The 53,967-nt window shown below is 64.2% G+C and carries 56 protein-coding genes and 1 riboswitch (1 of these 57 cut by a window edge); of the genes, 28 read left to right on the forward strand and 28 right to left on the reverse strand.

Features of this window, described 5'->3' with window-relative positions; all coding sequences use genetic code 11:
* The 3 genes in view from cobS to NDO48_RS01965 are tightly spaced (at most 12 nt apart) and all read left to right on the forward strand, a layout consistent with a single transcriptional unit that may run on beyond the window.
* A protein-coding gene (cobS, locus tag NDO48_RS01955) for a cobaltochelatase subunit CobS (RefSeq protein ID WP_018429716.1) crosses the window boundary here: on the forward strand, positions 1-863 show its 3' portion. Its footprint begins 124 nt before the window's first position; the window shows 863 of its 987 coding nt (coding positions 125-987); its start codon lies beyond the left edge, outside the window; it ends in the stop codon at positions 861-863.
* A 12-nt stretch (positions 864-875) separates the two neighbouring features.
* Positions 876-2,774: a cobaltochelatase subunit CobT gene (gene cobT / locus NDO48_RS01960; RefSeq protein WP_018429715.1), complete on the forward strand. Its 1,899-nt coding sequence runs from the start codon at positions 876-878 to the stop codon at positions 2,772-2,774.
* On the forward strand, positions 2,771-3,790 hold the full coding sequence (locus NDO48_RS01965; protein WP_018429714.1) for an esterase-like activity of phytase family protein: 1,020 nt from the start codon (positions 2,771-2,773) through the stop codon (positions 3,788-3,790). The genes cobT and NDO48_RS01965 overlap by 4 nt, the downstream gene beginning before the upstream one ends.
* Positions 3,791-4,018: 228 nt before the next feature.
* Here NDO48_RS01965 and NDO48_RS01970 read toward each other — a convergent pair whose 3' ends face one another.
* On the reverse strand, positions 4,019-5,119 hold the full coding sequence (locus NDO48_RS01970; RefSeq protein WP_018429713.1) for a saccharopine dehydrogenase family protein: 1,101 nt from the start codon (positions 5,117-5,119) through the stop codon (positions 4,019-4,021).
* Between the two features lie 122 nt (positions 5,120-5,241).
* Here NDO48_RS01970 and NDO48_RS01975 point away from each other — a divergent pair, with 122 nt between their 5' ends.
* Positions 5,242-5,670 (forward strand): Lrp/AsnC family transcriptional regulator, encoded by a 429-nt coding sequence (locus tag NDO48_RS01975; RefSeq protein ID WP_018429712.1) that lies wholly within the window; start codon positions 5,242-5,244, stop codon positions 5,668-5,670.
* Here the strand turns inward: NDO48_RS01975 and NDO48_RS01980 are convergent, their stop codons facing one another.
* The 3 genes from NDO48_RS01980 to rpmB all read right to left on the reverse strand — a co-directional run bounded on the left by NDO48_RS01980 (position 5,671) and on the right by rpmB (position 7,277).
* The gene (locus NDO48_RS01980; protein ID WP_267320767.1) at positions 5,671-6,120 is read right to left on the reverse strand and encodes a GNAT family N-acetyltransferase; all 450 of its coding nucleotides are present in this window, start codon (positions 6,118-6,120) and stop codon (positions 5,671-5,673) included.
* A gap of 65 nt (positions 6,121-6,185) precedes the next feature.
* Positions 6,186-6,863, reverse strand: coding sequence for a queuosine precursor transporter (locus NDO48_RS01985; RefSeq protein ID WP_026227559.1), 678 nt, complete (start codon positions 6,861-6,863; stop codon positions 6,186-6,188).
* Between the two features lie 117 nt (positions 6,864-6,980).
* Positions 6,981-7,277 (reverse strand): 50S ribosomal protein L28, encoded by a 297-nt coding sequence (gene rpmB, locus NDO48_RS01990; RefSeq protein ID WP_026227558.1) that lies wholly within the window; start codon positions 7,275-7,277, stop codon positions 6,981-6,983.
* 248 nt (positions 7,278-7,525) lie between these two features.
* On the opposite strand from rpmB, the gene NDO48_RS01995 reads away from it, so the two are divergent.
* Positions 7,526-8,308, forward strand: coding sequence for a DUF3108 domain-containing protein (locus tag NDO48_RS01995; protein ID WP_018429708.1), 783 nt, complete (start codon positions 7,526-7,528; stop codon positions 8,306-8,308).
* An 80-nt stretch (positions 8,309-8,388) separates the two neighbouring features.
* Positions 8,389-9,285, forward strand: coding sequence for a DMT family transporter (locus NDO48_RS02000; protein ID WP_026227557.1), 897 nt, complete (start codon positions 8,389-8,391; stop codon positions 9,283-9,285).
* On the opposite strand, the gene NDO48_RS02005 is transcribed toward NDO48_RS02000, so the two are convergent.
* Both NDO48_RS02005 and gloB read right to left on the reverse strand, forming a co-directional pair.
* Positions 9,282-9,719: a cupin domain-containing protein gene (locus tag NDO48_RS02005; protein WP_018429706.1), complete on the reverse strand. Its 438-nt coding sequence runs from the start codon at positions 9,717-9,719 to the stop codon at positions 9,282-9,284. The two genes, NDO48_RS02000 and NDO48_RS02005, sit on opposite strands and share 4 nt — an antisense overlap.
* Positions 9,720-9,721: 2 nt before the next feature.
* A complete protein-coding gene (gloB, locus tag NDO48_RS02010) occupies positions 9,722-10,489 on the reverse strand; it encodes a hydroxyacylglutathione hydrolase (protein WP_018429705.1) in 768 nt (255 codons plus the stop codon).
* 128 nt (positions 10,490-10,617) lie between these two features.
* On the opposite strand from gloB, the gene NDO48_RS02015 reads away from it, so the two are divergent.
* The 3 genes from NDO48_RS02015 (at position 10,618) to NDO48_RS02025 (ending at position 14,417) form a co-directional block, all read left to right on the forward strand.
* Positions 10,618-11,409 (forward strand): class I SAM-dependent methyltransferase, encoded by a 792-nt coding sequence (locus NDO48_RS02015; protein ID WP_018429704.1) that lies wholly within the window; start codon positions 10,618-10,620, stop codon positions 11,407-11,409.
* A gap of 154 nt (positions 11,410-11,563) precedes the next feature.
* Complete coding sequence (locus NDO48_RS02020) at positions 11,564-12,424, forward strand: lipid kinase (RefSeq protein ID WP_018429703.1); 861 nt, start codon at positions 11,564-11,566, stop codon at positions 12,422-12,424.
* A gap of 184 nt (positions 12,425-12,608) precedes the next feature.
* Positions 12,609-14,417 (forward strand): ABC transporter ATP-binding protein/permease, encoded by a 1,809-nt coding sequence (locus NDO48_RS02025; protein ID WP_018429702.1) that lies wholly within the window; start codon positions 12,609-12,611, stop codon positions 14,415-14,417.
* Between the two features lie 47 nt (positions 14,418-14,464).
* On the opposite strand, the gene NDO48_RS02030 is transcribed toward NDO48_RS02025, so the two are convergent.
* The gene (locus tag NDO48_RS02030; protein WP_040456347.1) at positions 14,465-16,009 is read right to left on the reverse strand and encodes an MFS transporter; all 1,545 of its coding nucleotides are present in this window, start codon (positions 16,007-16,009) and stop codon (positions 14,465-14,467) included.
* A 140-nt stretch (positions 16,010-16,149) separates the two neighbouring features.
* On the opposite strand from NDO48_RS02030, the gene NDO48_RS02035 reads away from it, so the two are divergent.
* Positions 16,150-17,007, forward strand: a complete 858-nt coding sequence (locus NDO48_RS02035; protein ID WP_026227555.1) for a LysR substrate-binding domain-containing protein — start codon at positions 16,150-16,152, stop codon at positions 17,005-17,007.
* A 52-nt stretch (positions 17,008-17,059) separates the two neighbouring features.
* Here NDO48_RS02035 and metA read toward each other — a convergent pair whose 3' ends face one another.
* Positions 17,060-17,983, reverse strand: coding sequence for a homoserine O-acetyltransferase MetA (gene metA, locus NDO48_RS02040; RefSeq protein ID WP_018429699.1), 924 nt, complete (start codon positions 17,981-17,983; stop codon positions 17,060-17,062).
* Between the two features lie 49 nt (positions 17,984-18,032).
* Positions 18,033-18,110, reverse strand: a riboswitch (SAM riboswitch).
* Between the two features lie 152 nt (positions 18,111-18,262).
* On the opposite strand from metA, the gene hisC reads away from it, so the two are divergent.
* The gene (hisC, locus tag NDO48_RS02045) at positions 18,263-19,375 is read left to right on the forward strand and encodes a histidinol-phosphate transaminase (RefSeq protein ID WP_018429697.1); all 1,113 of its coding nucleotides are present in this window, start codon (positions 18,263-18,265) and stop codon (positions 19,373-19,375) included.
* A gap of 3 nt (positions 19,376-19,378) precedes the next feature.
* Entirely contained in the window at positions 19,379-20,314 is a 936-nt protein-coding gene (locus NDO48_RS02050) for a prephenate/arogenate dehydrogenase family protein (protein ID WP_018429696.1), read from the forward strand.
* 89 nt (positions 20,315-20,403) lie between these two features.
* Here NDO48_RS02050 and NDO48_RS02055 read toward each other — a convergent pair whose 3' ends face one another.
* The gene (locus NDO48_RS02055) at positions 20,404-21,402 is read right to left on the reverse strand and encodes a DUF2125 domain-containing protein (protein WP_018429695.1); all 999 of its coding nucleotides are present in this window, start codon (positions 21,400-21,402) and stop codon (positions 20,404-20,406) included.
* Positions 21,403-21,557: 155 nt separating this feature from the next.
* Between NDO48_RS02055 and NDO48_RS02060 the strand changes: the two genes are divergently transcribed.
* The 3 genes from NDO48_RS02060 to NDO48_RS02070 all read left to right on the forward strand — a co-directional run bounded on the left by NDO48_RS02060 (position 21,558) and on the right by NDO48_RS02070 (position 23,850).
* A complete protein-coding gene (locus NDO48_RS02060) occupies positions 21,558-22,079 on the forward strand; it encodes a gamma-glutamylcyclotransferase (RefSeq protein WP_018429694.1) in 522 nt (173 codons plus the stop codon).
* A 77-nt stretch (positions 22,080-22,156) separates the two neighbouring features.
* Positions 22,157-23,254: a bifunctional transcriptional activator/DNA repair enzyme AdaA gene (locus NDO48_RS02065; RefSeq protein WP_018429693.1), complete on the forward strand. Its 1,098-nt coding sequence runs from the start codon at positions 22,157-22,159 to the stop codon at positions 23,252-23,254.
* Positions 23,255-23,274: 20 nt separating this feature from the next.
* A complete protein-coding gene (locus tag NDO48_RS02070; protein ID WP_018429692.1) occupies positions 23,275-23,850 on the forward strand; it encodes a demethoxyubiquinone hydroxylase family protein in 576 nt (191 codons plus the stop codon).
* On the opposite strand, the gene NDO48_RS02075 is transcribed toward NDO48_RS02070, so the two are convergent.
* The 4 genes from NDO48_RS02075 to ftsE form a co-directional block, all read right to left on the reverse strand.
* The gene (locus tag NDO48_RS02075) at positions 23,847-24,638 is read right to left on the reverse strand and encodes a lysophospholipid acyltransferase family protein (protein WP_018429691.1); all 792 of its coding nucleotides are present in this window, start codon (positions 24,636-24,638) and stop codon (positions 23,847-23,849) included. The two genes, NDO48_RS02070 and NDO48_RS02075, sit on opposite strands and share 4 nt — an antisense overlap.
* 110 nt (positions 24,639-24,748) lie before the next feature.
* Positions 24,749-25,450 (reverse strand): YdcF family protein, encoded by a 702-nt coding sequence (locus tag NDO48_RS02080; protein WP_026227554.1) that lies wholly within the window; start codon positions 25,448-25,450, stop codon positions 24,749-24,751.
* A 95-nt stretch (positions 25,451-25,545) separates the two neighbouring features.
* Complete coding sequence (locus NDO48_RS02085; protein WP_018429689.1) at positions 25,546-26,559, reverse strand: cell division protein FtsX; 1,014 nt, start codon at positions 26,557-26,559, stop codon at positions 25,546-25,548.
* Entirely contained in the window at positions 26,552-27,211 is a 660-nt protein-coding gene (gene ftsE, locus NDO48_RS02090; RefSeq protein WP_018429688.1) for a cell division ATP-binding protein FtsE, read from the reverse strand. Before ftsE ends, NDO48_RS02085 begins: the two co-directional genes overlap by 8 nt.
* Positions 27,212-27,401: 190 nt before the next feature.
* Here ftsE and NDO48_RS02095 point away from each other — a divergent pair, with 190 nt between their 5' ends.
* The 3 genes from NDO48_RS02095 to NDO48_RS02105 all read left to right on the forward strand — a co-directional run bounded on the left by NDO48_RS02095 (position 27,402) and on the right by NDO48_RS02105 (position 29,061).
* A complete protein-coding gene (locus tag NDO48_RS02095; protein WP_018429687.1) occupies positions 27,402-28,040 on the forward strand; it encodes a hypothetical protein in 639 nt (212 codons plus the stop codon).
* 9 nt (positions 28,041-28,049) lie between these two features.
* Complete coding sequence (gene hpt / locus NDO48_RS02100) at positions 28,050-28,592, forward strand: hypoxanthine phosphoribosyltransferase (protein WP_018429686.1); 543 nt, start codon at positions 28,050-28,052, stop codon at positions 28,590-28,592.
* A gap of 70 nt (positions 28,593-28,662) precedes the next feature.
* A complete protein-coding gene (locus NDO48_RS02105) occupies positions 28,663-29,061 on the forward strand; it encodes a response regulator (protein WP_018429685.1) in 399 nt (132 codons plus the stop codon).
* Here NDO48_RS02105 and NDO48_RS02110 read toward each other — a convergent pair.
* Entirely contained in the window at positions 29,031-29,972 is a 942-nt protein-coding gene (locus tag NDO48_RS02110; RefSeq protein WP_018429684.1) for a DMT family transporter, read from the reverse strand. The genes NDO48_RS02105 and NDO48_RS02110 overlap by 31 nt on opposite strands.
* A 272-nt stretch (positions 29,973-30,244) precedes the next feature.
* On the opposite strand from NDO48_RS02110, the gene NDO48_RS02115 reads away from it, so the two are divergent.
* Together NDO48_RS02115 and NDO48_RS02120 are read left to right on the forward strand one after the other, a co-directional pair.
* Positions 30,245-31,105 carry a LysR family transcriptional regulator gene (locus NDO48_RS02115; RefSeq protein WP_018429683.1) on the forward strand — a complete coding sequence of 287 codons (861 nt, stop codon included), beginning with the start codon at positions 30,245-30,247 and terminating at the stop codon, positions 31,103-31,105.
* 95 nt (positions 31,106-31,200) lie between these two features.
* Positions 31,201-31,830: a glutathione S-transferase family protein gene (locus tag NDO48_RS02120; protein WP_018429682.1), complete on the forward strand. Its 630-nt coding sequence runs from the start codon at positions 31,201-31,203 to the stop codon at positions 31,828-31,830.
* 242 nt (positions 31,831-32,072) lie between these two features.
* Here the strand turns inward: NDO48_RS02120 and NDO48_RS02125 are convergent, their stop codons facing one another.
* From NDO48_RS02125 to argH, 5 genes are all read right to left on the reverse strand, one after another.
* The gene (locus NDO48_RS02125; protein ID WP_267320768.1) at positions 32,073-34,652 is read right to left on the reverse strand and encodes a TIGR02302 family protein; all 2,580 of its coding nucleotides are present in this window, start codon (positions 34,650-34,652) and stop codon (positions 32,073-32,075) included.
* Entirely contained in the window at positions 34,652-34,924 is a 273-nt protein-coding gene (locus tag NDO48_RS02130; protein WP_157632796.1) for a hypothetical protein, read from the reverse strand. Before NDO48_RS02130 ends, NDO48_RS02125 begins: the two co-directional genes overlap by 1 nt.
* Before the next feature lie 78 nt (positions 34,925-35,002).
* A complete protein-coding gene (gene lysA, locus NDO48_RS02135; RefSeq protein ID WP_018429680.1) occupies positions 35,003-36,268 on the reverse strand; it encodes a diaminopimelate decarboxylase in 1,266 nt (421 codons plus the stop codon).
* 31 nt (positions 36,269-36,299) lie between these two features.
* Positions 36,300-36,506 (reverse strand): LPS translocon maturation chaperone LptM, encoded by a 207-nt coding sequence (lptM, locus tag NDO48_RS02140; RefSeq protein ID WP_018429679.1) that lies wholly within the window; start codon positions 36,504-36,506, stop codon positions 36,300-36,302.
* A 70-nt stretch (positions 36,507-36,576) separates the two neighbouring features.
* Positions 36,577-37,977, reverse strand: coding sequence for an argininosuccinate lyase (gene argH, locus NDO48_RS02145; RefSeq protein WP_018429678.1), 1,401 nt, complete (start codon positions 37,975-37,977; stop codon positions 36,577-36,579).
* Between the two features lie 34 nt (positions 37,978-38,011).
* On the opposite strand from argH, the gene tlpA reads away from it, so the two are divergent.
* The 6 genes from tlpA (at position 38,012) to NDO48_RS02175 (ending at position 44,384) form a co-directional block, all read left to right on the forward strand.
* Positions 38,012-38,707, forward strand: a complete 696-nt coding sequence (tlpA, locus tag NDO48_RS02150) for a thiol:disulfide interchange protein TlpA (protein ID WP_018429677.1) — start codon at positions 38,012-38,014, stop codon at positions 38,705-38,707.
* Between the two features lie 354 nt (positions 38,708-39,061).
* Positions 39,062-40,372, forward strand: coding sequence for a sn-glycerol-3-phosphate ABC transporter substrate-binding protein UgpB (gene ugpB / locus NDO48_RS02155; RefSeq protein WP_026227553.1), 1,311 nt, complete (start codon positions 39,062-39,064; stop codon positions 40,370-40,372).
* A gap of 235 nt (positions 40,373-40,607) precedes the next feature.
* Complete coding sequence (ugpA, locus tag NDO48_RS02160) at positions 40,608-41,492, forward strand: sn-glycerol-3-phosphate ABC transporter permease UgpA (RefSeq protein WP_018429675.1); 885 nt, start codon at positions 40,608-40,610, stop codon at positions 41,490-41,492.
* A 40-nt stretch (positions 41,493-41,532) separates the two neighbouring features.
* Positions 41,533-42,381: a sn-glycerol-3-phosphate ABC transporter permease UgpE gene (gene ugpE / locus NDO48_RS02165; protein WP_026227552.1), complete on the forward strand. Its 849-nt coding sequence runs from the start codon at positions 41,533-41,535 to the stop codon at positions 42,379-42,381.
* Complete coding sequence (ugpC, locus tag NDO48_RS02170; protein WP_018429673.1) at positions 42,381-43,433, forward strand: sn-glycerol-3-phosphate ABC transporter ATP-binding protein UgpC; 1,053 nt, start codon at positions 42,381-42,383, stop codon at positions 43,431-43,433. Before ugpE ends, ugpC begins: the two co-directional genes overlap by 1 nt.
* A gap of 162 nt (positions 43,434-43,595) precedes the next feature.
* Entirely contained in the window at positions 43,596-44,384 is a 789-nt protein-coding gene (locus NDO48_RS02175; protein WP_018429672.1) for a GGDEF domain-containing protein, read from the forward strand.
* A 3-nt stretch (positions 44,385-44,387) separates the two neighbouring features.
* Here the strand turns inward: NDO48_RS02175 and NDO48_RS02180 are convergent, their stop codons facing one another.
* The 8 genes from NDO48_RS02180 to NDO48_RS02215 all read right to left on the reverse strand — a co-directional run bounded on the left by NDO48_RS02180 (position 44,388) and on the right by NDO48_RS02215 (position 51,361).
* Positions 44,388-45,737 (reverse strand): HD-GYP domain-containing protein, encoded by a 1,350-nt coding sequence (locus tag NDO48_RS02180; RefSeq protein ID WP_267320769.1) that lies wholly within the window; start codon positions 45,735-45,737, stop codon positions 44,388-44,390.
* A 221-nt stretch (positions 45,738-45,958) separates the two neighbouring features.
* Positions 45,959-46,840, reverse strand: coding sequence for a 3-hydroxybutyryl-CoA dehydrogenase (locus NDO48_RS02185; protein ID WP_018429670.1), 882 nt, complete (start codon positions 46,838-46,840; stop codon positions 45,959-45,961).
* A 111-nt stretch (positions 46,841-46,951) separates the two neighbouring features.
* Positions 46,952-47,881, reverse strand: coding sequence for an electron transfer flavoprotein subunit alpha/FixB family protein (locus NDO48_RS02190; protein ID WP_267320770.1), 930 nt, complete (start codon positions 47,879-47,881; stop codon positions 46,952-46,954).
* 24 nt (positions 47,882-47,905) lie between these two features.
* Positions 47,906-48,655, reverse strand: a complete 750-nt coding sequence (locus tag NDO48_RS02195; RefSeq protein WP_018429668.1) for an electron transfer flavoprotein subunit beta/FixA family protein — start codon at positions 48,653-48,655, stop codon at positions 47,906-47,908.
* Between the two features lie 216 nt (positions 48,656-48,871).
* Positions 48,872-49,660, reverse strand: coding sequence for a rhomboid family intramembrane serine protease (locus NDO48_RS02200; RefSeq protein ID WP_018429667.1), 789 nt, complete (start codon positions 49,658-49,660; stop codon positions 48,872-48,874).
* Positions 49,661-49,702: 42 nt separating this feature from the next.
* A complete protein-coding gene (locus NDO48_RS02205) occupies positions 49,703-50,284 on the reverse strand; it encodes a cob(I)yrinic acid a,c-diamide adenosyltransferase (protein WP_267320771.1) in 582 nt (193 codons plus the stop codon).
* A gap of 12 nt (positions 50,285-50,296) precedes the next feature.
* Positions 50,297-50,488, reverse strand: a complete 192-nt coding sequence (locus NDO48_RS02210; protein WP_018429665.1) for a twin transmembrane helix small protein — start codon at positions 50,486-50,488, stop codon at positions 50,297-50,299.
* A 30-nt stretch (positions 50,489-50,518) separates the two neighbouring features.
* Positions 50,519-51,361 carry an SDR family oxidoreductase gene (locus NDO48_RS02215; RefSeq protein ID WP_267320772.1) on the reverse strand — a complete coding sequence of 281 codons (843 nt, stop codon included), beginning with the start codon at positions 51,359-51,361 and terminating at the stop codon, positions 50,519-50,521.
* Between the two features lie 149 nt (positions 51,362-51,510).
* Here NDO48_RS02215 and NDO48_RS02220 point away from each other — a divergent pair, with 149 nt between their 5' ends.
* Positions 51,511-52,362, forward strand: a complete 852-nt coding sequence (locus tag NDO48_RS02220) for a YihY/virulence factor BrkB family protein (RefSeq protein ID WP_018429663.1) — start codon at positions 51,511-51,513, stop codon at positions 52,360-52,362.
* On the opposite strand, the gene NDO48_RS02225 is transcribed toward NDO48_RS02220, so the two are convergent.
* Positions 52,329-53,222, reverse strand: a complete 894-nt coding sequence (locus tag NDO48_RS02225) for a DMT family transporter (RefSeq protein ID WP_040456345.1) — start codon at positions 53,220-53,222, stop codon at positions 52,329-52,331. The genes NDO48_RS02220 and NDO48_RS02225 overlap by 34 nt on opposite strands.
* 199 nt (positions 53,223-53,421) lie before the next feature.
* Here NDO48_RS02225 and NDO48_RS02230 point away from each other — a divergent pair, with 199 nt between their 5' ends.
* Positions 53,422-53,709 (forward strand): hypothetical protein, encoded by a 288-nt coding sequence (locus NDO48_RS02230; protein WP_018429661.1) that lies wholly within the window; start codon positions 53,422-53,424, stop codon positions 53,707-53,709.
* Positions 53,710-53,967: the final 258 nt, after the last annotated feature.

Here is a 53,967-nt window from a genome sequence, read left to right on the forward strand (position 1 = left end):
ACGTCGATCCCGACTATCTGTTCGACAAGGCCACCACGATGGCCATCCTCGCGGGCTTTGCCTACAACCGCCGCGTCATGGTGTCGGGCTACCACGGCACCGGCAAGTCGACCCACATCGAACAGGTCGCTGCCCGCCTTAACTGGCCCTGCGTTCGCGTCAACCTCGACAGCCATGTCAGCCGTATCGACCTCGTCGGCAAGGACGCCATCGTCGTCAAGGAAGGCATGCAGGTCACCGAATTCCGCGACGGCATCCTGCCCTGGGCCTATCAGCACAATGTCGCGCTGGTGTTCGACGAATACGACGCCGGCCGCCCCGACGTGATGTTCGTCATTCAGCGCGTGCTCGAATCGTCGGGGCGACTGACCCTGCTCGACCAGAGCCGCGTCATCCGTCCGCACCCGGCCTTCCGCCTGTTCGCCACCGCCAACACGGTCGGCCTCGGTGACACCACCGGTCTCTATCACGGCACCCAGCAGATCAACCAGGCGCAGATGGACCGCTGGTCGATCGTGACGACGCTGAACTATCTGCCGCACGACAACGAAGTGAACATCGTCGTCGCCAAGGCCAAGCACTATCGCGACGCCAAGGGCAAGGAGATCGTCAACAAGATGGTCCGCGTTGCCGATATGACGCGTTCGGCCTTCGTCAATGGCGATCTGTCGACGGTCATGAGCCCGCGTACCGTCATTACCTGGGCCGAAAACGCCGAGATATTCGGCGACGTCGGTATGGCCTTCCGCCTGACCTTCCTCAACAAGTGCGACGAGCTCGAACGCTCGGTCGTGGCGGAATTCTATCAGCGTGCCTTCGGCGAGGACCTGCCGGAGTCCTCCGCCAACGTCGTGCTGGGATAAGAACGGGCTCAAATGGCGGGGCCGGGCGACAACACGCGCAACAAATCCAAGACGGGCTCTGAGGCGGACAGCTTCAAGCGCGCGATGACAGTGTGCATGCGCGCGATCTCAGGCGACAACGAGTTCGAGGTGGCGTTCGCCAAGGAGCGGCCGGCACTCGCCGGCAACCGTGCCCGCCTGCCCGAACTGCCGAAGAAGGCCACCGCCTTCGACATCGCCGTCACCCGCGGCCTCGGCGATTCCATGGCGCTGAAGCGCGCCTGCCACGACAATCGCATCCACGCCAAGCTGGCGCCCGAGGGCAAGCAGGCTCGCGCCGTCTATGACGCGGTCGAGCAGGCTCGCGTCGAGGCGATTGGCAGCCGCGCCATGGCCGGCGTTGCCGAAAACATCTCGACGATGCTCGAGGACAAATACGCCAAGGCCAATCTCGCCGAGGTGACCGAGCAGTCGGAAGCGCCGCTCGAAGAAGCGCTGGCACTGATCGTACGCGAGAAGCTGACCGGCCGCCCGGTGCCCAAGAGCGGCCAGCGCATGGTCGAGCTCTGGCGCAAGTGGGTCGAAGACAAGGCCGGCGCCGATCTCGACCATCTGGCCGGCAATCTGAGCGACCAGCAAGCCTTTGCCCGCGTCGTGCGTGAGATGCTGGCATCGCTCGAAATGGCCGAGGAACTGGGCGACGACCAGGAAACCGAGGACAACGAGGACCAGGACGACGACCAGCCCGAGGGCGAGGAGCAGAGCGAGGAGGGCGGCGAGGACGATTCCGGCTCCGACCAGTCGCAGTCCGACGAGGCCGAGGCTTCCGCCGACGAGGATCCTTCCGGCGAGATGGAGGCGTCCGACGCCACCGCCGAGGACATGGCCGACGATGACGATACGGATTCCGAGACGCCGGGCGAAGCCCGCCGCCAGGACAATCCCTTCGCCAACCTGCCCAAGGAAATCGACTACAAGGTCTTCACCACCGCCTTCGACGAGACGGTTGGTGCGGAAGAGCTGTGCGACGAAGACGAGCTCGACCGTCTGCGCGCCTTCCTCGACAAGCAGCTCGCCAATCTGCAGGGTGTGGTCGGCCGTCTGGCCAACCGCCTGCAGCGCCGCCTGATGGCGCAGCAGAACCGCTCCTGGGACTTCGACCTGGAAGAGGGCTATCTCGATCCGGCCCGCCTCGTGCGCGTCGTCATCGATCCGATGCAGCCGCTGTCGTTCAAGCAGGAGCGCGACACCAAGTTCCGCGACACGGTCGTCACGCTGGTGCTCGACAATTCCGGCTCGATGCGCGGTCGCCCGATCACGGTTGCCGCCACCTGCGCCGACATCCTGGCGCGGACGCTGGAGCGCTGCGGCGTCTCGGTCGAGATCCTCGGCTTCACCACGCGTGCGTGGAAGGGCGGGCAGGCACGCGAGAAGTGGCTGAAGGACGGCAAGCCGCCAAACCCCGGCCGCCTCAATGACCTGCGCCACATCATCTACAAGAGCGCCGATGCGCCATGGCGGCGTTCGCGGCGCAATCTCGGCCTGATGATGCGCGAAGGCCTGCTCAAGGAAAACATCGACGGCGAGGCACTGTTGTGGGCGCACCAGCGCCTGATCGCCCGGCCCGAGCAGCGCAAGATCCTGATGATGATCTCGGATGGTGCGCCGGTCGACGATTCGACACTGTCGGTGAACCCGGGCAACTATCTGGAGCGCCATCTGCGCGCCGTCATCGACTTGATCGAGACGCGCTCGCCGGTCGAGCTGCTTGCCATCGGCATCGGCCACGACGTGACGCGCTATTATCGCCGCGCCGTCACCATCGTCGACGCCGAGGAACTGGCCGGTGCTATGACCGAACAGCTTGCCTCGCTGTTCGACGAGGTCAGCGCGCGCGACACGCGCCGTGGCGGCTTCCGGCGCGCCGGATGATCCTTGCGGTCACCCGGCTGCGACAACTGGCATTGGCTGCGGTGGCAGCACTTGCGCTGTCGGCGTCGCTGACGGCATCTTCCGTTGCCGAAAGCCCGCCCGTCGAGCAGATCGAGATATCCGCCCGGCCTATCACCAAATTCCACATCGGCCGTGATGAGACGATGTTCGGCCCACTCGAATTCGTCGGCGGGCTCGAACTCACCTCTTCATCGCGCAATCTTGGCGCCTTGTCCGCCTTTCGCTTCCTCAAGCCGGGCAGTGATTTCATCGGCGTCGCCGACACCGGCTTCTGGTTCTTCGGCACGGTCGAGCGTGATGCTGCGATGCGACCCACGGCTATCGCGAATTTCCGCATGGAGCAGATGGTCGACGCCTCGGGCAATTTCATCCAGAAGAAATGGCTGGCCGACGCCGAGAGCCTCGCCGTCAGGGATGGCATAGCCACTGTCGGCTTCGAAGGTGCCCATCGCGTCGCCCAGTTCCGCATCGAGCCGGGCAACATGAAGGCGGCGTTCCGCGAACTCGACTTCCTCGTGCCGCGCAATGAGCTGCGCATGAACCGCGGCTTCGAGACGGTGGCTTATTCTCCCCAGAAGGGCAGCCTCGTCGTGGTTTCCGAAAAGAGCCTCGACAAGGCGGGCAACATCTTCGCAGCCGTGCTCGAAGGGCCCGACAAGGGCGTCTTCACCGTCCGCCGCGCCGGCGACTTCGACATCACCGACGGCGCCTTCCTGCCCGATGGCGACCTGTTGCTGCTCGAACGCAGCTTCTCCATGGCCTCCGGCGTGAAGATGCGGCTCCGGCGCATCGGCTCGGAAACCATCGCCAAGGGCAAGGTCGCCGACGGCCCCGTGCTGTTCGAGGCCAACATGGCTTACCAGATCGACAACATGGAAGGTCTCGACGTCTGGCAGCGCCCTGACGGGGCCCAGATGGTGTCGATCATCTCCGACGACAACCACTCGATCCTGCAGCGCAATCTCTACCTGGAATTCATCCTGCACGGGGATTGAGTTTTTCCGATTACAGCCCCGGTGCGGGACGCTACCTATACCCAAGTCTTGACCTCTCCCACAAATGGGAAGGGGGGCAATCCCGGCCGCACAGGCCGTCGAAAATCAGCGCCGACCACGGTGCGGAGCGTCGGCCGCACACAGCGCAAAAAAAAGCGAGGGGTCCCCCAACCCCTCGCTGCCCAACTTTTGGCCTCGGAGCATTCTCTCCGGAAGGCTATCGGGCGATCAGGCCGCCAGATGGTTCGCTGCGGCCTGCGCGTAGTTGCGGCCGAAACGGTTGGCGAGGAAGGCGTCGAGCGCGATGTCCTCTTGACGGATGAAGCCTTTCTGCGGCAGAGCGCCGTTGGCCAGCATGTCGAGCACGGCGCAGATGCCTGAAGCCGTGGTGATCTGGATGGCGCTGCGCGTCAGCTTGCCGAGCTGGCGGCTGTAGATTTTGTTGGCGTAGCTCTCCTGCAGCAGGCGTCCGCCCTTGCGGCCGCTGACGGTAACGAAAATCACCACCACGTCCTGCAGCGTCGCCGGCAGGGCGTTTTCCAGGATGTCCTTCAGCACTTCGCGGCGATGACGCAGGCCGAGATCGTTGAGCAGCGCCTTCATGATCGCGGCGTGGCCGGGATAGCGGATGGTGCGGTAGTTGAGCGTGCGCACCTTGCCTTCATAGGTCTCGCACAGCGTGCCGAGGCCACCTGAGGTGTTGAAGGCTTCGTAGGTGATGCCGTCGAGAGAGAATTCCTCGCGCTCCTCGAGCGGCGGAACCTCGATCAGCTGGCCCTCGACGATCGCCTCGCAAGGCTCACAATATTCGTTGATGACGCCGTCGGTGCTCCAGGTCAGATTGTAGTTGAGCGCGTTCGACGGGTACTGCGGTAGGGCGCCGACGCGCATGCGCACGCTCTCCAGCGAATCGAAACGCTTGGCGAGGTCGTTGGCGACGATCGAGATGAAGCCCGGGGCGAGGCCGCACTGCGGGATGAAGGCGCTGTTGGCCTTGCCCGCCAGTTCCTTGACGATGCGGGTCGAAGCGACGTCCTCGGTCAGGTCGAGATAGTGCACGCCGGCCTTGGCGGCGGCTTCGGCGATTTTGGTGGTCAGGTGGAAGGGGGCTGCCGACATCACGGCGAACTTGCCGGCCAGAACGCCGTCGAGCGCGCCGGCCTCCGAGATCTCGACCTGCTTGGTCGCGACATTGCCGCTGACTTCCAGCGCGTCGAGCGCTGCCTGCGAGCGGTCGACCACGGTCACCTGAAAGTCGCCGGTTTCCGCCAGCATGTCGGCGATGGTCGAGCCGATCTTGCCTGCGCCTACGACAACGATTTGCTTCATGGTCTGTCCCCTTGGAATGGAATTTCGTGCGCGATTCTATGGTCATGTCTCGTCGAAAGGCAGTATCGAGAACGACGAAAAGACGTTATGTTTTGAGCATATCGACGACAAGCAAGTGCGAAATGACGACCGATCCAGACGCTGCCCTGCTGAACCTTTTGCGCGAGAACGCGCGCGCCTCGACGGCAGACCTGGCCCGCAAGCTGGGTGTGTCCAGGACAACCGTGCAGAGCCGGCTGGAGCGTCTGGAAAAGCGCGGGGTGATCGCCGGCTACAGCGTCAGACTGTCGGCCGATTATGAGAAGAACCTCGTCCGCGCCCATATCCTGGTCACGGCGCTGCCCAAGGTCTCCGCTGCGGTGGAGGCCGTGCTGCGCCGCATCCCCGAGGTGCGCACCCTGCATTCGGTGAGCGGCAATTTCGACATGATCGTCGTGGTCGAGGCGCCGTCGGTGCGTGACCTCGACGTGCTGATCGACAGGATCGGTGCGCTCGAAGGCGTCGAGCGCACGTTGTCGTCGATCATCCTCTCGACGCGGATAGACCGGTAGTCACTCGATGTTGTGCATGCTGCGGCGAAAGACGATCTCGCCGCCGATGATCTCGCCCGATTCGCGGAAGCCCATCTGGCGGTAGAGCTCCATTGCCACATCGTTTCCGGGCGCCACGCTGAGCGTCACCTGGCTGCAGCCCGGCAGCCTGGACATCAGCTTCAGCAACTCGTCGAGCGCCTTGCGGCCATAACCGAGTCGCTGGTAGCGCTGGTCCACCATCAGCCGATAAATCCAGTAATTGCCGTCGTCGGGGTCGAGCGCATACATGGCGAAACCGACGGCGACATCGGCGTCGTAGATTGCCAGCGGCACGCAATGGTCGCCGTCCTCCGCCTCGTCGATCGAATCGGCGTTGGTGGCCACGAACCCCTGTTGCGAGCGGCGTACCTGGAGCTGAAGAACCTTTTCGCGCTCGGCAGGGCCCAACGGCCTCAACGTGACTTGCATCTGCGGACCTCGGTATGAGGTCGCAGCGTCTAGCGTCGCAGGATTACGGGAACATGGCGCCGGCTTCAGGCCAGCGCCGGCTGGCTCCAGCGCGTGGCGATCAGCCGGTAGGGCACTAGGGCGAACAGGCCGATCAGCAGCTTCACCGTGAGGTCGCCCAGCGCCCACGACACCCAGCGCGCCGCCTCGATCGACATGACGCCGAACAAGGGAGCGGCCTCAAGCGCGAAACCGTCCTCCGGACCGAGGAAGACGAAGACGGCGGAGAAGGCGATGCCGAAGAAGATGATAGTGTCGAAGACCGAGCCGACGAGGGTGCCGATGATCGGAGCGCGCCACCAGCTCTGGCGGCGCAGCCAGTTGAACACGGTCACGTCGAGCAGCTGGCCGACCAGGAACGCGGTACCCGACGCCAGCGCGATACGCGCCAGACGGCCGGGTGCGGTCTCGAAAGGAATCAGCCCGAACCTGAACAGCAGCGGCGGAAGCACGATCGAGCAGACCACTGCCGTCATGAAGCCGACGAAAACGATTCGTCGGGCCATCTTCGGCCCATAGCGCCGGTTGGCGAGGTCGGTGACCAGGAAGGAGAAGGGGTAGGTGAAGGCGCCCCAGGTCAGGATATCGGCAAGGGCCAGCGATCCGACCTGTCCCTGCATCGGGAACTGGACGAGGATGTTGGAGGCGACGACGACAAGCGCCATGGCCACCACAAAGGGTAGATAACGAGAACCGGAGTTCATTTTTTTATCCTGGGTAATGGAACCAGTTTGTCCGGGCGATGCCCAGCCGTTGGTCGGAGCCTCGTCATCCTTGCGGCGTCAGAGGCTCCAGGCGGTCGTCCCCCGCCTTAAGATCGATCAGGCAGCAGCCTGTTCGGCAGTCTTCTTGGCGATCTGCTTCTTGAGCAGACGGGCGCGCTGCGACAGTTCTTCAGCGTCGGCCTTGGCCAGGAAGGCGTCGAGACCACCGCGGTGCTCGACCGAGCGTAGCGCGTTGGCCGAAATGCGCAGGCGGACGTTCTGGTTCAGAACTTCCGAGATGAGCGTGACATTGACCAGGTTCGGCAGGAAGCGACGACGGGTCTTGTTGTTGGCGTGGCTCACATTGTTGCCGGTCATGACGGCCTTACCGGTGAGTTCGCAAGCGCGGGACATGTTACATACCTTCAGTTCTGGCGGACCAAGCGGCTGTGACGCACCTAATGGCGCGCGGTCTCAGTCAGGCGGCCTCATGGAAAAAGTTGGCGTTCCATAGTTGCATTTCACAGCCTCGTCAAGCGCTCCGTGGTCTCGGACAGGTTGTCCCCAGTTCCACAGAAAGGCCGGATTTGCCTTTATAACCAGCTGCGAGGGACATCACCAGCCGGAAGCCAGCTTCCGCTGACGATGAGGTATCGCCTTAGATGCTCCGCCTGTTGCCCGCCCTGATCGCCGTTGCGCTTGCCGTCCTGCCCATGGAGGCGAGGGCGGCGGAAAAAACCTTCAGCGGCGACTATTCATTGTCCTTCCTGGGCATTCCCGTCGCCAAGGCGACCTTCGACAGCAGTTACGACGGCAACGCCTACAAGGTGAACGGCAAGGTCTCGAGCGCCGGGCTTGCGGCATTCTTCGACGACACGCGCGGCACCATCTCGTCGCGCGGCAGCTTCGGCGACGGCGGCACGCGTCCAAGCGCATTCCGGGCCGACTATGTCTCCGGCAAGAAGGCATCGCTGGTCGATGTGCGCTTTTCCGGCGATCGCGTCGCCAGCACCGAAGTCGTGCCGCCGCCCAAGAAGCGCGGCTCGACCTGGATACCGCTCGGCGCCGACGATCTCCGCGCCGTGTCCGACCCGATCGCGGCGACTGTCATCAAGGCGTCCAGCCTCGACCGCGTATGTGGCCGCACCGTCAAGATGTATGATGGCGAGCTGCGCGCCGATCTCAGGCTGACCGAAGTGTCGCGCAAGAAGATGTCGGTCAAGGGGTTCTCCGGCGACACGGTCACCTGCCGCATGGGTTTCCAGCCGGTCTCGGGCTATCGAACCGACAAGAAGGCGCTGACCTTTCTGCGCGACCGCAGCCGCATCATGGTGACATTTGCGCCGCTCGGCGAAACCGGCGTATATGCCCCGATCTACGCCACCGTGAGCACCGAGATCGGAACGATCACGGTCAAGGCACGGCGGTTCGAAGCCACCAATTGAGCATGCGCCGAAAACCGGGAGTGGTCTTCGGACACGGTCATGCTCCAGGACAAAAGGCGCCGGCGCGCCGGGAGGGGTAAGTGGGGCGCGCGACTTTGATCGGATTCTCGGCAGTGGCCATGTGGGCGCTGCTGGCCCTGCTCACCGATGCGTCAGGCACCGTGCCGCCGTTCCTGATGTCGGCGATCACTTTTGCCATCGGTACCTGCGTCGGCCTCGTCGCGCGGCTGTTCATGTCCAAGCCCGAGACGACGGAAAAGATCCCGCCTCAGGTCTGGGTCATCGGCATTGCCGGCCTGTTCGGCTACCATTTCTTCTACTTCACCGCGCTGCGCAACGCGCCGGCGGTCGAGGCCAGCCTGATCGCCTATCTCTGGCCGCTGTTCATCGTTCTGGGCTCGGCGCTGATGCCGGGCGAACGCCTGCGCTGGAACCACATCGCCGGCGCGCTGATGGGCCTTGCCGGCACCTTCCTGATCATCACCAAGGGCGGCGGGCTCGCCTTCGATGCACGCTACAGCTTCGGCTATGCCATGGCCTTCGTCTGCGCCTTCCTGTGGTCGGGCTATTCGCTCCTGTCGCGGCGTTTCCCCTCGGTGCCGACATCTGTCGTCACCTGGTTCTGCCTGGCGACCTCGATACTGTCCTTCGCCTGCCATCTGGCGCTTGAAGAGACCGTCTTGCCGGCCAATGCCGGCCAGTGGCTCGCCGTACTCGGCCTTGGCCTGATGCCGGTGGGTGCTGCCTTCTACGCCTGGGACATCGGCGTCAAGCGCGGCAACATCCAGGTCCTGGGCGCGGCAAGCTACGCCGCGCCGCTGCTGTCGACCCTGGTGCTCATCGCTGCGGGTTTCGCCGAGCCATCCTTGCGCATTCTCGCTGCGTGCGTACTCATCACCGGCGGCGCCGTACTTGCAGCAAAGTCGCTCATTTTCCGCGACCGCTCGTCACCGGCGACCAATGGGGCAGGGGCCTAGACTAACCCCGGCTCCCAGCCCGGTTCAGCCAGCTCGAACTGGGCGAATTCGAAGCCTGGCGAGACGGTGCAGCCGACCAGCGTCCAATCGCCGAGGCTGCGGGCCGTCTGCCACCAGCCCGGCGGAACCACCAGCTGCGGTCGCTCGCCGGCAGCCAAATTGACGCCCAGGACGTCCGCGCTCACTTCGCCGCTAGGCGGGCATATCTTCAACTCGATCGGCGCCCCGGCATGATAGTGCCAGAGTTCGGCGGCGTCCCTGACCCGATGCCAGGCCGAGACATCGCCGTGCTCGAGCAGGAAGTAGATCGCCGTCTGGTTGCCGCGCGCGCCGTGCGGTCCGCCCTCGGGATTGTCGCGAAAGGTCTCGACATACCAGCCGCCCTCGGGATGGCGCCGCATGCCCAAGGTGGCGATGATCTCGGCTGCCTGCATGATCAGAAATTGTCCTTGCGCCTGCGGATTTCGGCGAAAACGTCGACGTCCGTTGCCTTCTCCATGCCGAGATGCTTGCGGATGGCGGGATCGGACCAGCGCAGGAACGGGTTGGTGGCGAGTTCCTCGCCGATGGTCGTCGGCAGCGTCGGCTTGCCCTCGGCCCGCAGCTTCTCGATCTTGTCGGCGCGGGCACGAAGCGCTGGGTTGTCGGGGTCGATCGTCAGGGCAAAGCGCGCATTGGACAGCGTGTATTCGTGCCCGCAATAGATCACGGTGTCGGTTGGCAAAGCGGCGAGCTTCTTCAGCGATTCGAACATCACCGGTGCCGGACGCTCGAACAGTCGCCCGCAGCCCAGCGCAAACAGCGTGTCGGCGGTGAAGGCCACCTTCGACTTCGGCAAGTAGTAGCAGACATGGCCGGCGGTGTGGCCCGGCGTCTCGATGACCTCGATGGTCTCGTTGCCGAAGGGGACCACCGAGCCTTGCTCTACCGTGTCGTCGATTCCGGGAATCTTGTCGCGTTCCGCCTCCGGCCCAATGATACGCAGCTTGTAGCGCCGCTTGAGCGCAAGGTTTGCCTCGACATGGTCGCCATGGTGATGGGTTGTCAGGATTGTCGACGGTGTCCAGCCGCTATGGGCTATGGCATCGATGATCGGCGCCTCCTCGGGCGCGTCGATGATGGCGGTCTCGCCGGTTTCGCTGTCGTGCAGCAGTGCCCCGAAGTTGTCGGTGCGGCACATGAAAAGCTTGATCTCGACGGCCATGGCAGAACTCCCTTTCGAAGAGGACGATAGGGCGGGCGGTTTGCCCTGTCATCCAAATAGCGCGTCGCAGCGCGGGTGAAACGGATGCGGTCGTTGAAGTCCTGGGCGAGCCCGGTTACCGTCCGGCGATGAACTCCGACATCGTCGACCTCCGCTCCTTTTATTCCACGCCGCTCGGGCGTCTGGCCGAGCACTCCATCACCATGGCGCTGTCATCGGTGTGGGCGGGCGTGCCCAACGAGCGGCTGGTCGGGCTCGGCTACACGCTGCCCTGGCTCGACCGCTTCGGGGCCGATGCCGAGCGTGTCTTCGCCTTCATGCCGGCGACGCAAGGCGCGGTCGTCTGGCCGGCGCAGGGCCCGTCGTCGACGGCGCTGGTGTTCGATGAGGAACTGCCGCTGGTCGATTCGTCCATCGACAGGATGCTGCTGGTTCATTCGCTGGAACATGCCGAAAGCCCGCGCGAGACGCTGAAGGAGATCTGGCGGGTGCTGTCGCCCGCCGGCCGCGTCGTCATCGTGGTGCCCAACCGCCGCGGCGTCTGGGCGCGTTTCGAGCACACACCCTTCGGCACCGGCCGTCCATTCTCGCCGGGCCAGCTCAACGAACTTCTGCGTGACGCCAATTTCACCGTCGCCTCGTGGTCGGATGCGCTGCATTTCCCGCCCTCGCAGCGCAAGTGGATGATGCGCTTCGACCATCTGTTCGAAAGCCTCGGTCGCCGCTTCTGGCCGATCTTCTCCGGCGTCATCGTGGTCGAGGCGCAGAAGCGCGTCTATCAGGGCATACCTGTCGCGCAGCGTGCATCGCGTCGCGTTTTCGTGCCTGTCTTGTCGCCGTCAGGCGCGACGCGTGGCTTCCCGGCGCTGAGGCGGTCGCGCGAGGATGACGAAAAGGACAAGCCGCTTTCGGTTTCGTGAATTGTCGAAGCCTTAAAATGGCGCGCCCTGCTCCCTAAATTGCGTAAACGGGGGCAACGCGCCGAAAACGGCGACAACAGCAGGAAATTCCACCCTGACCGACGTCATCATCCGCGAAAAACGCACTGAGCTGCATGCGGCCGGCAAGCGTGCCATGCTCATCGTCAATCCGCGCGCGCGGCGTGGCGGCGGGTCGATCGCAGAGGCGCGCAAGGTGCTGGAGGCTGCCGGCATCATCATCGAGGAGATGGCGACCAGCAAGGACGAAAACGCCTCCGAGCTGATCTCTCGCAATGCCGATCATTTCGACATGGCGATCGTCGGTGGCGGCGACGGCACACTCAACAATGCCGCTGCAGGACTTGCCTATACGGGGCTGACGCTCGGCGTGCTCCCGCTCGGCACCGCCAATGATTTCGCCCGAACCATGGGCATCCCGCCGGATCCGATCAAGGCGGCCGAGATCATCGCCGAAGGCCGCCAGACGCTTGTCGATCTGGGCGAGGTCAACGGCCACCTGTTCTTCAATGTTGCCAGCATCGGCTTCAGCGCCGAATTGGCGGCGGAGCTCACGGAGCACGCCAAGAAGCGCTGGGGCACTCTGGGCTACGGCATTGTCGCTGCGCGCCTTTTGATGCGCTCCAGGCTGTTCACCGCCTATGTCGACCATGACGACGTGACCGAGAAGATCCGCACCATGCAGGTCTCGGTCGGCAACGGACGTCACTATGGCGGCGGCATGACGGTGGAGGAAACGGCGACGGCCGACGATGGCTGGCTCGACCTCTACAGCCTCGAGGTCGACCACTGGTGGCGGCTGCTGCGCCTGCTGCCCAGCCTGCGCCGGGGCACTCAAGGGCAGTGGGACGATGTCCGCGCGTTCAAGACGACGGGGGTGACGATCCGCACCAAGCAGCCGCGGCCGGTCAACACCGACGGCGAGCTGGTGACCTGGACGCCGGCGCATTTCCGCATCCGGCCGAAATCCGTGCGGGTGTTCGCGCCGAAGGGCTGAAGCAATTCCGGGAAAAGCGGGAAGCGGGTTTCCCGGAACTGGGTAAGAACGAAGAGGCCAGGGGCGGCAGGTCCGGCGTTCACAATCATGTTCCGGACAGGTGCGATACGCGTCCGGCAGACAGTGGCAGAATAGCCCTTGGGTCTCGATTCGGGCAGTGTGGGCCAGCGGAAGGAACGCATCCATGCCAAGCCAATCGTTCGACAGGGCCAATCGCGAACCGCTGGTTCCCGAGTTTGACGGCGGCGGCTTCCTCGGCCATCTCAAGATGGCGCGACAGGCCCTGGCCGGGTCGCCGGTGCGGCGGACACTGACCTGGCTCAGTCTTTCCATCGTTGTCATCATCATCGGCACATCGATCGGCCAGATCCTGCTCAATCGCTGGAACAAGCCCTTCTACGACGCGCTCGAACGCCGCGATTTTCCCGCCTTCATGGACCAGCTCCTGGTCTTTGCAGCGATTGCCGCCGGATTGCTCGTGCTCAACGTCGCCCAGCAGTGGCTTAACCAGATGATCCGGCTCAAGCTGCGCGAGGGGCTGACACTCGACCTGATCGGCGAGTGGCTGCGACCTGGCCGTGCTTTTCGCCTCGCCAATGCGGGTGCTGTGGGCGTCAATCCCGACCAGCGCATGCAGCAGGACGCCGGCCATCTCGCCGACCTCACCACCGATCTGGGCATCGGTCTGCTGCAGGCCTCCATCCTGCTTGCTTCTTTCGTCGGCGTGTTGTGGAGCCTGTCGTCCGGCTTCGTCTTCCATGTTGGCGGCAGCTCCTTTGCCATTCCCGGTTACATGGTCTGGGCGGCCTTCATCTATGCCGGTTCGGCCTCATGGCTAAGCTGGCTGGTGGGCCGGCCGTTGATCACCGAAAACAGCGAACGTTATTCGCGGGAGGCCGAACTGCGCTTCTCGATGGTGCGCATCAACCAGAACATCGACGCCATCGCGCTCGCCCGCGGCGAGGCGGACGAGGTTCGGCGGCTCGAGACCGACCTCGGCAGCGTGCTCAACGCCATGCGCCGCATCTTCGCCACCCAGATCAACCTCGCCTGGGTCACCGACGGTTATGGCTGGTTCACCGTGGTCGCGCCTATCCTGGTCGCCGCGCCCGTCTATTTCGCTGGCGACATCAGCTTCGGGGGGCTGATGATGGCGGTTGGCGCATTCAACCAGGTCCACGCCTCGCTGCGCTGGTTCATCAACAATGTCGGCGCCATCGCCGACTGGCGCGCCACGCTGATGCGCGTCGGCGTCATCCGCAGCGTGCTGGTCGCGGCGGATGTGCTGCATGACAAGGAAGACCGCATCGGCTTCACCGAAAGCAGCGATGGCAGCCTGGCCTTCGACCAGCTGGAGATTGCCTCGCCCAGCGGCTGCACCAAGCTGTCGGAACCGCATGTGCGGGTGAAGCCGGGTGAAAGGGTGCTGATCGTCGGCGAGGCTGGTGCCGGTAAGACGCTGCTGTTTCGGGCGCTCGCCGGTCTCTGGCCGTGGGGGCGCGGGCGCATAGAGCTCCCCGCAGGCAATCAGATCACCTTCCTTCCGCGCCAGTCCTACCTGCCGCCGGGCTCGCTGCGCGACGTGCTGGCCTATCCCACGGCGGACCGGACCTTCGAGGATGCGGAGTTCGTGGCATCGCTCGGCGCGGTCGGCCTCGACCGGCTGGTGCCGTCGCTCGACCGGACCGCGCCCTGGGCCGAGGAGCTGAACAGCGACGAGCTGCGGCTGCTCGCCTTTGCCCGGCTCCGGCTGCACCGGCCCGACTGGGTGATCGTCGACGAGGCTTTCGACACGCTCGATGTCGCTGCCCATGAACGGGTGAGTGCGATGTTCGAGGGCGAGCTGGCCGGTACCGGTATCATCTATTTCAGTCCGACCCGCCACAATGGCGGGCTGTTCGACCGCACCGTCCACCTTGCCAGGGACAAGCGCGGACCGGCGCTGAGGCGGATACACATCAAGGAGATGGCCCAGGCATCCGCCACGATCTGACGCGGTTCCCGCAGGCCCGCCGGAGCGGCGGGCCTGCAGCTGTCGCCTCAGTGCGCTGCGACGCGATTTTCCGGGCGGGGCTCCGGCAGGCCGGATGATTTTCCGGCGCCAAAAAGCGCAAAGCTGATCGCGGCCAGGACCCACACGCCGATGCCGCCATAGAGCATCACCCAGTGGAAGCCATTGACCAGTGCGGCGTGGGCGACGTCAGCAGGGACGTCGAGCGCGCTCTGCGTGCCGTCGATCGCGCCACCAGCGGCAATACGCTCGGCCAGCGCCCGCAACTGGCCGGCGTCGGCAATTTCGGGCAGGGCGTCGCGCAGGCCGGCAAGAATACCCTCGACCAGGACGAAGCCCATCACCGCGATGTTGACGGCGAGCGCGATCAGCCTGGCGCTGGCGTCGATGCCCGAGGCCATGCCGGCGCGGCTGGCCGGCACCGAGCCCGTGGTCATGTTGGTGGCGGGGGTGGTCGTCAGGCCGAGGCCGATGCCGGCAATCAGCGCGCCGGGCAGCACGGTCAGCCCGCTTGCCCCTTCGACCGGGCTGCCCAACCACATGGCGATGAAGCCGAGGCCGATGGTGAACAAGCCGAGCGGGATGACGACGCGGGGGCTGGTGCGCAGCAAAAGGTACTGCGCCACCGGCGACATCACCAGGAACGGCACCGTATAGGCAAGCACGGCCAGGCCGGTTTCGGTGCTGTCATAGCCGAGGCCTGCGGTGAAGTAGATCGGCATATAGACCATGAAAGGCCAGTAGCTGAAGTTCATGCCGACGCAGCCGACGATGGCGCCGGAGAAATCGCGGATCCTGAACACCGAGAAGTCGAACATCGGATGCGGATGCAGCCGCTCGACCGCAACGAAGGCGATCAGGCCAATGAGTGTTGCTGTGGCGATGGCAAGGGCTGTCGGGCTGAGAAAGCCGAGATCGGCGCCCTGGGTGATGTAGTAGGTCAGCCCGAAGACCGAAGCACTCAGGATGACGATGCCGGGCAGGTCCAGCTTCTTGGCCTGCGGGTCACGCGATTCTCCGACGCTGATGAAAGTCAGCGCCAGGCACAGCAGCGCCAGGGGCGCGTGCACGAGGAATACCCACTGCCATGTCGACAGGGCCACGATCGTGCCGCCGATGATCGGCCCGAAGCCCAGGCCGATGCCCGATATGACGCCCCAGACGGCGAAGGCGCTGCCGCGTGCCTTGGCGTCCTGGAACTGGTGCGAGAGAATGGCGATCGAGCAGATGAACATGGCGCCGCCAGCCATTCCCTGCAGGAAACGGCTGACGATCAGCACCGTCGTGCTGGGGGCAAGGCCGCACATCAGGGATGTCACACCGAAGGCTGCAACTGTGATGGCAAACACCAGACGGCGCCCGAAGCGGTCGGCCAGCGTGCCGGTCGCCATAAGCACCGTCGTGCAGGCGATGGTGTAGGCGTTCATGATCCACTGCATGTCCTTGAAGTCGGCCTGCAGCACATGTTCGAGCGTCGGCAGGATCACCGGTATGCTCGATATCTCAAGGCCGAACATCAGCGCGGACAGGCAGATCGCCCCAAGCGCCAGATTGTCTCTACTCGTCAGCTTCATCCCGTGTCTCCGGCTGGCGGCGTCGGGAGGAGGAGGCCCAGTGCCGCTGGTTATCTGGAAACAGCTGAGATAGGCGAAGCTTGAACATGCATAAATGCTATGCAAACCTATATCAGTGATAACAAATCAGGATGGATGAGATGCTGTGGCTCGACGCCGAGGCCGTGCGCAACTTCGTTTTGGTCGCGGATCTCCAGAGCTTTACGCGGGCCGCCGACGCCATGGGCTCGACCCAGGCGGCGGTCAGCGTCAAGCTCAAGCGGCTGGAGGAGCGCATCGGCCGCAAGCTGATCGAACGCACCCCGCGCCGTGTCAGGCTGTCGGCAGACGGTGCGTTGTTCATCGAATCGGCGCGTGCCTTCCTCGCCGCGCATGACTATGCCGTCGCAGGCCTGTCGTGCTCGGCGCGGCGCTTCACGCTCGGCATTGCCGGCCATGTCGCCGGACCGGAGGTGACGACGCTGCTCGCGCGCCTCAGCCAGCACGATCCGGCGCTGACCATCGAGGTCCAGGTCGACAATTCAACGCTGCTGCTCGACGCCTTCGACCGTGGCAAGCTCGACGCCGCGATCGTCAGGCGCGAGGACGACCGCCGCGACGGCGAGGTGTTGGGACCTGAGCATTTCGGCTGGTTCGCGACGCCCGAGTTCGATCATCGCCCGGGTGAGCCGATCCGGTTGGCGACGCTGTCGCGGCTGTGTGGCGTTCGCGACCTGGCGACACGCACGCTCGACGACGCCGGCATTCCCTGGGTCGAGGTGTTCGTCGGCGGCGGCTCTTCGATGGTCACGGCGGCGGTTTCGGCGGGGCTCGCCACGGCAGTCTTCCCCAGCCGCCTGGCGCCCCCCGGAACCGTCGAGGTCAGCCGCAAGTTCGGCCTGCCTGAGGTGCCGGCGACCGAGATCGTGCTGCACTCGACACTGACCGACCGCCGCTCGCGCGAAGCGCTGCGCATCCTCGCCTGCGCCTTTCACGAGCACCGTGCAAAGGCCGGGTAGGGCGCTTTGGGACCGCGCCCGGATGCCGGGCGCGGGGCCGTGAGGCGGTCGGCTAGCGATCCTTGCCGATGTTCTCCAGATCGTAGGCCGTGGTCTGGTAGACCCGGTTGATCCAGTTACCGAACAGCAGGTGGGCATGCGAGCGCCAGCGGTTTAGCGGCCGGCGCTGCGGATCGTTGTCGGGGTAATATTCGTGCGGCACGGCGATGGTCACGCCGGCGGCCACGTCGCGGTCGTACTCTTCCTTGAGCGAGGTCGAATCGTATTCGATGTGGTTGAACATGTAGAGCCGGTTGCCGGCTTCCTCGGCCAAGAGGCTCGGGCCGGTGTCTTCCGATTCCATCAAAAGCTCGAGGCCGGAGCCCTCCGGGATGTCGGCTGCTCGGACTTCGGTCCAGCGCGACACGGGAATGGCGAAATCGTCCGAGAAGCCGGCGAGATAAGGCGAGGCAGGCGCGTTGTTGTTGTGCCGGAACACGCCGAACGCCTTTTCTTCCAGCGTGTGCTTGGGAAGACGGTGGAAATGCCATGCGGCCGCCATCGCTCCCCAGCAGATGAAGAACGGCGAATGCACGTTGGTCGTGGTCCAGTCCATGATCTGCTTGAGCTCGTCCCAGTAGGTCACTTCCTCGAACGGCAGCAGCTCAACCGGCGCACCGGTGATGATGAAGCCGTCGAACTTGCGGTCCTTCACCTCTTCCCAGGTCTGGTAGAAGGCGATGAGGTGGTCCTCTGAGGTGTTTTTGGCCTTGTGGGTGCCGATACGCACCAGCGTCAGTTCGACCTGCAGGGGGCTTGCGCCGATCAGGCGCGCGATCTGGGTCTCTGTCCTGACCTTGTTGGGCATGAGGTTGAGCAGGCCGATCTGCAGTGGGCGGATATCCTGGCGGAGAGCAGTCTGCTCATCCATGATGGACACGCCCTCTTTCACCAGCACTTCGCGGGCGGGGAGTTGATCCGGGATCTTGATCGGCATTGCGCGACCTCCAAAAAACAAAACCGGCATTGCTGTCGCAAAGCCGGTTTACGGATCGCAAACGGCCCTTTAGCGACTTGTTTAACGTGGCTGCAAGCCGACCGGCCAAATCACCACGGGTCCATGCGCTGCTATTACGCCCGGTGGCCGATTGCGTCAACAGCGGCCCAATGGTCCAGCCAGACGGGCCAGTTTCGCCGGTTTTCCTCGACATTGGCTGTTACGGGGGGTATTTCCGCTGCGGCCTCCATCCGGAGGCGCCAATCCAGGATTTTCGACATGACCAAGGCACCTGAGCAGATTCGCCCCGAACCCCGCGCCGGCATCATGGACATCGCAGCTTATGTCCCCGGCAAGAGCGCGGCTCCCGCAGGCGTTACCAAGGTCCATAAGCTCTCGTCGAACGAAAATCCGCTGGGTGCGTCGCCTCATGCCATCGAGGCGGTACAGAAGCTCGCCGGCAAGATGGAGTATTATCCCGACGGGTCGGCGTCACGCCTGAGACAGGCGATTGCGGCGACCCATGGGCTCAACCCTGCCAACATCCTGTGCACGAACGGCTCCGACGAGGTGCTGGGCCTGCTGGCGCAGAGCTATCTCTCGCCAGGCGACGAAGCCGTCTACACCGAGCATGGCTTCATGGTCTACAAGATCTACACCCAGGCAGCGGGCGCCATTCCCGTCGTTGCCAAGGAAGATGGCGAGAAGGCCAGCGTCGACAACATCATCGCGGCGCTGACGCCCAACACCAGGATCGTCTTCCTCGCCAACCCCAACAACCCGACCGGCACCTACCTGCCGTTCGAGGAGGTGCGTCGCCTGCATGCGGCGCTGCCGAAGAATGTGCTGCTCGTGCTCGATGCCGCCTATGCCGAATATGTTCGCCGCAACGACTACGAGGCGGGCGTGGAACTGGTCGCGGCCAACGAGAATGTCGTCATGACGCGCACGTTCTCGAAGATCCACGGCCTCGGCGGCATGCGCATCGGCTGGATCTATGCGCCGTCGCACGTCATCGACGTGCTTGAGCGCATGCGTGGCCCGTTCAACGTCAATGCGGCGGCCATCGAGGCCGGCGTGGCGGCGATCCAGGACCGCGGCCATGTCGAGCGCACCGTCGCCCACAACACCCACTGGGCAGAGTGGCTGGTCACGGAGTTCGAGAAGCTCGGCCTGCGCGTCACGCCTTCGGTCGGCAACTTCCTGCTGGTTCACTTCCCCGAGGACGGCAAGCATTCGGCCGCTGCAGCCGACGATTATCTTCTGGCGCGCGGTTATATTCTGCGCAGGGTCTCCGGCTACGGTTTCCCCAATGCGCTGCGCATGACCGTCGGCACCGAAGAGGCAAATCGCGGTGTCGTTGTTGCCCTCACCGAATTTCTGAGAAGTTGAAAAATGTCCGAACCTCTCTTTGACAAGATTGCCCTGCTGGGCATCGGCCTGATCGGCTCGTCGCTGGCCCGCGTCATTCGCCGCGAAGGGCTTGCCCGCCATATTGCCATCTCCACCCGCAGTGCGTCGACGCTTGCCCGCGCCGAGGAACTCGGGCTTGGCGACAGCTATTCGACCGACGCCAAGGCGGCGGTGAAGGATGCAGACCTCGTCATCGTCTCGGTGCCGGTGGGCTCGTCCGGCGCCGTGGCTGCCGATATTGCGACAGCCCTGAAGCCGGGTGCCATCCTCACCGATGTCGGCTCGACCAAGGCCTCCGTCATCGCCCAGATGGCCCCGCATGTGCCCGCGGGCGTGCACTTCATCCCCGGCCACCCGCTGGCCGGTACCGAGAAGTCCGGCCCCGACGCCGGCTTTGCCGAACTGTTCGAGAACCGCTGGTGCATCTTTACGCCGCTTCCGGATACCGATCCGGTGGCGCTTGAGAAGCTGTCGGAGTTCTGGCGCCGCTGCGGCTCCAACATCGACACCATGGACCCCGAGCATCACGACATGACGCTCGCCATCGTCTCGCACCTGCCGCACATCATCGCGTACAACATCGTCGGCACCGCCGATGATCTCGAGGCGGTGACCAAGTCGGAAGTCATCAAATATTCGGCTTCGGGCTTCCGCGACTTCACCCGTCTCGCGGCTTCCGACCCGACCATGTGGCGCGACGTCTGCCTGCACAACAAGGACGCGATCCTCGAAATGCTGGCGCGCTTTTCGGAAGACCTCGCCTCGCTGCAGCGGGCGATCCGCTGGGGCGACGGCGACAAGCTGTTCGAGATGTTCACCCGCACCCGCGCCATCCGTCGTTCGATCATCGACGCCGGTCAGGAAGTCGACGTGCCGAACTTCGGCCGCGAGGCCATCGAGCACCCGGCTAAGAGCTAGCGAATAGGGAATGCAAAGTGGCGAGTAGCGACTTGCCCTGGCCGTCCAGGCTGGGTTTCCTCGCTACTCGCTGGAATGCTCGACAGGAGCTATTGAACCGCGGGCAGCATCCCGAGCGGAATGAACCCCAGCATTGCCCGGCCCTTGGTCACTCTGAGCGGCAGGGTCGGCGCGTCGCCCAGAAGCGCCAGGCCTGCGAACGCGGTCTCGATCTGCTTCTTCTGTTCAGGGATCACCTCGGCGAGGATGCGCGACAGCTCGCGCGGGTTCTGGATGGTGACGCGCAGGTTGGCGTCGAGCAGGCCGTCGTCGCCGATCGACCATGGACCCGTGACCGCTGCCCCGGTGTTGCCGCCAGAGGTAATCGTCATCGACCGGATCGTGCCGGCCTGGCCGCGCAGGCTCTTCTGGCCTCCGCCGAGCAGGCTGATGCCATTGGTAAGCGAGGTGTCGGCGCTGCCGTCAAGCAACGGCAGCTTGCGGCCGTGCAGGGCCTCCGGGTCGATCAGCAGGCCGGTGAAAGTGCCGGCGAGATCGATATCCATGCCGTTGGGGCGCAGGTGGAATTGCGTTTCGTCGGCGGTGAACAGCGGCATGTCGGGGCCGTCGATGAACGAAGCCTGGCCGGACAGCTTGCGCGTCTCGACCGACAGGCGCTCCGGCAAGGGATTTGCCACGCGCACGCTGGCATGAAGCAGGTCCCAGTTGAACTGGAGCTGCGGCAGGTCGGGCGCGGTCACGCGCAGCGGGCCGTCGAGTTCGAGCACCGAATGCATCGGCTGGTAGACTTGGGCTGCGGTGCGGAAGGCACCGGCGCTGGCCGAGACGCGCAGCCCTGAATTCTCATACTCCACCCGGTCGCAGAACAGGCCGATGCGGAAGGGGAAGCCCCGGACCGTGGGGTTGGCGCAATCGGCCGACACCCCGTTCCGGTTCAACTCGGCGATGCGCTGCTGCACCTCGCGTTCGGCCTTGCCGGCGAGCCAGAACCAGCCGGCGCTGTAGCCGCCAAACAGCACGACGATGAACAGCGTCAGCCACAGGAAGCGGCGGCTGGAGTTCGGTTTCCGGTCTTGGCTTGACGTCATACTCACGCTCTCGTTAGTGCATGGTTCCTGAAATCGGACCGATTTCCGAGGGTCTCATGCGCGTGTTCAGATTGTTACAGCGTCTTTTGCGTGTCCGGTAGGAGGCGCGTCGCTGTAACGCGGGAGACCCGCGAACCACCAACAGGCTTGGCGATATGGGCGATTTTTGGGTTTTTGGCTATGGCTCGCTGATGTGGCGTCCGGGCTTCGCCCATGTCGAGACGCGCCGGGCTCGGCTGATGGGCTTTCGCCGGGCGCTGTGCATCCGCTCCTGGGTGCATCGCGGTACAGAGCAACGGCCCGGACTGGTGCTCGGTCTAGACCGTGGCGGCTCCTGCGTCGGCATGGCGTTCCGCGTGCCCGGTGACCTGCGCGACGAGGTGATTGCCTATCTCAGGGCGCGCGAGCTGGTGACCAGCGTCTATCTCGAGCGCGAGTTCACCATCCAGCTCGACCGCGACGGCGCGCGCGTGCCTGCCGTCTGCTACATCGCCGATCGCAAGCACCGTCAATATGCGGGCAACCTCGACGCCGCCCATGCTGCCGAAATCGTCTCAGGGGCCGTCGGCCAGTCCGGCCGCAACGAAGACTATGTGTCGAGCGCCGTCGAGCATCTCAAGGCACTTGGCATCCGCGACCATTGGCTTGAAGAGGTGGCGCGCCGCGTCGGCTCATGACGGCCTCTTGTCAGGAGGCAAGATCAACGCCTGTTTTTCGGCGGCACATCGTTGCGGACTCGCGCTAAGCATTGGCCATGCTTTTCCAACGACCTTCCGACGACACGCTCTACGACGCGCTGATCGCACGCGATCCCGGCTATGACGGCCTCGCTTTTGTCGGGGTGACGTCGACCGGCATCTTCTGCCGGCTCACCTGTGCCGCCCGCAAACCCAAGCGCGAGAACGTTCGCTTCTTCGACACTACGGCCGAATGCCTGCATGCGGGCTTCCGGCCGTGCCAGCGCTGCCGGCCGATGATGGGCACGGGCGCGCCCGAGCCGCTGGTTGCCACGCTTCTCGACGCGCTCGACCGCGAACCGGAGCGGCGCTGGCTCGAAACCGACATTCTGGCCATGGGTTTCGATGCATCGACCGTGCGCCGCGCCTTCAAACGCCGCTTCGGCATGAGCTTCCTTGAGATGGCCAGGCTGCGCCGGTTGGGTCAGGCGGCGGAACGGCTGACCGCGGGCGACAGCGTCATCGATGCGCAGGTCGAGGCTGGTTTCGGATCCGGCAGCGGTTTTCGCGCGGCAGTGACCCGCCTGCTCGGCGAGGCGCCGGCCAAGCTGCGCGGCAAGACCATGCTCAAGGCAGACTGGGTCGAAACCCCCATCGGCCCGATGATCGCCATTGCCGACCAGCATGCGCTGCACATTCTCGAATTCCTCGAGCGCAAGGCGCTGGCGACTGAAGTGCGCAAGCTGCAGGCCGCGACCGGCTCGGCCATCGCCTTCGGGCGGGCAGGGCCGATCGACCAGATCGAAGCCGAACTTGGTGCTTTCTTCGCCGGTAACTCGGCAGAATTCGCCACGCGGCTGGCGCCGCAGGGCACCGCCTTCGAGCGCCAGGTCTGGGATGGCTTGCGCCGCATTCCGGCGGGCGCCTCGGCGACCTATTCCGGCCTTGCCGCGGAGATCGGCAACCCGGCTGCCGTGCGTGCCGTCGGTCGTGCCAACGGCGCCAACCCGATCGCGGTCGTCATTCCCTGCCATCGCGTGGTTGGCGTCAGCGGCGACCTGACAGGTTATGGCGGCGGCCTGTGGCGCAAGCGCTGGCTGCTGGAGCATGAGCGACGGATGGCCGCTGGCCAGCCCTGTGTCGCAGCATCAGGATCGGTGGTATCAAGGAAGTAACGTCGGTCGGAAAGACATCGATGCTGCTGCCTGCAGGTACTGACAAGGTTACGATCCAGCGCATCCTCAAGGTCAACCACGCCGGTGAGCGCGGGGCGATCAACATCTATGGCGCGCAGATTGCCATGGCTCGGCGGTTCTTTCCCGAGCTCTTGCCGGAACTTGAGAAGATGCGTGCCGACGAAATCCTTCACGAAAGGATATTCAGCGACGCCATGCCGGCACGCGGCGCGCAAGCGTGCCGCGTCATGAAATTCTGGTCGCTTGGCGGCTATGTGCTGGGGTTGGTGACCGCGGCGCTTGGGCCGCAGATGGTCTGGCTCTGCACGGAAGCTGTCGAGGCCACCGTGCATCGGCATCTCGAAGAGCAGCTTCGTTTCCTGCGAGACCGCGACGAAGGCCTGCACGTGGCGATCCTGTCCATCCAGCAGGAAGAGCTTGCGCATCTGGACCTCGCGCGCGAGCGCAGGTCGTCAAAGGGACCGCCCTACGCCCTGGCCTATGGTGCGATTGCGGCGGCGACCAGTTTGATGATCTGGCTGTCGACCTGGGGCGATACCAGCTGGATGAAGCGCGAGCTTGAGGCCAGCAGCTAGCTTTTGACCTCTACGCCCAGCTCCTTGAGCCGCTTGACGGCGGTGGGCGGCATTGGCGGCGGATTGTCCGAGGTTGCCGCTTCGATCAGGAATGCGTCGCAGGCGGCTTCCGTGTCTTCGACAAGCCGCTTCATGAATTCTTCCCTGCTCAGGCCCGCCGGGATCGGCGGCAGGAAGCGTGCCTTGATGGTGCCGGGAAAGCGCAGGAACTTGCGCCGCGGCCAGTACAGGCCGGCGACATGGGCAACCGGAACCACAGGCATGTTCAGGGCGGCGTAAAGCTCGGCGATGCCCCATTTGTAGGCCGGCTCGTCGCCCGGCGCGCGGCGCGTGCCCTCGGGATAGATGATCAGCTGGCGGTCGTTCTGCATCTCCCTGCGGGTCGCAACGACCACAGCCTTGAGGGCCGCCGAACGCTTGCCGCGATTGACCGGGATCATGTTCATCTTGGCGATGTACCAGCCGAAGAGCGGGATCCACATCAGCTCGCGCTTGAGGATGTAGAGCGGGTCGCGCAGGTAGGGGAAGAAGGCGATGGCGTCCCAGAAGGACTGGTGCTTGGGCGCCAGGATGAACGAGCCTTCCGGCAGGTTCTCGACGCCCGTGACCTCACTCCTGGTGCCGGCGATCTTCTCCTGCAGCCACAGGCTCGAGCGCGCCCAGAATTTGGGGACGAGCCAGGCGCGATGACGCGGCGACAGGAAGTAGTAGGGCGTCCAGAGGATCATCTGGAGCACCAGGCTGACATAGAAGACGAAATTGAATGCCAGCGAACGGATATAGAGCATTGTCTGGGAGCGCCTGAGGACGGAATTTGCCCGTTGGTTACACCAAGCCGTCCAAAAAGGAAAACGGCTGCTGGCCGGCTGCCTGCTTAAACCGTTGCGTTGGGCGGCGGTCAATCGGCGGTGGCGACGTCAATGCCATCGGCCGTCGGCTTCACCGGCAGGATGCCGCGGGCGAGCGCAAGCAGGTATTTGTTGTATTCGGTGAACAGCACGCGGAAGGCTTTCGGCTTGGTCAGCCAGCTGCCGTCGTCGAGCTTGGAATTGACAACAGGGTAGGGCTGCAGCGTGGCATGGCGCAGCAGGCGCCCCATTTCCAGCAGGCTGCGGGGCATGTGGTAGTTGTTGGTGACCAGGATCACGCGGCCGTAGTCGTGACTTTCCACCCACTTGGCGCTTTCCTCGGCATTGCCGATGGTGTCGAGCGCGGCCCTGTCGATGTCGACGCGGCTGAACAGGGCCTTGTCGCTTCCGGTGGCGAGCTGCAGCTGGCGGCGCGTTGCGGCGGGATGGACGCCGCTGATCAGCAGGCGTTCGCCCTTGCCGGTCTTGAGAAGGTTGAGTGCCGCGTCAATGCGCGACTGGCCGCCGGTCAGCACGATGATGGCGTCGGCCTTGGCCGGGTTGGCTGGCGTGGTCAGGCCGCTGACATGGGTGGCAAAGAGTGCAAAGCCGGCGATGAAGACAAAAGCCGCAAGCAAAAGGACGAACAATGTGCGGCGCAAAAAAATCACTCTCCGGCGCGAGCTGCGCCCGGCTGGGTAGAATCTCGTTCCTGAAACCGTCCCCGATGCGGCGAGCGCGTTCTGTCCCATCACGTCACCATGGTTAAGCAGGAAATACGGCTTTTGCAGCGCTGTATCATACACATTAGGTAACGATTGGACATGTTGTGTGACGCAAGCATTGCCTAAAGCCCGTCCGGCTGATGCTTGTCTATCTCGTCGAGATAGGTGACGACGGTGACATGTGACGTTGCGGCCGTCAGCGCGCCGATCAGGGCGACGATCAGCACGACGCCGAGATAGCCGTTGGCGCCGATGGCGAAATTGCCGAACAGCGCTGTCGCCTGGTCGGCCTGGGGCGTCGCCAGGTTGCGCGACGACCACCATGAAAAGACGATGAAGACAATGACGGCGGCCAGGCCGCCTGCTGCCGCGCCTTTCATGCCGGTCAGCAGGAAGTGGCGGCGGAACTCGCTGGCGATGAACCGTGCTTCTGCGCCGACGAAATGCAGCACCTCGATGATATGGCCGTTGCCTGCCATGGCGCCGCGGGTGGCAAAGACTACCGAAAGCACGGTTGCCGCCAGCATCAGCACCAGCACGCCGGTGCCGATGGTCACGGTGGTGCGCGCCATCGCCACCAGCCGGTCGACCCAGGTGCGGTGGTCGTCCAGCGTCGCCGTCGCCACCTTGGGCGTGATCGCGTCGCGCATCGCCTGGAAGTCGGGCGGGCTGTTCTCGTCGATGGTGACGATCACCAGCCGCGGCACGGGCAGTTCGTCGATGTTCAGCCCCTTGCCCAGCCACGGCTCGAGCAGGCGTGCGGTGGCATCGCGGTCGACGATCTTGGTGCCGCGCACGCCGGGGAATTCGCTGGCGATGCGCGCGGCGGTCTCGAGTGCCGCCTCCATGTCGAGGCCGTCAACCGGCTTGATCTGGATCGTCGCTTCGCGGGAGATCTGGTTTTCCCACACAGATGCGGTGTCACGCACCAGCGTGACCGCGCCCAGCGTCAGGCAGGACAGGAAGGTCATGATGGCGATGACCAGAACCAGCGCGCGCCCGGCAATGTTCTGCGACGGCACGATGGGGGCGGTCTTGCGCCGCAAGCGCGGCTGCGGTTGCCCTTCGAACTCGTCTTCGAAGTCTTCCTCTGGCTCCCGATCGTGTTCGAGATCGGCGGCGTGCTGCTCAGTCATAGATGTCGAGCCTTCCACCCGCGAGGATCATGCGCCGGGCATCGACCTGGTCCATCAGGGCCAGGTCGTGGGTGGCGATCACGACGGCCGTGCCGAGCCGGTTGAGCTCGATGAACAGCCTGAGCAGGCGGCGCGCCAGCGGCGGATCGACATTGCCGGTGGGTTCGTCGGCAAGCAGGACTTCGGGCTGCTCGATCAGCGCCCGGGCGATGGCCGCGCGCTGCTTCTCGCCGCCCGAAAGCACCGGCGGCAGCACATGCATGCGCTCGCCGAGCCCGACCCATTTGAGCAGTTCGACCACGTCGGTGCGGTAACTGGCTTCCTCGCGCCCGCGCACGCGCAAAGGCAGCGCCACATTCTCGTAGGTGGTCATGTGGTCGAGCAGACGGAAATCCTGGAACACCACGCCGATGCGCCGCCGCAGCAGCGGCAGTTCGGTGCGGGTGATGCGCGAACGATCCTTGCCGAAGACGTTGATCAGCCCGCGCGTCGGCTTGAGCGACAAAAACAGCAGCCTGAGCAGCGTCGTCTTGCCGGCGCCTGATGGCCCGCTGAGGAACTGGAACGAGCGCTCGGGAATGTGGAAGGAGACATCACGCAGGATCTCCGGTCCCATTCCATATCTGAGGCCGACATTTTCGAAGCGGATCACGTGCTGCAGACCTTGCTCGATCCCGTTGAATTTGCGGGACCCTCGCTGCCCGTTTCTACGAAACGAGCATGGGTCCGCATGGTTAACGAATGGTTAAAATCTCCAGCCGTTTCGAGGCGCGAAGCACCCTGGTGGCGAAGCATTAACCATTTCCGTTTACCCCCTCAGGGCGAAATGTCTAAGGGGTCCGATGGCTGACGCGCGGAAAGCACGCCCGGTTTCCGGCGAAATCATGGCCGCCGAGGGCCGCGACACATCCGCCCAGCCGACAAGGCCTGCTGCGGCCGATATCGTCGACGCCGATTTCGAGACCATCGTGCCGGGCCAGCTATTGGGCGAATCATCCGCAACCCATGCCGACTTCGTGCACACGACGCCATCTTCGACCGGCATGGACATGCTGCGCGCGTCGCCTGGCCAGGGCCGCGTCCGTGCCGGACATGCCGGTCCGGCGTTCTGGCTCGCCGGCATCTCATTGGCGGCAATGGCTTTTTGGGTGTCGGGCGGCCATGCCACTCTGCGCGCCATGGCCTTTCCTGCTGCGGGGCAGGCCAGTTTGCTGCGCATAGTCGAGATCAGTTCGCGGGTCGATTCGTCCGGCCGTAAGCCGTTGCTGCTTGTTGACGGCGCTGCCATCAACGATGGAGCCAGCTCCGCTGAACTGCCGCCGATCGACATTTCGGTCGCCACCAATGACGGCAAGATCCTACGCTACAGGCTGGGGACAGCCGCCGCCCGCGTCGCATCGGGGGCAAGATGGGACTTTTCCAGCCGGCTCGACGTGCCTATTAACGGGATAAAGACCGTCACGGTCGCTTTCTCGGAATAGGATGACGTCATGCCGGTTGTGCGCGACAAGGAAATCGAAGTGCTGTTCTCCGCCTCGGCGATTGCACGGCGCAATCTGGAGCTGGCCAAGGACATTGCGGCGCACGACTACACCGACCTGCTCGTTATCTCGGTGCTCAAGGGCTCGTTCATCTTCGCCGCCGACCTGATCCGCGCCATGCACGACGTCGGCCTGTCACCCGAGGTCGAGTTCATCTTCATCTCCAGCTACGGCGCCGGCACCACCAGCGGCGAAGTCCGCGTGCTGCGCGACATCGACAACGAGGTCGCCGGTCGCGACGTGCTGCTCATCGACGACATCCTCGAATCGGGCAAGACGCTGAAGTTCGCCCGCGAGCTGATGATGTCGCGCGGCGCCAAGAGCTGCTCGATCGCCGTGCTGCTGGACAAGCGCATGCGCCGCAAGACCGACCTCGACGCCGATTATGTCGGCTTCGATTGCCCCGACTATTTTGTCGTCGGTTACGGCATGGATGTCGCGCACGCCTTCCGCGAATTGCCCTTCGTCGGCGTCGTCAAGGGCGAGGACTGATCCAGAGTCTGCAGACAAAAAACGCCCGGCCTTCAGAAATCGTCAACCTGTCGCGGCAAATATCGCCGCCATGGCAAAGCTTTTGATCGTTGAGGACGATGAGTCCGTTCGCACCCTTGCAGCCCGCGCGCTTGAGCGCGCCGGCCACACAGTCGATGTCGCCTGCGACGGTGCGCAGGGGCTCGAATGCATCCATGCCGAACAGGGCGCTTTCGATCTTGTCGTCTCCGACATCCGCATGCCGGAGATGGACGGCATCGAGATGGCGCAGGCCGCGGCCAACGCATTCCCCGGCCTGCCGATCCTGCTGATGACCGGCTATGCCGACCAGCGCGAGCGGGCAGAGGAACTCGACGCCATCATCATCGACGTCGTGCAGAAGCCATTCACGCTCGCCGATATCCGCGACCGTGTCTCGCTGGCGCTCACGCGCACGAATCAGTCGGTGGCGTTCGCCGGCGCTGCCTGAGACGCCTTTCCGCCGACATTGAGCGCAAAGATGCCGGCGCCGACGATCAGCAGCGCGCCGACAAGCGTGCCCGTGCCGGGAATCTCGGCAAAGAACAGGAAGCCCCACAGCGGCGCCCACAGCAACCCGCTGTATTCGAAGGTCGCGGCCTTGTTGGCTGGGGCCAGCCGATAGGCCTGCCCGAGCAGCACCATGCCGACGGCGGCGATGACCCCGCAGGCGCCCATCATCATGAGGTCGCGCAGGGTCGGCCACAGCCATGGCCGCATCAGGAAATCGAGGCTCGGGTGGCCGTTGCCCTGGAGGCCGGTGACGGCGAAAATCGCGCTGATCGCAACGCCGCCGATCAGGTAGGCGGCATTCTGGTAGAAGGCCATGGTTGTGGCGCTTTCGACCACGCCGATCTTGCGCGCCATCAGCTGCGAGAAGCTGTAGAGCCAGGCCGAAGCCAGCGACAGCAGCGCTGCCCACTCGAAGATGCCGGCGCCGGGATTGACCATGACTATGACGCCGACGAGGCCGACGGCGCCGGCCGCCAGGCTTTGCCACGGCACGCGCTCGCCGAGATAGGGACCGGCCATGGTCATGATCAGCAGCGGCGCCATGAAGAACAGTGCAGCGGCTGCGGCGATCGGCAGGGCAGGGATCGCCAGGTAGTAGGCCAGATAGGACACGAACAGGATTGTCGAGCGCGTCGCGAGGAAGCGCCAGTTGGGCGAGGCAAGGGCTGCAAGGCCGACATCGCGATGGACGATCACCAGCAGGATCGGCAGCGCCACGATGGCGCGGATGAACAGCGCCTCGCCGACCGGATAGGTGCCGGCGACAGCTTTGATCAGGGCATCCTGGATCGAAAACACCAGCACGCCGAGACAGAGGCAGAGGATGCCGACGAGCGTTCTGTTCTGCATGTTCTGTGGAGCCTAATGAAACGGCCGGCCGGAATTCGCTGTCGCGTGCCACCGGCCTCCGCCTCCATCAGGCCGGTACGCGCACCCAAGAAAAAACCCGCCGTGAAAGTCGCGGCGGGTTGAAAGTGAGGACGGTACTTACCAGTCCGTAGCCGCATCTGACGGCCACCTTCCAATGGGTGATCCGACTATCCGCCTCCGTTTGACACGATGCAAACGAATTGGGATGATGGCAGTCATTCGAAATTCTGATGGCTGATGGGTGCGGGGGCATGACAGTTCGTCTCGACAGCGACCTTCTGCGCACCTTCCTTGCGGTGGCCGAGACCGGCAATTTCACCCGCGCGGCGGAAGCCGTCGGGCGCACCCAGTCGGCAATCAGCATGCAGATCAAGCGGCTCGAGGAGATGGTCGGCGAGGTGCTGTTCGAGCGCGGCGCGCGCGGTGTCAGGCTCACACCCAGGGGCATGGACCTGGTCGGCAATGCCCGCCGCATCGTCTCGCTGCTCGACGAGACGGCGCTATCGATGCGTGCCGTGCCGCTCGGTGGACCGGTCAGGATCGGCATTCCCGAGGAGTATGGCCAGCCGGTTCTGTCGCGCGCACTGGGGGCCTTTGCCAAGCGGCATGCCCAGGTCGAGGTCACGGTCCGGTTCGGCTATTCGGCCCTGCAGCTCGCTGCACTTTCTGCAGGAGAGCTTGATTTGGCTGTGGTTTTCGAATGGCAGGACCCCTCGGGTGCGGAGGTGCTGATGCACGATCCCACCGTGTGGGTGACGTCCCATCACCATTACATCCATCTCGAACGGCCGCTGCCGATCGCTGTCTACAGCCGGCAGGGATGGTCGCGGGAATATGTGCTGGCCTCGCTCGAGCGACGCGGCATCGACTACCGCTTCGCCTACACCAGCGACACCACCAACGGGCTGGCGCTCGCAGTCACCGCCGGGCTTGCGGTGGCGCCCATGTCGCGCAGCAGCATCACATCAGATTGTCGCGAACTGACCGAGGTCGACGGCTTCGGCCAGATCGACAATGCCAGGGTGGTGATGCATCGCAATCCGCGCGCCAACAGCGAGGCGGTGGATGTGATGGCCGATGCCATACGCGAGGCTTTCCATCAGCGACACTGATTCCTGGCCCAATGGAATCCTCCGCCGTTGATCCTGACAAAATGATGTCAGGAGCCGCGTGCTAGTATGCCCTTCTTACCCACGAGGAGGGCTTCATGCTCACTTTCTACCACGCACCCTGGTCGCGTTCGTCCAACATGCTTTGGCTGCTCGAAGAACTCGGCGTGCCCTACCAGGTCGAGAGGATCGATATTCGGGCGCCTGGCGGGGTGCCGGAGGATTATCGCGCCATCCAACCGAACAAGAAGGTGCCGGCCATCGTTCATGACGACGTCGTGGTCACCGAGCGCGCCGCGATTTGCACCTATCTATGCGATGCTTTCCCTGACGCGGGCCTCGCACCTGCGATCGGCGACAAGATGCGCGCGCCCTATCTCACCTGGCTGGTCTACGCCGACGCGGTGTTCGACCCTGTCCTGGCGGCCAAGGCTCATGGTCACGAATTCATGGGCGGCGGTTACTCCTATGGTTCGTTCAGCGAGATGATCGCCAATCTCGAAAAGACGCTGTCGTCCCGGCCCTATATCGCCGGCGACCGCTTCACCGCTGCCGACACGCAGATCGGCGGTGGCATCAATTACGGCATTCGCGTGCTGAAGACGCTGCCTGAAAAGCCGGTGTTCCTGGAATATGTCGAAAGGCTTTTGGCCCGGCCGGCCTTCCAGCGTGCCAGCCAGAAGGATTTTGCCATGGCGCAAGAGGCAGGCATGCCCGGCGCGGTCTGAGCGCAGAGCCGCTTGGACTTTCAGCTTCGCGATCCGCTGTGCGGACCGCCTCTCCCCCGGCAAGGGGAGAGATTAGTCTCGTCATGGGCCACTGCAACGACGTGAGGATGAGCCTTGTTAGCAACTGGCTGCAGCGCCGATGAAGGCATGATCTCCCGCCCCATGCGGGAGAGGTGGCCGGGCAGGCCAGTGGGGGACGGAAGAAGCGAGCGAAGCACGGACGCTGCCAGCTCCTGCCGCCGCTACTTCATCTCCAGAAGCCGCTCGAGATAGCTACGCTCCAGTTCGGGGCTCAGCGCATTGCCGAGCCGCTTGCGGATCGCCTCGAGAATCTGGCGTGCGCGCTGCACGTCGATCTCGTCGGGTAGCGGCGTCGAGTCGCCGGTGTCGGGTCCGCTGGTCGCCTGCGGCCGGCCGAGTGGGTCGCGGCCGGCATTCTGCTGGCGGCCGCCTTGCTGGCTGCCGCCCTCGTCGCCCTGCATGGCCTGCAGCTGCTGCATCATGTCCTGTGCGCCCTGGCGCAAGGCTTCGAGCGCCCGGCCCTGATGGCCGACGGCGCGGTCGCCTTCGCCCTTGCCGAGCGAGTTTTCGGCCTGCTTCATCGACTTGCCGGCCTCGCCGAAGCCTTCGCCTGGCTTGATGCCAAGGCCTTCCAGCCCCTTCATCAGCGCTTCGAGATCTTTCTCCAGCTGGCTCTGGCCTTCCTGCAGCTGCTTGAGCGCATCGGCGAATTCCTGCGGAGTCATCGGCTTGCCGTCATCACCCTGGCCGGGCTTGCCTTTCTGGCCGGGCTGCTGGTCCTGGCCTTGCTGATCGCCGAACGGATCTTCCTGGCCCTGCTGCGGGCCGCGCTGCATCTGATCCATGCGGAAGGTCTCGTTCATCATCTCCTGCTGGCGGCGCATGAGCTGGCCGAGCTTGTCCATCTGCTGGCGCATCTCGGAGTTCTGCTGGCCCTGCTGGCCGCGCTGCTGCCGGCCGGCCTGCAGGTTGTTCATCATGTCCTGCAGCTGCGACAAAAGCTCCTTGGCCTGGTCGCGGTTGCCCGACTTGGCCAGGTTCTCGATCTGGTCGAGCATGCGCTGCAGATCGCCCTGGCGCAGTTCCTGGCCCGGGGTGGGGCCCTGGGCTGTCTGGTTCTTCTGGGCCTTCTCGGCGAATTCGCGCAGGAAATTGTTCATCGCCTGGCGCAATTCGGCCATCAGCTTGTCGATTTCCTCGTCGCTGGCGCCACGGTCGAGCGCGTCCTGCAATGCCTGCTGAGCTTGGCGCAGCTGCTTTTCGGCAGCCGAAAGATCACCGTCCTCGATGCCAAGCGCCACCTGCCAGAGATAGGAGACGACCTCGCGCAACTGATCGTCGGAACCGGCCATCTTGAGCCGGGTGCGAGCGCTCATCAGCGCCAGATAGTGCGAGACGTTGGCAATCGTGTCCTCGGGCCGCAGGGTGATTGCGTCCATCAACTCCAGCACGCGCGGCTTGGCGTTGGCGTCGAGCGCCAGCAGCCGACGCTGCTCGATCACGGCACGCGCCAGCGGATTGGAGAACGGGCGCTCCGGCATCAGGAAGGTCTTGGTTTCGCTTTTCGCCTTCTGGCCGGCGTCGTCGACGGCTTCGAGGGTCAGCTTCACCAGCGCGCCCGACCAGACATGCTCGGTCAGGTCGCGGCTGGCCTTCACAGGCTTTTTGGCAGCGCCGCGCCGGGGCAGGGCGAGCTGCATTTCAGGGGCGCCATAAAGCGGCCGCGCGCCCGCCGGCTGCTGGTCGGCGAGGGCAAACTCGGCCTTGGCGGACGCCGCGCCATAGTCGTCCTCAATGTCATAGCTGAGTTCCAGCGTGCCGTTGACGGCGCGCTTGGGCTCGCCGACGAAACGGATGGTCGGCGGATTGTCGGGGATAACAGTGAAGGCCCAGCTGTCGAGCTCGGCGTCGCCCGATTTCAGCGTCAGACGTCCTTCGGTGGCGAGTTTGTCGGAGAAATGGCGGACGACCGCGACCGGGCTGGACGCGGCCGGCGTTGCCTCGGCGGCATTGGCCTTGGGCGCCACATCTCGGATCGTTCCTTCGGTATCGGTGAAGCTCAGCGTCTCGTCGCCGGGGCCGCCTGTCACGCGCAGCGACAGTTCGCTGCCCTGGGGCACGCTGATGGCGGGCGCATCCTTGCCGGCGTTGGCGGTTAGGAAGATCGGCGGCTTGCCGGTATACGCCGGCGGCGTCACCCAGGCGTCGATGCGCGGCGGGATGGCGTCCCTGGCCGCATGGGCGCGGAAGGCGTCGCCGATCCTGCCGCCATGCGGCCCGAAGGACAGGCCATAGGCGCAGACGAACAGCAACGCCACAGCGGCACGCAACGCCCACGGGTCGCGCTCGGGCAGCTGTGTCCGCGGCAGGTCGCCGCCAAGCCTGCCCAGGCTTTCGGCCATGCGCTTCTGGTGCTCTCGCCAAAGCGCGTCGGCAAAGTTGTCAGGCCGGCCCGAGGGGCGATCTGTCTGCACCTGCACGGGCGTGTGTTCGAGATCGTTGGCCTGCTCGACGCGGTTGTCGATCTCGGGCCATGTCGGCAAGCGGAAGAAGCGCAGCGGATAGAGCGCGGCCAGACCGGCGATGCCAAAGGCAGCGGCCGTCGCCAGCCGCGCCATGTCGGGCAGCAGGCGGAAGATGCCGAGCCAGGACAGGCTCAGGAAAAGTCCGGCGACAATGAGGATCGGCAGCAGCAGCGGCCAGCCGCGCTCAACCACCATTACCGTGGCGACGGCAAGACGTGTCCTGCCGAGGCTGGCGTTGATGTTCCTGTGCAGCGCCGATCTGTCCCGTTCCGTCATCAGCCCATCCGCTTGGGCGGCGCGGGATGCCGCCGCCTTGCCTTCATGCAGAATACCATCAATCGCGGCGAAGGCGAGGCGACCAACGCAATCGTGAAAGGAACTGTCGCGAAGATTACTTTGGCTGCGCCGATCGTTCGGTTTGCCGGTTGTGCATTCTTCGACAAGCTCAGAGTGAGGATTGTTGGCGCCGACGTTGCCTTATTGGACGTTTTCGGACTGCCGGTGCCATGGCTGTCTTGTCGAAATTCCAGATCGACTTCGCTCGACATGAGGCGCCGCCAGCCAGACGATCCTCGTCCTGAGCCTGTTGAAGAGCTCGATCAACAAGCCTGGCGAGCGCCCGGTCCTCAGAGCCAGCCGGGCAGCGAGTCCAGCCCGATCAGTTCCTCATAGGTCTGGCGCTTGCGCACGACATGGAAACGGTCGCCGTCAACCAGCACTTCGGGGATCAGCGGCCGCGTGTTGTAGGTGCCTGCCTGGACAGCGCCATAGGCGCCGGCGGTGCTGACCGCGATCAGGTCGCCCGACTTCAGTCTGGGCAGGTCGCGGTCAAGGCCGAGATAGTCGCCGGTTTCGCAGACGGGTCCCACAATGTCGACCATCATGCGGGCGTCATCGGCGCTCGCCTGCACCACTGGGCGGATCTCGTGATAGGCGTCGTAGAGTGTCGGCCTGATCAGGTCGTTCATCGCCGCATCGACGATCAGGAAGTTCTTGGCGTCGCCTTCTTTCACGAAGATCACTTCCGAGACCAGGATGCCGGCATTGCCGACGATCAGGCGGCCCGGCTCGAACATCACCTTGAGGCCGAGCTTGCCGACATGCTTGTGGACGATCGCGGCGTAGGCATCTGGCAGAGGCGGCGGGTTGTTGTCGGTCTTGTAGGGAATACCGAGACCGCCGCCGAGATCGACGTGGTCGATGTCGTGGCCGTCGGCCTTCAGCGTCGCCACCAGCTCGACCAGAAGCGCGAACGCGTCGTCGAAAGGCTGCAGCTCGGTGATCTGGCTGCCGATATGCATGTCGATGCCGGTCACCTTGAGACCGGGCAGGGCGGCGGCGCGGGCATAGACCTCGCGGGCGCGCTGGCGTGGAATGCCGAACTTGTTTTCAGCGAGGCCGGTCGAGATCTTCTTATGCGTCTTGGCGTCGACGTCGGGGTTGATACGCAGCGATACCGGTGCCGTCTTGCCGTTGGCCACCGCACGGGCCGACAGCAGTTCCAGCTCCGGCTCGGATTCGACGTTGAAGCACAGGATGCCGGCCTGCAGCGCGAAGTCCATCTCGCGTGCCGTCTTGCCGACGCCCGAAAACACGATCTTCTCAGCCGGGATGCCTGCGGCCAGCGCCCGCCGCATCTCGCCTTCGGAGACGGTGTCGGCGCCGGCGCCGAGTTTTGCCAGCGTCTTCAGCACCGCCTGGTTCGAATTGGCCTTGAGTGCGTAGCAGACCAGCGCGTCGAGGTCGGCGAATGCCTTGGAAAACACCTGGAAGTGTCGCGTCAGCGTCGCGGTCGAGTAGCAGTAGAAAGGCGTGCCGACGGCTGCGGCAATATCGGTCAGGGCCACGTCTTCGGCATGGAGGACGCCGTCGCGGTATTCGAAGTGGTTCACGGCAATAGGCTTTCGAAAGAAGAAGTGCCGCTCAGAGCAGCGGATCGAGGATGAAAGGCTTGTCCGCCACCGGTTTCTTCGGCGCTTCGCCGACGGGCTGGCCAGCCTTCTTCGCATCCTTCTGCGCCTGCACGGCCGCATCGTAAGGCGTGTCGAGCGCACCCTTGCGGCCGCAGGCCGAAACCACACCGACCGCAGCAATCAGCCCGAGCGTCACCAAAATCCTGCCAGCGGTCATGACCCATCCATCCGCGAAAATTTTCCCGCTGCTTGTAGCGGAGATTCTCGGGCTTTGCACCCCGGCTCGATCACGCTTTCGTAAGGCGCTTCTTCCAGTAGCGGACCTGTTTCTTGACCTCGGCAGGGGCGGTACCGCCGAACGAGGTGCGGCTCTTCACCGAGTTCTGTACCGACAGCACCGAGAAGATGTCCTGGGTGATGCCGTCATGGATCGATTTGAGGTCGTCGAGCGTGAGCTTTTCCAACCCGACCTTCTTGCTTTCGGCAAGGGCCACGGCCCTTCCGGTGACGTGGTGCGCCTCGCGGAACGGCATGCCGATCTCGCGCACCAGCCAGTCGGCAAGGTCGGTGGCGGTGGAGTAGCCCGAGCCCGCAGCCTTCTTCATCGCCTGGTCGTTGATGGTCATGTCGCCGACCATGCCGGTCATGGCGGCAAGCATCAGGTCGAGCGTCTCGGCGGCGTCGAACACGGCTTCCTTGTCTTCCTGCATGTCCTTGGAATAGGTCAGCGGCAGACCCTTCATGACGGTCAGAAGGCCGATCAGGTGGCCGTTGACGCGGCCGGTCTTGGCACGCACCAGTTCGGCCGCATCGGGGTTCTTCTTCTGTGGCATGATCGACGAGCCGGTGGAGAAACTGTCCGACAGGCGCACGAAGCCGAACTGCGGCGTCGACCAGATGACGATCTCTTCGGCGAGACGCGACATGTGTGTGGCGCAGATGGCGGCAATCGACAGGAACTCGAGTGCGTAGTCGCGGTCCGACACGCTGTCGAGCGAGTTGCGGGTCGGCTCACGGAAGCCGAGCGCCTTCGCCGTCTGGAAGCGATCGATGGGGAAGCCGGTGCCGGCAAGCGCTGCCGCGCCCAGCGGGCTTTCGTTCATGCGCTCGATGGCATCGCGGACGCGGCTCAAATCGCGGGCGAACATCTCGACATAGGCCATGCAATGGTGGCCGAAGGTCACCGGCTGCGCCGTCTGGAGATGGGTGAAGCCGGGCATGACGGTCGAGGCATGCTGCTCGGCGCGTTCGAGGAAGGCGGCGATCAGGCCCTTCAGCGCTTCGGCGACGCGATGGAACTCATCCTTGACCCAGAGGCGGAAGTCGACCGCCACCTGGTCGTTGCGCGAGCGCGCGGTGTGCAGGCGGCCGGCCGACGGGCCGATCAGTTCGGCGAGGCGCGCCTCGACATTCATGTGAATGTCTTCGAGCCGGGTCGAGAAGGTGAACTTGCCGTCCTCGATTTCTCGCAGGATCGTGTTCAGCCCGTGAGCGATTTTCTGTTGATCCTCGGCTGAAATAATGCCCGTTTCCGCCAACATCTCGGAATGGGCGACGGAGCCTCGGATGTCCTGGGCATAAAGCTTCTTGTCGAAGCCGATCGAGGCGTTGATCGCCTCCATGATCGCGGCCGGGCCCGAGGCAAAACGTCCGCCCCACATCTGGTTGCTGGCCTTCTTGTCGCTCATCGTGATAACCGGGCTCCGGAGAAAAACTGAATAGATGTCGGATCGCAGAAAGATGTTTCCCGCGCCACGCCATATTGCTCTAGCCGCCGTTGCAGGCGTAATCGCCGGCGCGGTTGCGGTATATGTCACGAGCCGCCATTCTGGCAACAATCCGCAGCCGGTGCCTGTCGCGGCCGACACCAGCGCCGAACTGACCGCCGCCGACAAGCAGTGCGCCGCCAAGGCGGATGCGGCCAAGGCGGTGGGGGCTGCAGCCACCGGGCATGTCGCGGCGATGATGCCGGCCGATCCGCCGCGCTCGCTCAAGTCGCTCGCCTTCAACGGCCCCGACGGCAAGCCGATGACGGTGGCCGATCATTCGGGCCGCACGCTGCTCATCAATCTCTGGGCTACCTGGTGTGCGCCCTGCCGCGCCGAGATGCCGGCGCTCGATGCGCTGGAGCGCGAAATGGGCGGTGACGAGTTCGAGGTTGTGGCGGTCAATGTCGACACCGGCGACGACACCAAGCCGAAGAAGTTCCTCGAAGAGACCGGCGTCGCCTCGCTCGGCTACTACCGCGAAAACACGCTGACGCTGTTCAACGATCTCAAGAAAAAGGGGCTGGCGCTCGGCCTGCCGGTGACACTTTTGGTCGACGGCGAAGGCTGCCTTCTCGCCAACATGAACGGCCCCGCCGAATGGGCGAGCCCCGACGCGAAGAAGCTGATCGAGGCGGCGCTGGCAAAATAAGCCGGCGCCAGAGCAAAATTATCCCCAGAGAAGCTGGCAATCATCGGTTGCATCGACGGTTCGATTCTGGTTCGCGCCGTCGCCGCGCGAAACGGTTTTCGCACGCGGCAGGCCATCCCGCAGCGTGGTTGTTAGCTGGCTCTGGCGTTGCCTTAAGCTTGCTTGAATATGACGTTTTGCTTTCGCTTTTATGAAAATCGAAAGCCAGTCGGCCGGTTGCAGGCCAGCCGAAAGCGAAGCGCGCCGAACCCGCCGTTCATACCTTTGCTACAAAACTGTTGTCGGGCTGTCATAATCCGACAATACTGCTCCCTGCGAAACTAAACCTTTCGCCAACCAGAACGGGAGCGAGACATGAAGACCCTAGGCTTCGCGGCGGGTGTAGCCGCGACAATGACGCTGTTGTCCAGCACCTCCGCATTCGCCGTCACCGAGATTTCCTGGTGGCACGCCATGACCGGCGCGAACAACGAGGTCGTCAACCAGCTGTCCGACGAATTCAACAAGAGCCAGAGCGAGTACAAGATCGTTCCGGTGTTCAAGGGCACCTATCCGGAAACGCTGAATGCCGGCATCGCCGCCTTCCGCGCCAAGCAGCCGCCGGCGATCATGCAGGTCTTCGATGCAGGCACGGGCACGATGATGGGCGCCGAGGGCGCCATCAAGCCGGTGGCCGAGATCCTGTCGATGGGCGGTCAGGCCTTCGACAAGAGCCAGTACCTGCCGGGCATCGTCTCCTACTACTCGAAGCCCGACGGCACGATGCTGTCGTTCCCCTACAACTCGTCCTCGCCGATCCTCTACTACAACAAGGACATCTTCCAGAAAGCCGGCCTCGACGTCGACAATCCGCCCAAGACCTGGGGCGAGGTCTGGGATGCCGCCAAGAAGATCAAGTCGAGCGGTGCAGCACCGTGCGGCTTCACTTCGACCTGGCTGACCTGGATCCACACCGAGAATTTCGCGGCCTGGAACAACGTCTCCTACGGCACCAATGAAAACGGCATCGGCGGCACCGACGTCGAGCTGAAGATCAACGCGCCGGCCTTCGTCAAGCACTTCCAGGAGCTCGCCGACCTCGCCAAGGACGGCACCTTCAAGTATGGCGGCCGCACATCGGAAGCCAAGCAGATCTTCCTTGCCGGCGAATGCGGCATCTTCACCGAATCCTCTGGCGGTCTCGGCGACATCGTCAAGTCGGGCATGAACTACGGCACGGGCCAGCTGCCCTACGAGGCGGACGCCGCGGGTGCGCCGCAGAACACCATCCCTGGCGGCGCGTCGCTGTGGGTCTTCGCCGGCCTGCCGGATGAGCAGTACAAGGGCGTTGCCGCTTTCTTCAACTTCCTGTCGCAGACGCCGATCCAGGCGCGCCTGCACCAGGTGTCCGGCTACCTGCCGGTTACGCTTGCGGCTTATGAAGAGACCAAGAAGTCTGGCTTCTACGACAAGAACCCGGCCCGCGAGATCCCGATCAAGCAGATGATGGGCAAGGCCCCGACCGAGAATTCGAAGGGCGTCCGCCTCGTCAACCTGCCGCAGGTCCGCGACATCGAGAACGAAGAGCTCGAAAAGATGCTCGCGGGACAGCAGACCGCTCAGCAGGCGCTCGATAACACTGTCGCGCGCGGCAACAAGGCGATCCAGGAAGCCATCGGCAACTGACAGCCGGGCCAGGGAGCGTGATCCTCTTCACCCCCTCTGGCCTGCCGGCCATCTCCCCCTCAAAAGGGGAGATCGGCCGGCATCGTCCCGTTCGCCAATCGTATCCGCTGCAAATACTGCACTGCTGCAGGAGCCGCTGATCTCCCTCCACTTTTGAAGGGGAGATGGCCGGCAGGCCAGAGAGGGGTGTCGCCATGCATTCGTCTCCGCAATCCTTCCCCACTGGAACGGCCACATGAGTCCACGCGTCGTCTTCCCCAACCGCATCCTGCCTTATCTGCTGGTTGCGCCGCAGCTGGCGATCACGCTGGTGTTCTTCTACTGGCCGGCCAGCCAGGCGCTGCGCCAGTCGATGCTGAAGGAAGATCCCTTCGGGCTGTCGTCCAAATTCGTCTGGTTCGCCAATTTCAAGAAGGTGCTGTCGGACCCGAACTATCTCAATTCGGTCCACGTCACGATCGTCTTTTCGGTCGCCACCGCGGCCGTCGCCATGGCCACCGCACTGCTGCTCGCCGTCATGGCCGACAAGGTGGTGCGCAGCCGCGGCCTCTACCGCACGCTGCTGATCTGGCCCTATGCGGTGGCGCCCGCCATTGCCGGCATGCTGTGGCTGTTCCTGTTCAACCCGTCGATCGGCTCGCTCGCCTATGGCCTGCGCTGGCTCGGCATCCACTGGGACCCGCTTCTCGACGGGTCGCAGGCCATGACGCTGGTCGTGGCCGCCGCGTCCTGGAAGCAGATCAGCTACAATTTCCTGTTCTTCGTCGCCGGCCTGCAGGCGATCCCCAAGTCGCTGATCGAAGCTGCGGCCATCGACGGTGCCGGCGAGAACAAGCGCTTCTGGACGATCGTCTTCCCGTTGCTCGCACCGACCACCTTCTTCCTTTTGGTAGTCAACACCGTCTATGCCTTCTTCGACACCTTCGGCATCATTCATGCTGTGACGGGCGGCGGGCCGGGCAAGGCCACCGAGACTCTGGTCTACAAGGTCTACAATGACGGCTTCGTCAATCTCATCCTCGGCGACTCGGCGGCGCAGTCGGTGATCCTGATGGTCATCGTCATCGCGCTTACCGCCATCCAGTTCCGCTATGTCGAGAAGAAGGTGCATTATGGCTGAGCCGAAGCCGCTTCCACCTGCCAGCGGGCACGACAAGCTGATGATCGGCCAGTCGATGGCCGGCGTCTACATGGCGCACGCGATCCTGATCCTCGGCATCGTGATCGTCGCGTTCCCGATCTACTACACCTTCGTTGCCTCCACCCATTCGCTGCAGACGATCCTGCGTCCGCCACTGCCGCTGCTGCCGGGGCCGGAGTTCTTCAAGAACTATTCGGAGGCGCTGTTCGGCGGTGTCGGCCGCATCGGCGGGGTCAGCGTTGCGACGCTGCTCATCAACACCACCATCGTTGCCTTCGGCATTGCCATCGGCAAGATCATCATCTCGATCCTGTCGGCCTACGCCATCGTCTTCTTCCGCTTCCCCGGCCGGATGTTCTTCTTCTGGCTGATCTTCATCACACTGATGCTGCCGGTCGAGGTGCGCATCCTGCCGACCTACAAGGTGATGGTCGATCTCGGCCTGATCGACACCTATACCGGGCTGATCGTGCCGCTGATCGCGTCGGCTACCGCTACGCTGCTGTTCCGCCAGTTCTTCCTCACCATCCCGGGCGAACTGGTCGAGGCGGCGCGCGTCGACGGCGCCGGTCCGTGGCGCTTCTTCAAGGATATCCTGCTGCCACTGTCGCGCACCAACATCGCGGCATTGTTCGTCATCCTCTTCATCTATGGCTGGACGCAATATCTCTGGCCGCTTCTCGTCACCAATCGCAACGACATGAACACCATCGTCATTGCGCTCAGGAAGATGATCTCGTTTGCCGATGCCGACACCGAATGGCATCTGGTGATGGTCACCTCCATGCTCGCCATCGTGCCGCCCATCCTGGTGGTCGTATTCATGCAGCGCTGGTTCGTCCGCGGCCTCGTCGAAACGGAGAAATAATGGCAACCGTCGATCTCAAGGACGTCCGCAAGGTCTATGCCGGCGGCGTCGAAGCGGTGAAGGGCGTGTCCATCGCCATTCCAGACAAGGCGCTGTGCGTGCTTGTCGGCCCGTCGGGTTGCGGCAAGTCCACGCTTTTGCGCATGATCGCGGGCCTGGAGACCATCTCGGCCGGCAGCTGCGCCATCGACGGCAAGACGGTGAATGCGATCGGCCCCACCGAGCGCGACATTGCCATGGTCTTCCAGAACTATGCGCTCTACCCGCATATGAAGGTCTATGACAACATGGCCTACGGCCTGCGCAACCGAGGCACGCCGAAGGACGAAGTCGACAGGCGTGTGCGGGCGACCGCCAAGACGCTGGAGCTGGAGCACCTGCTCGAACGCCGTCCACGCGAACTGTCAGGCGGCCAGCGCCAGCGCGTCGCCATGGGTCGCGCCATCGTGCGCAATCCCAAGGTCTTCCTGTTCGACGAGCCGTTGTCCAACCTCGACGCCAAGCTGCGCGGCCAGATGCGCGTCGAGATCAAGAACCTGCAGCGCAATCTCGGCGTCACCTCGGTCTATGTCACCCACGATCAGCTTGAGGCGATGACGCTGGCCGACGTGCTGGTGGTCATGAATGCCGGTCTGGTCGAGCAGCTCGGCGCGCCGCTCGACATTTACGAGAAGCCGGCCTCGACCTTCGTGGCTTCCTTCATCGGCGCGCCGCCGATGAACCTCCTGCCGCTGCGCAGCGGCCAGCTCGAGGGGGCGGTGACGTTGCCGGCCGTGCCAACCAACGCAGCGACGCTCGGCTTCCGTCCGGAGGATTGCGAGGTCCGCACCGAGGCCAATGGTGTGTCCTCCGACGGGGCACTGCGACTGATGGCCAAGGTCGAGGGCGTCGAGCCTGTCGGTGCCGAAAGCTTCCTCCATTGCCAGGTGCCGGGCGGTCGCATCGTCGTGCGCGTGGCCGGCCGCTCCGATGCCATGCCTGGCGACCAGCTGCCGGTCTTTGCCCGCCGCGAGAAGCTGCATTTCTTCGGCAGCGACGGCAAGAGAGTGTAGGGCCTTGGGATGCGCGCCTTGGGCGCAGGACCGGCCAACCGCAACCGGTGCACCGCAGATAACGCAATCGTTCCAATTTGAGCTGTTGCGATAACCTCTTGTTCATGCCGCCCGACCGAAGATCGATGCAAGATCAAGGAGGTGGCTGGATTGCGGGCATCTTTGAAGAAACTCTCGCCGCGTGCCTGGCTTCAGCTCGCCGGCTGGACGGTTTTCGGAACGCTGGGCTGCGTCGTCGTCTCGCTCATCGTCACCTGGCTGATGTTCGGCAACGCCAGCAGCGAGGTGTTCCGCCTCGTCTTGCTGGAAGCCACCATCGTACCGGTCCTGCTGGCCGCGCCGCTGTTCTTCTACCTGACGCTCAAGCTGCGCGAACTCGCCATCGTCAATCATAAGCTTGCCGTGGTCGCCTCGACCGATGCGTTGACGGCGGTGCTCAATCGCGGTGCCTTTTCGGCCCGGGTCGACGAGGCACTGGGCAGGAACAGGACCAGGCTTGTCGGTCGGCCGATGGGGGCTCTGCTGGTCGTCGATGCCGATCATTTCAAGGCGGTCAATGACCGCTTCGGACACGCCGAGGGCGACGAGGCGCTGCGGGTGATCGTCGAGGCCATCCGCCCCTGCCTGCGGTCCACAGACATGCTGGGCAGGCTCGGCGGCGAGGAGTTCGCGGTCTTCTTGCCCGATGCCACGCCGGTCAATGCCGTCGACATCGCCGAGCGCATCAGGCGCGCCGTGGCCGAGGCGGAGTTCCTTCCGGGCGGCAGCCGCCATGCGCTGACGGTCAGCGTGGGCGGGGCGGTGTTCGACCGGCCGGTCGGCTTTGCCGAACTGTTCCGCATAGCCGATTCCTACCTCTACGAGGCCAAGGATGCCGGGCGCAATCGCGTCGAGCTGGCGCCCATGCCACCCGAGCGGACACCTGGCTGGTATTCCGGTCTGGTTAACTGATCATCAGGCAGCGGCTGCCAGCTCGGCGTGCGCAAGTGCTCGTTCGAGCGCCTTGATACATGTCGGGTCGTGCGAGGTGCCGGCGCCCTCCCACAGGATCGCCATGGCCTTGGAGATCGGCATTGCCGCGCGGTAGGGCCGTTCGGCGGTCAGCGCGTCGAACACGTCGGCCGTCGAGATGATGCGGGTGTCGAGGTCGATCTGGTGGGCGACGAGACCCCTGGGATAACCCTTGCCATCGAGCCTTTCGTGATGGGCGCCGGCGATCTTCGACAAATCGGCAAAAGCGCCGATCCGTGACAGGATCACCTCGGACATTTCCGCATGCCGCCGCATCGACACCCATTCGAGGTCGTCGAGCTTGCCGTTCTTGTCGAGCACGCTGTTGGAGACGCCGAGCTTGCCGATGTCGTGCAGCAGCGCTGCGCGCTTCAGCCAGCGACGATGGCTTGTGGTGAAGCCCATTTCCTCGGCGATCAGATCGGTGAAGATGGCGACGCGCTCGCTGTGGCCCGAGGTGTATGGGCTCTTGGCGTCGATGACGCGGGCAAAAGCCTGGGCGATGTCGTCGAGATAGTCGTCGTCGGCAAGCATCGCCTCTTGCCCCGGTTCCATTGTCAGCACCACCTCTTCAAGGTCGTCGCGGGCAAGCGTCTGCCAGAAGGCGTCGCTTGCCGCGACCTTCTCGAATGCGCCGACAACTGCCGGATCGAACCAGGCCCCTGAGCGGTGGCTTATTTCGGCGGGCGCCGCCGCGCGGCCGCTCGCGGCATGGAAGACGTCGACCACCTGCGCCAGCAGCGCCACGCGGGCAAACATCGCGATGTCCCGGCCGGAGCGTCCGAGCGGCTTGCCGCCGCCGTCCCAATGCTCGTCGAGATCGAGGATGGCCTCGGCCACGGCTTCGGAAAAATGCATCTGGCGGGCGATCTGCGCGCCGCGCTGGCAGCGCGTCTCGATCAGCTCGCGAGCAATCTGGCCGCCATTTTGCAGGATGTTGATGATGCTGCGGAAGCGCTGGGCCAGGTCGGCATTGGGGCCGGTGTGGGAAAGCGCGAAACGGAGCACCTGGGGCAGGCTGCTGTTCAGCAGCTTGAAGTCCTTCTTGAAGTTCAGGTCATCGGCCAGGTAGAGGCTGCAGATGCGCGCCGCATTGCTCGAACAGCCGAGGTCCTTGAGCAGCAGCGCGTAATAGAGGTCCTTGAGCGCTTCTTCCGGCAGGCCGAGTTCACGCCCGATGCTGACGCCGATCCAGCAGCAGCGCACGCAGTGGCCGGGCGGCTGGCCCTCGGTCAGGTCGAGCGCATGGCTCAACGCTCCGAGTATTTCCGCGACACGGATTTTGTTGCCCATGACCCGCCAACGCTTCCGCTGCGCGCGGAGCGCTGTCAGGCGGCAGCGCGCGGGAAAGCCCCAAATTCGAGGACTTACGGGCGATCGTCCTCCGAAGGAGGACGCGCACGCCCTTCAGCTGCATGTCATCCAAACTGGAAAGGCCGGGTTAACACCGGAGGCTGGCCGGCAGCTATTTCAGGCTGTCGGCATGGTGAGCCTCTTGTCCGCCGAAATGCGGTTCAGCGCGTCGGAACCGGATGCTCGCCGCGATAGTCGTAGAAGCCGCGGCCGGTCTTGCGGCCGAGCCAGCCGGCCTCGACATATTTCACCAGAAGCGGGCAGGGACGGTACTTCGAGTCCGACAGGCCGTCGTGCAGCACCTGCATGATCGACAGGCAGGTGTCGAGGCCGATGAAGTCGGCGAGCTGCAGTGGCCCCATCGGATGGTTGGCGCCGAGCTTCATCGCCGTGTCGATGGCTTCGACGGTGCCGACACCCTCATAGAGGGTGTAGATCGCCTCGTTGATCATCGGCAGCAGGATGCGGTTGACGATGAAGGCAGGGAAATCCTCCGAGACGGTGACCGTCTTGTCGAGGTGGCGGACATATTCCTTCGAGGCCTCGAAGGTCTTGTCTTCGGTGGCGATGCCGCGCACCAGCTCGACCAGCTTCATGACCGGAACCGGGTTCATGAAGTGGATGCCGATGAAACGCTCAGGACGATCGGTCTGCGCGGCAAGGCGCGTGATCGAAATCGACGAGGTGTTGGTGGCGAGGATCGCCTCGGGGTTCAACTGCGGGCAGAGCTGCGCATAGATCTTGCGCTTGACCGTCTCGTCCTCGGTTGCCGCCTCGATCACGAGGTCGGCGCTGGCGAGGTCGGCCATTGCGGGAGCCGCAGAGATGCGGGCCATCGCATCCTTGCGCGACTGCTCGTCGAGCTTGCCCGACGCGACTTGGCGGGCCAGGTTGCCGTTGATGGTGGCGATGCCTTTTTCGATGCGCTCGGGCGAGAGGTCGTAGATCAGCACGCTGTAGCCGGCGAGGGCCGAAACATGTGCAATTCCGCCACCCATCTGGCCCGCACCGACAATGCCGACCGTCTCGATCTTACCCGTCATCACACCAATCCCGTCGAAGTTTTTATTAGTTTTGTGCAATGCAAACTAAATGGCCGGGGTAGCGTTCGTCTACCCCGGCCACAACATTTTAATACTTTGGGCGAAGAGGCGTCAAAGCGCCTTTTCGAGCTCCGGCAGGACGGTGAAGAGGTCACCAACGATGCCGTAGTCGGCCACCTGGAAGATCGGGGCTTCTTCGTCCTTGTTGATGGCGACGATGACCTTCGAGTCCTTCATGCCGGCGAGATGCTGGATTGCGCCCGAGATGCCGCAGGCGATGTAGAGATCGGGGGCGACCACCTTGCCGGTCTGGCCGACCTGCCAGTCGTTGGGGGCGTAGCCGGCGTCGACGGCAGCGCGGCTGGCGCCGACGGCGGCACCGAGCTTGTCGGCCACCGGCAGGATGACTTCCTGGAACTTCTCGGCCGAGCCGAGCGCGCGACCACCCGAGATGATGATCTTGGCCGACGTCAGCTCCGGACGGTCGCTTTCCGACAGCTTGTTCTCGACGAACGAGGACAGGCCCGGATTGGCGGCTGCCGAAACGGTCTCGATAGCGGCCGAACCGCCCTCGGCGGCTGCCTGGAAGGAAGCCGTGCGCACGGTGATCACCTTCTTGGCGTCGGTTGCCTGAACCGTCTGGATGGCGTTGCCGGCATAGATCGGACGCTTGAAGGTGTCCGGCGAGACGACCTCGATGATTTCCGAGACCTGGCCGACGTCGAGCAGGGCAGCGACGCGCGGGGCGACGTTCTTGCCGGTCGAGGTGGCAGCGGCGACGATGGCGTCATAGTTGCCGGCGAGGCCGACGACCAGTGCCGCGGTCGGCTCGGCCAGGCGCTCGGCCAGCTCGTCGGCTTCGGCCAGCAGCACCTTGCGCACGCCCTTGAGCTTGGCGGCTGCTTCAGCAGCAGCCTTGGCGCCCTTGCCTGCGACCAGCACGTCGACGTCGGAACCGATCTTCTGAGCCGCCGACAGCGCCTTGGCGGTCTGGTCGGAGAGCGAAGCGTTGTCGTGTTCGGCGATGAGGAGAATTGCCATGTTGTTGATCCCTTTCCGCTTCGCTTAAAGCACGCCGGCTTCGTTCTTGAGCTTGTCGACGAGCTCGGCGACGGACTTGACCTTGACGCCAGCCTTGCGGCCGCCCGGCTCCTCGGTCTTGATGACCTTGAGGCGCGGGGTGATGTCGGCGCCGAAGTCGGCTGCCGACTTCTCGTCCAGAGGCTTCTTCTTGGCCTTCATGATGTTGGGCAGCGAGGCATAGCGCGGCTGGTTTAGGCGCAGGTCCACCGTCACGATCGCCGGCATCTTGAGCTCGACCGTCTGCAGGCCGCCATCGACTTCGCGCGTCACCTTGGCCTTGTCGCCACCAAGCTCGATCTTCGAGGCAAACGTGCCCTGGGCCCAGCCCAGCAGCGCCGCCAACATCTGGCCGGTCTGGTTCGAATCGTCGTCGATGGCCTGCTTGCCGAGCAGCACGAGGCCGGGAGCCTCGGCAGCGACCACGCCCTTCAGCACCTTGGCGACGCCCAGCGGCTCGACCGCATCTTCGGTCTTGACCAGGATGGCGCGGTCGGCGCCCATGGCCAGCGCGGTGCGCAGGGTTTCCTGAGCCTGCGCAGGTCCGATCGAGACCACGACGATCTCCTCGACCTTGCCGGCTTCCTTGAGGCGGATCGCCTCTTCGACCGCGATCTCGTCGAACGGGTTCATCGCCATCTTCACATTGGCCAGCTCAACGCCAGAACCGTCGGCCTTCACCCGAACCTTCACGTTCGCATCGACAACCCGCTTGACCGGGACGAGAACTTTCATCGGCTTGGTACCTCTCTGAACAGCATTATTGAGCGCGCTATAGCAGCGCCTGGCCCGCTGCAATTGTCGATTGCCGACATATTGGGCGGAAAAACAGACCTGATCTCGTGCTTTCGGTGGCAGGAGGGCTGCCGGAAGCGGGCGGACCGTAGTTGTGGGCGAAGTGGCCTGTCAATATCCGTATGGACGTCAAATCGGTTGAAAATCTGGGCCAGCCTAGCGCTGGCGGCCCCATCGCGACGCTGGCTGGGCGGGCGGTTGGGGCGCGGGCGGCTCAGGTGTATCGGGGGCTTCCGCTCTCGGGGCTGGCGGCGACGTATCCTCGGCCTCGGCAAACAGCGGCACGTCGCGTCGGCGTAGGATCAGCACCAGCACGGCGCCGGCGACAATGCCGCCGACATGGGCGGCCCAGCTCACCTCGTCGTCGCCGCCGATGGCGATCATGGCGAACTGGAAGATCACCCACAGCACCAGCGGAATCCAGGCCGGAATGCGCAGCGGAATTCGGGCAAAGGCCAGCACCCAGACTTTCACCCGCGGGTAGAGCATCAGGTAGGCGACGACCACGCCGGCGATCGCACCCGATGCGCCGATCAGCGGCGTTTGCGAGTCCGGGATCATGAAACCGTGCAGCCAGGCGCCGGCAAAGGCGCAGAGCAGGTAGAAGACGAGGAAGCGGAAGTGGCCGAGCGCATCCTCGACATTGTCGCCGAATACCCAGAGGAACAGCATGTTGCCGCCGAGATGCAGCAGATCGCCATGCAGGAACGAGTAGGTGATGTAGCTCATCTGCTCGGGAATGATGACGAGGTCGGGCGATAGCTCCGCCGTGTCGTGCACGACGGACGGAATGTAGCCCAGGCCCAGCACCGCAGCCGTCATGAACTCCTCACTGCCCAGATAGGTGATGCAGTAGGCGATGACGTTGAGGGCGATCAGGGCGAAGGTGACATATTGCAGCCGGATGTGGCGCAAGTGGTTCGAATCATAGAGCGGAATGAACATGCGGCTCGCTTCCGCTCCCCCGGAACCAGCAATCCGCTCACATCAGCGGTTCTTGCCCGGCACCCATAACACATCGGCTTTTCCGTTGTCATTGGCGACGCGGGCAGCGACGAACAGCAGGTCCGACACACGGTTGATGTAGCGGATGCCTTCGCGGTTGACGTGCTCGTCCGGGTTCTGGGCCAGCGCCACCATGACTCGCTCGGCGCGGCGCGCCACGGTGCGAGCAAGGTGCAGAGCTGCCGCTGCCGGCGAGCCGCCATTCAGCACGAACGACCGCAGCGGTTCGAGCCTGGCGTTGAGCAGGTCGATGTCGGCTTCGACCCGTGCCGTCTGGCTGGCGACAATGCGCAGCGGCTCGTAACCGAGGTCCTTGCCGGTGTCGGGCGTGGACAGATCGGCACCGAGGTCGAACATGTCGTTCTGGATGCGGACCAGCATGGCGTCGAGCTCGGGATGGTCGGCGGCGGTGTGCACGCGCGCCATGCCGATGCAGGCATTAGCCTCGTCGACCGCGCCGTAGGCCTCGACGCGGAGATCCGATTTCAGGCGGCGCTCGCCGGTGCCGAGTCCTGTCGTGCCGTCATCGCCGGTGCGGGTGTAGATCTTGTTGAGCTTGACCATGCCCGTACCCCGTCAGCGGCGGGTGAAATAGAGGGTCAGCACGATGAAGATCAGCGCGATCGCCTGCAAAAGCACGCGCGCCTGCATCAGCTTGTTGGAGGTGGTGCCCGAGCCGCCGCGCAGCATGTTGATCAGCCCACGGCCGAGCACGATCACCACGGCGACCATGAAGACGACGGCAAGGATGTTGAACGCGGTTGCCATGGTGGTTTCCTGTGTTTGGCGCCGGTCGGCTCAGGCCTGTCGCGCCAGTATTCTGTAGAGCAGCGAGGCAGGCAGGAGCCGCTTGAGCACGACACCGATTCTCGCCGGGATCGTCACAGCATAATGTGGACGCGGGCGCGGCGACAGCAGGGCGTGTCGCAATACCGCATGCACCGCCTCGGGGCCTTCCTTCAGCCGCGACTTGGAGCCGCCGCTCGACAGCCTTTCGAGCTGGGTGCGATAGGCTTCGTGATGCACCGAATGCTCGGCATCAATGTAACGCTTGAACCAAGGCAGGCCGTTGGTGGCGATCTTCGATTTCACCGGGCCGGGCTCGATCATCGACACATGCACGCCCGAACCGTCGAGTTCCTGGCGCATGCACAGCATCAGGCCTTCCAGCGCATGTTTGGAGGCGGCATAGGCGCCACGGAAGCGCACCGGCGTCAGGCCGAGGATCGACGAGCAATTGACGATGCGCCCACGCCCTTGCGCCCGCATGACGGGCACGATGCGCCGCGTCAGGTCGTGCCAGCCGAAGAAATTGGCCTCGAACTGGTCGCGCAGCGCGGCCACCGGCAGGTCCTCCACAGCGCCGGCCTGCGCATGGGCGCCGTTGTTGAAGAGCGCGTCGAGCCGTCCCCCGGTCCGTTCGAGCACGGTCGCCACCAGCGCCTCGATGGAGGCGGATTCGGTGTAGTCGAGATAGAGCGCCTCGATGCCGTCGGCCTCAAGCGCTGCGATGTCCTCGGGTTTGCGTGCGGTGGCGAAGACTCGCCAGCCTTCGGCCTTCAGCGCGCGGGCGCAGTGGGCGCCGATGCCCGACGATGCGCCGGTCACGATTATCGTGCGTAACTCGTTGATCGGGCTCACTTCGTTTTCGCCTGGCCTTGTAAATGAGGGCAAAGCCTTCCCATATTCGCCGCCACGAAACAATTGGCCAATGGATGATTGGCCGTGTCACTATCGGCCGCCAGGTAGTTGGCCAGGGCCTATCAGGACGGAGCGGAAAACTGGAGCTGATGCGCAAGATCGTCGCCGTGCGGCGCGTGCTCTTCGACGCAGTCGGCCATTTCTATGACGATGACGGATGGGCGATGGCCAGTCATCTCGCCATCTCGGCGCTGATGGCGCTGTTTCCGTTCCTGATCTTCGCCACCACGCTCGCCAGCTTCCTCGGCGCCGACGCCTTCGCCGAAACCGCCGTGCATCTGGTCTTCGACACCTGGCCCGACCAGATCGCCGAGCCGATCGCCCGCGAAGTGGTCAACGTGCTCACTGTCCAGCGCACCGACCTTCTGACCTATGGCGTGCTGCTCGCCGCCTTCTTTGCGTCCAACGGCGTCGAGGCGCTGCGCACCTCGCTCAACCGCGCCTACCGCGTCACTGAAACCCGCACCATCTGGTTTCGACGCACCCAGAGCATCTTCTTCGTGCTCATCGCCACGATCAGCTTCGTCGCCATTTCGGTACTGCTGGTGTTTGCGCCGATCATCGCGCGCATCCTCGAGGCCAAGTTCGAATGGATCAAACCCTATATGGGCACGATCACCGTGTGGCGGTTCTCGATTGCATCGGCGGTCATCGTCTTCGGCCTGTTTGCCGTGCATCTGTGGCTGCCGGACGGGCGCCGGCGTTTTCTCAGCGTCATCCCGGGCATCATCTTCACGCTGGTCGCCTGGCTCATCGGCTCGACGATCTTCGCCGCCTATCTCGACACCTTTGCGGCCTACGTCACCACCTATGCCGGTCTTGCCTCGATCATGATCGCCATCGTCTTCCTCTACATCATCTCGGCGATCTTCATCCTCGGCGGCGAACTCAACGCCGCCATCAGCCGCTATCTGGAAGCCCGCGCCCGCGTGCCGGGCTGAGCCGTCGCCAGGCCGACGCCGAGCGTGGCGATCGCCATGCCCACGAGCTGCACCGCAGACAACTGTTCGTCGAACAGCAGCCATGCAATGACCGCCGTCACCGACGGCACGAGGTAGAACAGCGAGGCGACCTTCGACATGGCCCCGTCGCGGATCATCACCATCAACAGGAAGATCGCGCCGATGGAGAGCACGAAGACCAGCCAGGCCATGGCGAAGACCAGTTCACCATTGACGGTCACCTGCTGGTGCTCGAAGGCGAAGGAGGCGACCGTCATCAATATGCCTGCGCCGACATATTGCCAGAAGGTGCCGGTCACGAGGTCGCTGGCGCTGCCCACGCGCTTCTGCCAGATGGTGCCGGCGCTGATGCCGCCCATGGCGATCACCGATGCCGTCAGCGTCTGCCAGGTCACGCCGCCGCCGAGTGCGCCGAGCTTGGGCGACAGCACTATGACCACCCCGACGAAGCCAACGGCCAGCCCCAACCAGTGACGCGGGCGGATTTCCTCGCCCAGAAGCGCACCCGCGAGTACCGCCGTCACCAGAGGCTGCAGGCCGGCAATCAGCGCCGAGAGGCCAGCCGGCAGGCCCTGGTGGATCGCCCAGAACACGCCGCCGAGATAGACGCCGTGCAGCAGCATGCCGATGGCCACCGCATGCAGCGCGGCTCGGTTTGTCAGGCGCTTGGAGCCGATGGCGAGCATGATGCCGCCGAGGATGACGGCCGCAATCACGAAGCGGACCGCCAGGAAGGTGAATGGCTCCGCCCATGGCATGGCGTAGCGCGCGCCGATGAAGCCGGTCGCCCAGAGCAGCACGAAGGTGGCCGGTATCAGACGTTTGGGAGAGGATGTCATCGGTACCGCTGGGCTGGCCGGGCGAGGCGCCCTGGCAGGGAGTTCATCAGATCGCTCTAATGCCGAATATTCGGGCAAGCAAAACGAAACGATTGATCCATAGATTCACCGGACCTGATCCGACCATCCGATCCGGGAGACGCATGCCCGGGATGCGGCCCGGTAGAAACCCCACTGTCGGCCTTTGAAAGGACCGCGGATGTTGTGGAATCTCGACCCGGGCTGGTTGATGATGGCCGTCGCCTTCGTTGCCGTCATGGCGTTCTTCTTTGGCGCAGCCCTCGACGCCATCATGAAGGAAGACGGCTTCGGCCCCACCGGCAACATGCTCCTGTTCACCGCCGGCTTCTTCGGCGCCGTGATCGTCGCCAACAGCTATGGCATCTCGCTGCGCGACCTCAAGCTCGCGGTCGCCTGGGGGCTGGGCGGCGCCTTCGTCTTCATCAGCCTGCTTGCCCTGCTCAAGGCCGCCGCCGCGCGTTTTTGATCACGCGGTTGGGGACGGCCCCCGGGTGGGGAGCAGGCTCAGGATGAAGATTGTCGCCGTTGTCGTTGCGCCGTCTAACATCCCGACGCAACGCCGGCAGCATGAACGGTCCTCATCCGGAGCTTGTCGAAGGGCGCTTGACCGACCGCCCGCCAGCGGCACGACCAACTGGATCAGGCTAGACCATGTTCCGTCCCGACTACTTCGCCGGTAACGGCATGGATCCTCGACACTCTCCGCTCGCTTTGTTCGCTCACG

The sequence above is a fragment of the Aminobacter sp. MET-1 genome, from assembly GCF_026521175.1.
In the GTDB taxonomy this organism is placed as follows: Bacteria; Pseudomonadota; Alphaproteobacteria; order Rhizobiales; family Rhizobiaceae; genus Aminobacter.

Excerpts from the sequence above, each read along its gene's own strand:
- NDO48_RS02190 (WP_267320770.1), bottom strand. The coding sequence starts at position 47,881 with ATGGCAATTCTCCTCATCGCCGAACACGACAACGCTTCGCTCTCCGAC.
- NDO48_RS02125 (WP_267320768.1), bottom strand. The coding sequence starts at position 34,652 with ATGACGGAACGGGACAGATCGGCGCTGCACAGGAACATCAACGCCAGC.
- NDO48_RS02080 (WP_026227554.1), bottom strand. The coding sequence starts at position 25,450 with ATGGGACAGAACGCGCTCGCCGCATCGGGGACGGTTTCAGGAACGAGA.
- NDO48_RS01965 (WP_018429714.1), top strand. The coding sequence starts at position 2,771 with ATGATCCTTGCGGTCACCCGGCTGCGACAACTGGCATTGGCTGCGGTG.
- NDO48_RS02030 (WP_040456347.1), bottom strand. The coding sequence starts at position 16,009 with ATGAAGCTGACGAGTAGAGACAATCTGGCGCTTGGGGCGATCTGCCTG.
- NDO48_RS01980 (WP_267320767.1), bottom strand. The coding sequence starts at position 6,120 with ATGCAAGTCACGTTGAGGCCGTTGGGCCCTGCCGAGCGCGAAAAGGTT.
- lptM (WP_018429679.1), bottom strand. The coding sequence starts at position 36,506 with ATGACCGCTGGCAGGATTTTGGTGACGCTCGGGCTGATTGCTGCGGTC.
- hpt (WP_018429686.1), top strand. The coding sequence starts at position 28,050 with ATGCCGGTTGTGCGCGACAAGGAAATCGAAGTGCTGTTCTCCGCCTCG.
- rpmB (WP_026227558.1), bottom strand. The coding sequence starts at position 7,277 with ATGTCCCGCGCTTGCGAACTCACCGGTAAGGCCGTCATGACCGGCAAC.
- gloB (WP_018429705.1), bottom strand. The coding sequence starts at position 10,489 with ATGGCCGTCGAGATCAAGCTTTTCATGTGCCGCACCGACAACTTCGGG.
- argH (WP_018429678.1), bottom strand. The coding sequence starts at position 37,977 with ATGAGCGACAAGAAGGCCAGCAACCAGATGTGGGGCGGACGTTTTGCC.
- NDO48_RS02110 (WP_018429684.1), bottom strand. The coding sequence starts at position 29,972 with ATGCAGAACAGAACGCTCGTCGGCATCCTCTGCCTCTGTCTCGGCGTG.
- NDO48_RS02115 (WP_018429683.1), top strand. The coding sequence starts at position 30,245 with ATGACAGTTCGTCTCGACAGCGACCTTCTGCGCACCTTCCTTGCGGTG.
- NDO48_RS02180 (WP_267320769.1), bottom strand. The coding sequence starts at position 45,737 with ATGGGCAACAAAATCCGTGTCGCGGAAATACTCGGAGCGTTGAGCCAT.
- ugpC (WP_018429673.1), top strand. The coding sequence starts at position 42,381 with ATGGCAACCGTCGATCTCAAGGACGTCCGCAAGGTCTATGCCGGCGGC.
- NDO48_RS02195 (WP_018429668.1), bottom strand. The coding sequence starts at position 48,655 with ATGAAAGTTCTCGTCCCGGTCAAGCGGGTTGTCGATGCGAACGTGAAG.
- NDO48_RS02020 (WP_018429703.1), top strand. The coding sequence starts at position 11,564 with ATGCTCATCGTCAATCCGCGCGCGCGGCGTGGCGGCGGGTCGATCGCA.
- NDO48_RS02070 (WP_018429692.1), top strand. The coding sequence starts at position 23,275 with ATGCTGCTGCCTGCAGGTACTGACAAGGTTACGATCCAGCGCATCCTC.
- ugpE (WP_026227552.1), top strand. The coding sequence starts at position 41,533 with ATGATCGGCCAGTCGATGGCCGGCGTCTACATGGCGCACGCGATCCTG.
- NDO48_RS02225 (WP_040456345.1), bottom strand. The coding sequence starts at position 53,222 with ATGACATCCTCTCCCAAACGTCTGATACCGGCCACCTTCGTGCTGCTC.
- NDO48_RS02205 (WP_267320771.1), bottom strand. The coding sequence starts at position 50,284 with ATGGTCAAGCTCAACAAGATCTACACCCGCACCGGCGATGACGGCACG.
- ugpA (WP_018429675.1), top strand. The coding sequence starts at position 40,608 with ATGAGTCCACGCGTCGTCTTCCCCAACCGCATCCTGCCTTATCTGCTG.
- NDO48_RS02220 (WP_018429663.1), top strand. The coding sequence starts at position 51,511 with ATGCGCAAGATCGTCGCCGTGCGGCGCGTGCTCTTCGACGCAGTCGGC.
- NDO48_RS02075 (WP_018429691.1), bottom strand. The coding sequence starts at position 24,638 with ATGCTCTATATCCGTTCGCTGGCATTCAATTTCGTCTTCTATGTCAGC.
- NDO48_RS02055 (WP_018429695.1), bottom strand. The coding sequence starts at position 21,402 with ATGACGTCAAGCCAAGACCGGAAACCGAACTCCAGCCGCCGCTTCCTG.
- NDO48_RS02185 (WP_018429670.1), bottom strand. The coding sequence starts at position 46,840 with ATGACGGGTAAGATCGAGACGGTCGGCATTGTCGGTGCGGGCCAGATG.
- NDO48_RS02015 (WP_018429704.1), top strand. The coding sequence starts at position 10,618 with ATGAACTCCGACATCGTCGACCTCCGCTCCTTTTATTCCACGCCGCTC.
- metA (WP_018429699.1), bottom strand. The coding sequence starts at position 17,983 with ATGCCGATCAAGATCCCGGATCAACTCCCCGCCCGCGAAGTGCTGGTG.
- NDO48_RS01995 (WP_018429708.1), top strand. The coding sequence starts at position 7,526 with ATGCTCCGCCTGTTGCCCGCCCTGATCGCCGTTGCGCTTGCCGTCCTG.
- NDO48_RS02130 (WP_157632796.1), bottom strand. The coding sequence starts at position 34,924 with ATGTCGAGCGAAGTCGATCTGGAATTTCGACAAGACAGCCATGGCACC.
- hisC (WP_018429697.1), top strand. The coding sequence starts at position 18,263 with ATGACCAAGGCACCTGAGCAGATTCGCCCCGAACCCCGCGCCGGCATC.
- NDO48_RS02065 (WP_018429693.1), top strand. The coding sequence starts at position 22,157 with ATGCTTTTCCAACGACCTTCCGACGACACGCTCTACGACGCGCTGATC.
- NDO48_RS02060 (WP_018429694.1), top strand. The coding sequence starts at position 21,558 with ATGGGCGATTTTTGGGTTTTTGGCTATGGCTCGCTGATGTGGCGTCCG.
- tlpA (WP_018429677.1), top strand. The coding sequence starts at position 38,012 with ATGTCGGATCGCAGAAAGATGTTTCCCGCGCCACGCCATATTGCTCTA.
- NDO48_RS02200 (WP_018429667.1), bottom strand. The coding sequence starts at position 49,660 with ATGTTCATTCCGCTCTATGATTCGAACCACTTGCGCCACATCCGGCTG.
- NDO48_RS02210 (WP_018429665.1), bottom strand. The coding sequence starts at position 50,488 with ATGGCAACCGCGTTCAACATCCTTGCCGTCGTCTTCATGGTCGCCGTG.
- NDO48_RS01970 (WP_018429713.1), bottom strand. The coding sequence starts at position 5,119 with ATGAAGCAAATCGTTGTCGTAGGCGCAGGCAAGATCGGCTCGACCATC.
- NDO48_RS02230 (WP_018429661.1), top strand. The coding sequence starts at position 53,422 with ATGTTGTGGAATCTCGACCCGGGCTGGTTGATGATGGCCGTCGCCTTC.
- NDO48_RS01985 (WP_026227559.1), bottom strand. The coding sequence starts at position 6,863 with ATGAACTCCGGTTCTCGTTATCTACCCTTTGTGGTGGCCATGGCGCTT.
- NDO48_RS01975 (WP_018429712.1), top strand. The coding sequence starts at position 5,242 with ATGACGACCGATCCAGACGCTGCCCTGCTGAACCTTTTGCGCGAGAAC.
- NDO48_RS02105 (WP_018429685.1), top strand. The coding sequence starts at position 28,663 with ATGGCAAAGCTTTTGATCGTTGAGGACGATGAGTCCGTTCGCACCCTT.
- NDO48_RS02120 (WP_018429682.1), top strand. The coding sequence starts at position 31,201 with ATGCTCACTTTCTACCACGCACCCTGGTCGCGTTCGTCCAACATGCTT.
- NDO48_RS02035 (WP_026227555.1), top strand. The coding sequence starts at position 16,150 with ATGCTGTGGCTCGACGCCGAGGCCGTGCGCAACTTCGTTTTGGTCGCG.
- ugpB (WP_026227553.1), top strand. The coding sequence starts at position 39,062 with ATGAAGACCCTAGGCTTCGCGGCGGGTGTAGCCGCGACAATGACGCTG.
- NDO48_RS02025 (WP_018429702.1), top strand. The coding sequence starts at position 12,609 with ATGCCAAGCCAATCGTTCGACAGGGCCAATCGCGAACCGCTGGTTCCC.
- NDO48_RS02005 (WP_018429706.1), bottom strand. The coding sequence starts at position 9,719 with ATGCAGGCAGCCGAGATCATCGCCACCTTGGGCATGCGGCGCCATCCC.
- cobT (WP_018429715.1), top strand. The coding sequence starts at position 876 with ATGGCGGGGCCGGGCGACAACACGCGCAACAAATCCAAGACGGGCTCT.
- NDO48_RS02050 (WP_018429696.1), top strand. The coding sequence starts at position 19,379 with ATGTCCGAACCTCTCTTTGACAAGATTGCCCTGCTGGGCATCGGCCTG.
- NDO48_RS02085 (WP_018429689.1), bottom strand. The coding sequence starts at position 26,559 with ATGACTGAGCAGCACGCCGCCGATCTCGAACACGATCGGGAGCCAGAG.
- NDO48_RS02095 (WP_018429687.1), top strand. The coding sequence starts at position 27,402 with ATGGCTGACGCGCGGAAAGCACGCCCGGTTTCCGGCGAAATCATGGCC.